The 54,617-nt window shown below is 62.7% G+C and carries 59 protein-coding genes (2 of these 59 running past the window's edge); 24 read left to right on the top strand and 35 right to left on the bottom strand.

Going from position 1 to position 54,617, the window contains the following annotated elements; all coding sequences use genetic code 11:
- From NKI08_RS23590 to NKI08_RS23600, 3 genes are all read right to left on the bottom strand, one after another.
- A protein-coding gene (locus NKI08_RS23590) for a hypothetical protein (protein WP_352540990.1) crosses the window boundary here: on the bottom strand, window positions 1–241 show its 5' portion. Its footprint begins 848 nt before the window's first position; 241 of the gene's 1,089 nt are visible here — the first part of the coding sequence; the start codon lies at window positions 239–241; the stop codon falls past the left edge of the window.
- A 216-nt stretch (window positions 242–457) separates the two neighbouring features.
- A complete protein-coding gene (locus NKI08_RS23595) occupies window positions 458–847 on the bottom strand; it encodes a c-type cytochrome (RefSeq protein ID WP_352772543.1) in 390 nt (129 codons plus the stop codon).
- Window positions 848–974: 127 nt separating this feature from the next.
- Window positions 975–1,586, bottom strand: a complete 612-nt coding sequence (locus tag NKI08_RS23600; RefSeq protein WP_352770904.1) for a thymidine kinase — start codon at window positions 1,584–1,586, stop codon at window positions 975–977.
- Window positions 1,587–1,823: 237 nt separating this feature from the next.
- Between NKI08_RS23600 and NKI08_RS23605 the strand changes: the two genes are divergently transcribed.
- The 3 genes from NKI08_RS23605 to choV all read left to right on the top strand — a co-directional run bounded on the left by NKI08_RS23605 (window position 1,824) and on the right by choV (window position 4,910).
- The gene (locus tag NKI08_RS23605; RefSeq protein WP_292660734.1) at window positions 1,824–2,759 is read left to right on the top strand and encodes a choline ABC transporter substrate-binding protein; all 936 of its coding nucleotides are present in this window, start codon (window positions 1,824–1,826) and stop codon (window positions 2,757–2,759) included.
- 118 nt (window positions 2,760–2,877) lie between these two features.
- Window positions 2,878–3,732, top strand: coding sequence for a choline ABC transporter permease subunit (gene choW / locus NKI08_RS23610; protein ID WP_254819158.1), 855 nt, complete (start codon window positions 2,878–2,880; stop codon window positions 3,730–3,732).
- Window positions 3,729–4,910, top strand: a complete 1,182-nt coding sequence (gene choV / locus NKI08_RS23615; protein ID WP_352540993.1) for a choline ABC transporter ATP-binding protein — start codon at window positions 3,729–3,731, stop codon at window positions 4,908–4,910. The genes choW and choV overlap by 4 nt, the downstream gene beginning before the upstream one ends.
- 236 nt (window positions 4,911–5,146) lie before the next feature.
- On the opposite strand, the gene NKI08_RS23620 is transcribed toward choV, so the two are convergent.
- Together NKI08_RS23620 and NKI08_RS23625 are read right to left on the bottom strand one after the other, a co-directional pair.
- Window positions 5,147–6,556 carry an ATP-binding protein gene (locus NKI08_RS23620; RefSeq protein WP_352540994.1) on the bottom strand — a complete coding sequence of 470 codons (1,410 nt, stop codon included), beginning with the start codon at window positions 6,554–6,556 and terminating at the stop codon, window positions 5,147–5,149.
- The gene (locus tag NKI08_RS23625; protein WP_352469721.1) at window positions 6,553–7,269 is read right to left on the bottom strand and encodes a response regulator; all 717 of its coding nucleotides are present in this window, start codon (window positions 7,267–7,269) and stop codon (window positions 6,553–6,555) included. Before NKI08_RS23625 ends, NKI08_RS23620 begins: the two co-directional genes overlap by 4 nt.
- A gap of 237 nt (window positions 7,270–7,506) precedes the next feature.
- Here NKI08_RS23625 and NKI08_RS23630 point away from each other — a divergent pair, with 237 nt between their 5' ends.
- The 3 genes from NKI08_RS23630 (at window position 7,507) to clpS (ending at window position 8,667) form a co-directional block, all read left to right on the top strand.
- Complete coding sequence (locus NKI08_RS23630; RefSeq protein WP_352469825.1) at window positions 7,507–7,851, top strand: hypothetical protein; 345 nt, start codon at window positions 7,507–7,509, stop codon at window positions 7,849–7,851.
- Window positions 7,852–7,887: 36 nt separating this feature from the next.
- Window positions 7,888–8,103: a hypothetical protein gene (locus NKI08_RS23635; RefSeq protein WP_352450529.1), complete on the top strand. Its 216-nt coding sequence runs from the start codon at window positions 7,888–7,890 to the stop codon at window positions 8,101–8,103.
- A 258-nt stretch (window positions 8,104–8,361) separates the two neighbouring features.
- The gene (gene clpS / locus NKI08_RS23640; RefSeq protein WP_352540995.1) at window positions 8,362–8,667 is read left to right on the top strand and encodes an ATP-dependent Clp protease adapter ClpS; all 306 of its coding nucleotides are present in this window, start codon (window positions 8,362–8,364) and stop codon (window positions 8,665–8,667) included.
- A 172-nt stretch (window positions 8,668–8,839) separates the two neighbouring features.
- Here the strand turns inward: clpS and NKI08_RS23645 are convergent, their stop codons facing one another.
- The 4 genes from NKI08_RS23645 to NKI08_RS23660 are packed head-to-tail and all read right to left on the bottom strand — an operon-like array spanning window position 8,840 to window position 15,668.
- A complete protein-coding gene (locus NKI08_RS23645; RefSeq protein WP_352770908.1) occupies window positions 8,840–10,927 on the bottom strand; it encodes a hypothetical protein in 2,088 nt (695 codons plus the stop codon).
- Window positions 10,928–10,930: 3 nt separating this feature from the next.
- The gene (locus tag NKI08_RS23650) at window positions 10,931–13,753 is read right to left on the bottom strand and encodes a DUF4159 domain-containing protein (protein WP_352772550.1); all 2,823 of its coding nucleotides are present in this window, start codon (window positions 13,751–13,753) and stop codon (window positions 10,931–10,933) included.
- Window positions 13,750–14,664 (bottom strand): DUF58 domain-containing protein, encoded by a 915-nt coding sequence (locus NKI08_RS23655; RefSeq protein WP_352540998.1) that lies wholly within the window; start codon window positions 14,662–14,664, stop codon window positions 13,750–13,752. The genes NKI08_RS23650 and NKI08_RS23655 overlap by 4 nt, the downstream gene beginning before the upstream one ends.
- Window positions 14,664–15,668, bottom strand: a complete 1,005-nt coding sequence (locus NKI08_RS23660) for an AAA family ATPase (protein ID WP_352450525.1) — start codon at window positions 15,666–15,668, stop codon at window positions 14,664–14,666. The genes NKI08_RS23655 and NKI08_RS23660 overlap by 1 nt, the downstream gene beginning before the upstream one ends.
- Window positions 15,669–15,812: 144 nt before the next feature.
- Here NKI08_RS23660 and NKI08_RS23665 point away from each other — a divergent pair, with 144 nt between their 5' ends.
- Genes NKI08_RS23665 through NKI08_RS23675 form a run of 3 tightly spaced genes read left to right on the top strand, consistent with a single transcriptional unit; the run spans window position 15,813 to window position 18,353 of the window.
- Entirely contained in the window at window positions 15,813–16,442 is a 630-nt protein-coding gene (locus tag NKI08_RS23665; protein WP_352683969.1) for a DUF1285 domain-containing protein, read from the top strand.
- A gap of 13 nt (window positions 16,443–16,455) precedes the next feature.
- The gene (locus tag NKI08_RS23670; protein WP_352541101.1) at window positions 16,456–17,088 is read left to right on the top strand and encodes a CoA pyrophosphatase; all 633 of its coding nucleotides are present in this window, start codon (window positions 16,456–16,458) and stop codon (window positions 17,086–17,088) included.
- A complete protein-coding gene (locus NKI08_RS23675) occupies window positions 17,085–18,353 on the top strand; it encodes a CCA tRNA nucleotidyltransferase (protein WP_352772553.1) in 1,269 nt (422 codons plus the stop codon). Before NKI08_RS23670 ends, NKI08_RS23675 begins: the two co-directional genes overlap by 4 nt.
- Window positions 18,354–18,356: 3 nt before the next feature.
- Here NKI08_RS23675 and NKI08_RS23680 read toward each other — a convergent pair whose 3' ends face one another.
- The 3 genes from NKI08_RS23680 to hemF form a co-directional block, all read right to left on the bottom strand.
- On the bottom strand, window positions 18,357–18,542 hold the full coding sequence (locus NKI08_RS23680) for a DUF1059 domain-containing protein (RefSeq protein ID WP_023679490.1): 186 nt from the start codon (window positions 18,540–18,542) through the stop codon (window positions 18,357–18,359).
- A gap of 280 nt (window positions 18,543–18,822) precedes the next feature.
- Window positions 18,823–19,083 (bottom strand): DUF1344 domain-containing protein, encoded by a 261-nt coding sequence (locus tag NKI08_RS23685; RefSeq protein WP_023679489.1) that lies wholly within the window; start codon window positions 19,081–19,083, stop codon window positions 18,823–18,825.
- 257 nt (window positions 19,084–19,340) lie between these two features.
- The gene (hemF, locus tag NKI08_RS23690; RefSeq protein ID WP_352469726.1) at window positions 19,341–20,255 is read right to left on the bottom strand and encodes an oxygen-dependent coproporphyrinogen oxidase; all 915 of its coding nucleotides are present in this window, start codon (window positions 20,253–20,255) and stop codon (window positions 19,341–19,343) included.
- Window positions 20,256–20,358: 103 nt separating this feature from the next.
- On the opposite strand from hemF, the gene NKI08_RS23695 reads away from it, so the two are divergent.
- Window positions 20,359–20,616, top strand: a complete 258-nt coding sequence (locus NKI08_RS23695) for a hypothetical protein (protein WP_023679487.1) — start codon at window positions 20,359–20,361, stop codon at window positions 20,614–20,616.
- Window positions 20,617–20,652: 36 nt separating this feature from the next.
- Here the strand turns inward: NKI08_RS23695 and NKI08_RS23700 are convergent, their stop codons facing one another.
- From NKI08_RS23700 to NKI08_RS23710, 3 genes are all read right to left on the bottom strand, one after another.
- On the bottom strand, window positions 20,653–21,003 hold the full coding sequence (locus tag NKI08_RS23700; RefSeq protein WP_156937440.1) for a hypothetical protein: 351 nt from the start codon (window positions 21,001–21,003) through the stop codon (window positions 20,653–20,655).
- 119 nt (window positions 21,004–21,122) lie between these two features.
- Window positions 21,123–21,566: a redox-sensitive transcriptional activator SoxR gene (gene soxR / locus NKI08_RS23705; RefSeq protein ID WP_023679485.1), complete on the bottom strand. Its 444-nt coding sequence runs from the start codon at window positions 21,564–21,566 to the stop codon at window positions 21,123–21,125.
- A gap of 170 nt (window positions 21,567–21,736) precedes the next feature.
- Window positions 21,737–22,195, bottom strand: coding sequence for a tRNA (cytidine(34)-2'-O)-methyltransferase (locus NKI08_RS23710; RefSeq protein WP_352450521.1), 459 nt, complete (start codon window positions 22,193–22,195; stop codon window positions 21,737–21,739).
- A gap of 282 nt (window positions 22,196–22,477) precedes the next feature.
- Between NKI08_RS23710 and NKI08_RS23715 the strand changes: the two genes are divergently transcribed.
- Genes NKI08_RS23715 through NKI08_RS23730 form a run of 4 tightly spaced genes read left to right on the top strand, consistent with a single transcriptional unit; the run spans window position 22,478 to window position 27,153 of the window.
- Window positions 22,478–23,020 (top strand): hypothetical protein, encoded by a 543-nt coding sequence (locus NKI08_RS23715; protein ID WP_352772555.1) that lies wholly within the window; start codon window positions 22,478–22,480, stop codon window positions 23,018–23,020.
- A gap of 26 nt (window positions 23,021–23,046) precedes the next feature.
- Entirely contained in the window at window positions 23,047–24,936 is a 1,890-nt protein-coding gene (locus tag NKI08_RS23720) for an ABC transporter ATP-binding protein (protein ID WP_352772556.1), read from the top strand.
- Window positions 24,933–26,816 carry an ABC transporter ATP-binding protein gene (locus tag NKI08_RS23725; protein WP_352772559.1) on the top strand — a complete coding sequence of 628 codons (1,884 nt, stop codon included), beginning with the start codon at window positions 24,933–24,935 and terminating at the stop codon, window positions 26,814–26,816. Before NKI08_RS23720 ends, NKI08_RS23725 begins: the two co-directional genes overlap by 4 nt.
- A 22-nt stretch (window positions 26,817–26,838) precedes the next feature.
- Window positions 26,839–27,153 carry a DUF6665 family protein gene (locus tag NKI08_RS23730; RefSeq protein ID WP_352683924.1) on the top strand — a complete coding sequence of 105 codons (315 nt, stop codon included), beginning with the start codon at window positions 26,839–26,841 and terminating at the stop codon, window positions 27,151–27,153.
- Window positions 27,154–27,180: 27 nt separating this feature from the next.
- Here NKI08_RS23730 and NKI08_RS23735 read toward each other — a convergent pair whose 3' ends face one another.
- On the bottom strand, window positions 27,181–27,537 hold the full coding sequence (locus NKI08_RS23735; RefSeq protein ID WP_352469828.1) for a cupin domain-containing protein: 357 nt from the start codon (window positions 27,535–27,537) through the stop codon (window positions 27,181–27,183).
- 281 nt (window positions 27,538–27,818) lie between these two features.
- Here NKI08_RS23735 and petA point away from each other — a divergent pair, with 281 nt between their 5' ends.
- The 4 genes from petA to NKI08_RS23755 all read left to right on the top strand — a co-directional run bounded on the left by petA (window position 27,819) and on the right by NKI08_RS23755 (window position 31,418).
- A complete protein-coding gene (gene petA / locus NKI08_RS23740; protein ID WP_352469731.1) occupies window positions 27,819–28,379 on the top strand; it encodes a ubiquinol-cytochrome c reductase iron-sulfur subunit in 561 nt (186 codons plus the stop codon).
- 16 nt (window positions 28,380–28,395) lie between these two features.
- Window positions 28,396–29,697 carry a cytochrome b gene (locus NKI08_RS23745; protein WP_352541008.1) on the top strand — a complete coding sequence of 434 codons (1,302 nt, stop codon included), beginning with the start codon at window positions 28,396–28,398 and terminating at the stop codon, window positions 29,695–29,697.
- An 89-nt stretch (window positions 29,698–29,786) separates the two neighbouring features.
- Complete coding sequence (locus NKI08_RS23750; RefSeq protein ID WP_352772563.1) at window positions 29,787–30,659, top strand: cytochrome c1; 873 nt, start codon at window positions 29,787–29,789, stop codon at window positions 30,657–30,659.
- 213 nt (window positions 30,660–30,872) lie between these two features.
- The gene (locus NKI08_RS23755) at window positions 30,873–31,418 is read left to right on the top strand and encodes an adenine phosphoribosyltransferase (RefSeq protein ID WP_352469734.1); all 546 of its coding nucleotides are present in this window, start codon (window positions 30,873–30,875) and stop codon (window positions 31,416–31,418) included.
- Window positions 31,419–31,464: 46 nt separating this feature from the next.
- Here the strand turns inward: NKI08_RS23755 and NKI08_RS23760 are convergent, their stop codons facing one another.
- The 10 genes from NKI08_RS23760 to NKI08_RS23805 all read right to left on the bottom strand — a co-directional run bounded on the left by NKI08_RS23760 (window position 31,465) and on the right by NKI08_RS23805 (window position 40,276).
- Window positions 31,465–31,935, bottom strand: a complete 471-nt coding sequence (locus NKI08_RS23760; RefSeq protein ID WP_352772566.1) for a MaoC family dehydratase — start codon at window positions 31,933–31,935, stop codon at window positions 31,465–31,467.
- Window positions 31,932–32,393: a MaoC family dehydratase gene (locus NKI08_RS23765; protein ID WP_352772569.1), complete on the bottom strand. Its 462-nt coding sequence runs from the start codon at window positions 32,391–32,393 to the stop codon at window positions 31,932–31,934. Before NKI08_RS23765 ends, NKI08_RS23760 begins: the two co-directional genes overlap by 4 nt.
- 134 nt (window positions 32,394–32,527) lie before the next feature.
- Window positions 32,528–33,502 (bottom strand): magnesium/cobalt transporter CorA, encoded by a 975-nt coding sequence (gene corA / locus NKI08_RS23770; protein WP_352469737.1) that lies wholly within the window; start codon window positions 33,500–33,502, stop codon window positions 32,528–32,530.
- A 218-nt stretch (window positions 33,503–33,720) separates the two neighbouring features.
- Window positions 33,721–34,824, bottom strand: a complete 1,104-nt coding sequence (gene ychF / locus NKI08_RS23775) for a redox-regulated ATPase YchF (RefSeq protein ID WP_352772573.1) — start codon at window positions 34,822–34,824, stop codon at window positions 33,721–33,723.
- Window positions 34,825–34,901: 77 nt separating this feature from the next.
- Complete coding sequence (locus tag NKI08_RS23780) at window positions 34,902–35,465, bottom strand: hypothetical protein (RefSeq protein ID WP_352772575.1); 564 nt, start codon at window positions 35,463–35,465, stop codon at window positions 34,902–34,904.
- A 3-nt stretch (window positions 35,466–35,468) separates the two neighbouring features.
- Window positions 35,469–36,194 carry an aminoacyl-tRNA hydrolase gene (gene pth / locus NKI08_RS23785; protein ID WP_352541012.1) on the bottom strand — a complete coding sequence of 242 codons (726 nt, stop codon included), beginning with the start codon at window positions 36,192–36,194 and terminating at the stop codon, window positions 35,469–35,471.
- A gap of 23 nt (window positions 36,195–36,217) precedes the next feature.
- Window positions 36,218–36,862: a 50S ribosomal protein L25/general stress protein Ctc gene (locus tag NKI08_RS23790; protein ID WP_352469743.1), complete on the bottom strand. Its 645-nt coding sequence runs from the start codon at window positions 36,860–36,862 to the stop codon at window positions 36,218–36,220.
- 223 nt (window positions 36,863–37,085) lie between these two features.
- A complete protein-coding gene (locus tag NKI08_RS23795) occupies window positions 37,086–37,592 on the bottom strand; it encodes a DUF2938 family protein (protein ID WP_352541013.1) in 507 nt (168 codons plus the stop codon).
- A gap of 421 nt (window positions 37,593–38,013) precedes the next feature.
- Entirely contained in the window at window positions 38,014–38,694 is a 681-nt protein-coding gene (locus tag NKI08_RS23800; RefSeq protein WP_352450507.1) for a response regulator transcription factor, read from the bottom strand.
- The gene (locus tag NKI08_RS23805; RefSeq protein ID WP_352469745.1) at window positions 38,672–40,276 is read right to left on the bottom strand and encodes a sensor histidine kinase; all 1,605 of its coding nucleotides are present in this window, start codon (window positions 40,274–40,276) and stop codon (window positions 38,672–38,674) included. The genes NKI08_RS23800 and NKI08_RS23805 overlap by 23 nt, the downstream gene beginning before the upstream one ends.
- A gap of 262 nt (window positions 40,277–40,538) precedes the next feature.
- Between NKI08_RS23805 and NKI08_RS23810 the strand changes: the two genes are divergently transcribed.
- Window positions 40,539–41,909 carry an SLC13 family permease gene (locus tag NKI08_RS23810; protein ID WP_352772581.1) on the top strand — a complete coding sequence of 457 codons (1,371 nt, stop codon included), beginning with the start codon at window positions 40,539–40,541 and terminating at the stop codon, window positions 41,907–41,909.
- A gap of 1 nt (window position 41,910) precedes the next feature.
- Window positions 41,911–43,101 (top strand): glycerate kinase family protein, encoded by a 1,191-nt coding sequence (locus NKI08_RS23815; RefSeq protein ID WP_352772583.1) that lies wholly within the window; start codon window positions 41,911–41,913, stop codon window positions 43,099–43,101.
- 142 nt (window positions 43,102–43,243) lie between these two features.
- On the opposite strand, the gene NKI08_RS23820 is transcribed toward NKI08_RS23815, so the two are convergent.
- On the bottom strand, window positions 43,244–44,494 hold the full coding sequence (locus NKI08_RS23820) for an MFS transporter (protein WP_352772586.1): 1,251 nt from the start codon (window positions 44,492–44,494) through the stop codon (window positions 43,244–43,246).
- A 128-nt stretch (window positions 44,495–44,622) separates the two neighbouring features.
- Between NKI08_RS23820 and NKI08_RS23825 the strand changes: the two genes are divergently transcribed.
- Entirely contained in the window at window positions 44,623–45,504 is an 882-nt protein-coding gene (locus NKI08_RS23825) for an AraC family transcriptional regulator (RefSeq protein ID WP_352770932.1), read from the top strand.
- 99 nt (window positions 45,505–45,603) lie between these two features.
- Here NKI08_RS23825 and NKI08_RS23830 read toward each other — a convergent pair whose 3' ends face one another.
- From NKI08_RS23830 to lgt, 6 genes are all read right to left on the bottom strand, one after another.
- Entirely contained in the window at window positions 45,604–46,539 is a 936-nt protein-coding gene (locus tag NKI08_RS23830; protein WP_254819191.1) for a ribose-phosphate pyrophosphokinase, read from the bottom strand.
- 253 nt (window positions 46,540–46,792) lie between these two features.
- Window positions 46,793–47,413, bottom strand: a complete 621-nt coding sequence (locus NKI08_RS23835) for a hypothetical protein (protein WP_023678426.1) — start codon at window positions 47,411–47,413, stop codon at window positions 46,793–46,795.
- A gap of 54 nt (window positions 47,414–47,467) precedes the next feature.
- Entirely contained in the window at window positions 47,468–48,619 is a 1,152-nt protein-coding gene (locus NKI08_RS23840; protein WP_352772590.1) for a M24 family metallopeptidase, read from the bottom strand.
- A complete protein-coding gene (gene pgeF / locus NKI08_RS23845; RefSeq protein ID WP_352772592.1) occupies window positions 48,619–49,407 on the bottom strand; it encodes a peptidoglycan editing factor PgeF in 789 nt (262 codons plus the stop codon). Before pgeF ends, NKI08_RS23840 begins: the two co-directional genes overlap by 1 nt.
- Before the next feature lie 139 nt (window positions 49,408–49,546).
- Complete coding sequence (locus NKI08_RS23850; RefSeq protein ID WP_352772595.1) at window positions 49,547–50,635, bottom strand: class I SAM-dependent methyltransferase; 1,089 nt, start codon at window positions 50,633–50,635, stop codon at window positions 49,547–49,549.
- Complete coding sequence (gene lgt / locus NKI08_RS23855) at window positions 50,632–51,483, bottom strand: prolipoprotein diacylglyceryl transferase (protein ID WP_352772597.1); 852 nt, start codon at window positions 51,481–51,483, stop codon at window positions 50,632–50,634. Before lgt ends, NKI08_RS23850 begins: the two co-directional genes overlap by 4 nt.
- A gap of 131 nt (window positions 51,484–51,614) precedes the next feature.
- Here lgt and NKI08_RS23860 point away from each other — a divergent pair, with 131 nt between their 5' ends.
- From NKI08_RS23860 to NKI08_RS23870, 3 genes are all read left to right on the top strand, one after another.
- Window positions 51,615–51,917: an accessory factor UbiK family protein gene (locus NKI08_RS23860; protein WP_352469829.1), complete on the top strand. Its 303-nt coding sequence runs from the start codon at window positions 51,615–51,617 to the stop codon at window positions 51,915–51,917.
- Window positions 51,918–52,248: 331 nt separating this feature from the next.
- Entirely contained in the window at window positions 52,249–52,749 is a 501-nt protein-coding gene (locus NKI08_RS23865) for a type III secretion system chaperone family protein (RefSeq protein WP_023678420.1), read from the top strand.
- A 6-nt stretch (window positions 52,750–52,755) separates the two neighbouring features.
- Window positions 52,756–53,115 carry a tRNA-binding protein gene (locus NKI08_RS23870; protein WP_352450496.1) on the top strand — a complete coding sequence of 120 codons (360 nt, stop codon included), beginning with the start codon at window positions 52,756–52,758 and terminating at the stop codon, window positions 53,113–53,115.
- 12 nt (window positions 53,116–53,127) lie between these two features.
- Here the strand turns inward: NKI08_RS23870 and NKI08_RS23875 are convergent, their stop codons facing one another.
- Window positions 53,128–54,150 (bottom strand): glycosyltransferase family 4 protein, encoded by a 1,023-nt coding sequence (locus tag NKI08_RS23875; protein WP_352772599.1) that lies wholly within the window; start codon window positions 54,148–54,150, stop codon window positions 53,128–53,130.
- 205 nt (window positions 54,151–54,355) lie between these two features.
- Window positions 54,356–54,617 carry the final stretch of an ATP-binding protein gene (locus NKI08_RS23880; RefSeq protein WP_352541020.1) on the bottom strand. Its footprint extends 1,154 nt past the window's final position, so only the last 262 of its 1,416 coding nucleotides appear in the window; the start codon falls outside the window, past its right edge — the gene reads right to left on this strand; it ends in the stop codon at window positions 54,356–54,358.

Here is a 54,617-nt window from a genome sequence, read left to right on the forward strand (position 1 = left end):
CGTTGGTGGCGTCCTCGAGGCCGATGATCAGGTCGGCGATATTGCCTTCCATCACCTTCTGCTGCTTCAGCACATCCTCAATGCGGGCATTCTCGATGTCGAAATTGGCGTCGCCGATCTTCTTGTCGGCGGTGGCGAGCGTCTCGAGCACAGTACCGGACTGCTCGATCTTGGTGCGCATGTCCTCAACGACCTGCTTGGTCTTGGCAATCTCGGCGTCGAAATTCTGCAATGTCGCCATTGGGGCCTCCCGCTTCGGCATCGGTTTCGTTTCGCAAACCGCCGCGAATATATGTGCCGGGTTTGGCGAATGAAAGACGGAAGACATGGGATTACAGGAAAACAAAAGAATTTCAGGAGGCCGACCGCAGGATAGTCAGGCAATGATTACGGTGTAACTGCCGTCCGGTCAGACACCGCTTCAACCGCGGCTGGACTTTAGGTCGGGGAGCGACGCTCAGGGCTTGGGATCGGCCTTGAGGTAGGCGATGACATTGGCGATGTCGTCGTCGCTGGTCAGGCCGGAGAAGGCCATTTTGTTGCCAGGGACCTTCTGCCGCGGCGCGCGCAGGTATTCGGCGAGGTTTGCTTCGTCCCAGACCAGGCCGGCGGCGCCGGCGTCCTTCATCCCCTGCGAGTAGCGGCTGAGATAACTGTCCGCGGTGCCGGCGGTGCGGCCGACGACACCCAGCAGATGCGGGCCGACCTTGTCGTGGTCGCTCGTTGCCTCATGACAGGCCACGCATCTGTTGAAGACTTTCTTGCCGAGAGCGGCATCGCCGTCGGCATGCGCGGCAAGAGCGCCGGCGATGAGGAAAGCAGTTGCAGATGAGATGGCTCGAAGCATGGGAACTCCCCGACGGCTCTGGTTGAGAGGTTCTGAAATAGGAAGCAGGCCTTAAACAAGCGCCGCACGATGGCGCGATTGGCGAACGAATGTCGGCCGGGAGGTCGGATGAAAGCAATAGCGCTGGTCAGGTTCTGGTGAAGCCGATGAAATCGTCGGGCACGGCGCGGCCCATTTCCTCTTCCCAATGGCGGCGGCAGAGCGAGACATAGACATCCTTGCCGATCGCCACCTGTTCGCCCTGTTTCGCCACCTTGCCGTCGGCGCCGAGGCGCACCACCATCGTCGCCTTGCGGCCGCAACGGCAGATGGTGCGCACCTCGCGCAGGTCGTCGGCGATTGCCAGCAGGGTGCGCGATCCGGAAAACAGCTTGCCCTGGAAATCGGTGCGCAGGCCGTAGCACATGACCGGGATGTTCAGCCGGTCGGCGATGCGGGCGAGTTGCCAGACTTGCTCCTCTTCGAGGAACTGCGCCTCATCGATGAAGACGCAATGGACCGTGGCGTGGTCGTGATGCTCGGCGACCCGGGCGAACAGGTCGTCGCCGTCGCGGAACATCTCGGCTTCCGTCTCCAGGCCGATGCGCGACGAGATCAGCCCGGTATCGCCCTTGCGGTAGTGGCCGGCGATGAACAGCATCGTCGTCATGCCGCGCTCGCGGTAATTGTACGAGGCCTGCAACAGCATCGTCGTCTTGCCGGCATTCATCGTCGCATAATGGAAGTACAGCTTGGCCATGCCGTCCTTTTAAGCCGAGTTGCAACAAAGCGGGGAGGGGGAGCGCCTACATTCCACCGGGAAAAGACGACTTCCATCCGGAAAGCGGCGGGCGTGTCGCTGATCGGCCAGCCTGCGCCGTTGTTCGTGATTGCCTTAGTGCTTGAAACCGCAGCAGAATGATGTTTGGCTGACGGAACAAAGGCGGAGATAAAACCGTCGCGTCGCTTCACCGAGAACTGAAATGGGAGAATTTTCATGTCGCGTATGAGTTCATTCGTCGCCGGCCTCGGCCTGGCGGCTTTTCTATCCACGACTGGGGCCTTCGCCGGCGATCCGGAAAGCTGCAAGACGGTGCGGCTGTCCGATGTCGGCTGGACCGACATCCAGGCGACCACCGGCGTCGCTTCGGTGCTGCTCACGGCGCTCGGCTACGAGCCGCAGGTGATCCAGCTTTCGGTGCCGGTGACCTATGCGTCGCTGAAGAACAAAGACCTCGACGTGTTCCTCGGAAACTGGATGCCGTCGATGACCAACGACATCAAGGACTATGCCGCCGAAGGCTCGGTCGAGACCGTCAGCGAAAATCTCAGCGGTGCCGGCTACGGCATCGTCGTTCCGACCTATGTCGCCGATGCCGGTGTCAAGACGCTGACCGATCTCGGCAAGTTCAAGGACAAGTTCGACGGCAAGATCTACGGCATCGAGGCCGGCAATGACGGCAACCGCATCATCCTCGACATGATCAAGGATCCGAAGACCAATCTTGAAGGCTTCGAACTGGTCGAATCTTCCGAGGCCGGCATGCTCACCCAGGCCGAGCAGTCGATGAAGAACAATGAATGGATCGCCTTCCTCGGCTGGACGCCGCATCCGGTGATGGGCGCCATGAAGATCACCTATCTCGAGGGGATGGGAGATAGCGGCTTTGGTGCTGCCACCGTGCATACCAACGTACGCAAGGGCTACATGAGCGAATGCCCGAACGCCGGCAAGTTCATCGCCAATCTGAAGTTCAACCTCGACATGGAAGGCGAGATGATGGACGCGATCCTGAAGGGCGGCGATGCCAATACGGTCGCGACCGACTGGCTGAAGAAGCACCCGGACGCGGTCGCTCCCTGGATCGCCGGCGTCACCACCTTCGACGGCGGCGATGCGGCGGCTGCGGTGAAAACGGCGCTCGGAAGCTGACCCGACCATCTGGCATGACGAGACAAAGGGCAGCCACGGTAGAAATGGCTGCCCTTTTTCATATCCTGTGACAAGATGACCGTCCGGCGAAGGACGGCGCCGGCAGAAGAGGGGCTAGATGGATCCGATCTCCAAATTCCTGGTCAGTTACAAGATTCCCATCGGGGCATGGGGGAAGGCGTTTTTCGGCTTTCTCACCGACAATTTCGACACCATCTTCAGGGCCTTTTCCAACAGCCTCAACTTCCTGCTCGACGGCATCGTCGACGGGCTGCTGTTGCTGCCGCCGGTTCTGCTGATCGCGCTGATCGCTCTGCTCGCCTATTTCCTGCAGCGCTCGAAAGGCCTGGCTTTGGCGGTATTCATCGGATTGCTGTTCATCCTCAACCAGAACCTGTGGAAGCAGACGGTGGAGACGCTGGTGCTGGTGGTCGCCGCCGCCGCCGTGTCGATGGCCATCGGCGTGCCGCTCGGCATCTGGGCCGCGCACAAGCCGAAGGTGTATCGCGTCATGCTGCCGGTGCTCGACCTGATGCAGACATTGCCGACCTTCGTCTACCTGATCCCGGTGCTGACCCTGTTCGGCCTCGGCAACGCGCCCGGCCTGATCGTCACCATCATCTTCGTCATCCCGACCTCGGTTCGGCTCACCCATCTGGGCGTCACCTCGGTGCCGAAATCGATCGTCGAGGCGGGCGAGGCATTCGGCGCCACCAAGCGCCAGCTGCTGTGGAAGGTCGAGCTGCCTTCAGCGCTGCCGACCATCATGGCTGGGCTGACCCAGTCGATCATGCTGTCGCTGTCGATGGTGGTGTTCGCCGCCCTGATCGGCGCCGGCGGCCTCGGTACGGAAATCAACCGGGCGCTCGGTTCGCGCAGGATTGACCTCGGGCTTGAGGCAGGGCTCGCCATCGTCGTGCTCGCCATCGTGCTCGACCGGATGACGCGCATCGGCGTGGGAGGCAAGAAATGACCGTCGCCGTCGATTTCAGGAATGTCGACATCGTCTTCGGCGCCGACCAGGCAGGCTCGCTGGCGCTGATCGACAGTGGTGCCACCCGAGCCGAGATCCTCGAAAAAACCGGCAACGTACTGGGCTGCGCCGGCGCCAGCCTCACCGTGAACGAGGGCGAGATCTCGGTGCTGATGGGGCTTTCCGGCTCCGGCAAATCGACGCTGCTCAGAGCCGTCAACCGGCTGAACGTCGTCTCGCGCGGCCAGGTGCTGGTCAAGGATGGCGACGGCACGGTCGACGTCGTCACCTGCGACGAGGCGACGCTTCGGCGGCTGCGGCAGAAACAGGTGGCGATGGTGTTCCAGCAGTTCGGCCTGCTGCCGTGGCGCACGGTGGAGGAGAATGTCGGCCTTGGCCTCGAGCTCGCCGGCGTACCCGAAGCCGAGCGCAAGGAGCGGGTGAACAGGCAACTGAAGCTGGTTCATCTCGACCAATGGTCGAAGAAATATGCGCATGAGCTGTCCGGCGGCATGCAGCAGCGCGTCGGCCTGGCGCGCGCCTTTGCCACCGAGGCGCCGATCCTGCTCATGGACGAGCCGTTCTCGGCGCTCGATCCGCTGATCCGGACCAAGCTGCAGGACGAGTTGCTGCAGCTCCAGGCCGAGCTGAAGAAGACCATCATCTTCGTCAGCCACGACCTCGAGGAGGCGCTGAAGATCGGCACCCATATCACCATCATGGAAGGCGGGCGCATCGTGCAAACAGGCGCGCCGGAAGACATCGTGCTGCGGCCCGCCAACGACTATGTCCGCGACTTCATCGCCAATGTGAACCCGCTCTCGGTGCTGACCGCGTGGAACGTCATGCGCGACCGACGCGACCTCGAACATGGCGAGAACGGCTGGGTGTGGCTCGACCGGCGCAGGACGACGCGTTTCAAGATCGACGAGCATGGGCTGGTGGCGGCGGCCGAGCGCGACGGCAAGCCGGCGGTCTGGGTGTCCTGCGCCGATGTCGAAGCCCAGCCGGAGGAGACGGCTCAGGTATTCTGGGCCAATCCCGGCACCTCGCTGAAGACCGTGATGCTGGCCATGCATCGCTCGCAGACCGCACCCGTCGCGCTATTCGACGAGCAGTCGCGCTTCGTCGGCGCCATCGGCGTCAGGGATGTGTTGAGCGCGGTGCTGCGAAGATAGTTTTTCTCCTTGGGGAGAGAACCAAGACCAAACGCCGAGTTCTGTCGCGCCCCCCTCTGTCCTGTCGGACATCTCTCCCACTTGGGGGGAGATCGGCGGCTTCGCGGACGGCTCTCACATTCCAACGTTTGTAATTGGCGAAATCGGCGATGACGGCCAATCTCCCCACCTGTGGAGGAGGTGTCCAGCAGAACAGAGGGGGCGCGAAGGAACGCCGGCTTAGCCCGATACGCAAGCTAAACCGCCAGCGGCAGGCGCAGCTCCGTCATCAGGCCGCCATCGGGATGGTTGGACAGGCTGACTTCGCCGCCGGCGCTACGGGCGATGTTGCGGGCGATGGTCAAGCCGAGGCCGAGGCCGCCGGTCTGACGGCTGCGCGACTGTTCCAGGCGCACGAACGAGCCGAACACGGCGTCGAGCTCGGCTTGCGGGATGCCCGGACCCTCGTCATGGATCGCCAGCGTGATTGTCTTGCCTGATTGACGCAGGCTGAGATGCGCCCTCTTGCCATAGGTCACCGCGTTCTGGACGAGGTTGGTGACACAGCGCCGTAGCGCGACCGGCTGCGCGACGCAGATCAGGCCGCGCGAGCGCGCGTCCTCATTGTCGAAGGAGACCTCGTCGAAGCCGTCGGCAATCGATTCTACCAGCGACCAGAAATCGATCCTCTCGCTCTTCTCCTCGGTCACCTCGAAAGTGGCGAAGTCGATGACCGAGCTGGCAATGCCTTCGATGTCGGCGAGGTCGTGCGCCAGTGCGGCGCGCACGGACGAATTCCTCAGCAGTTCGAGGCGCAGCCGCATCCTGGTCAACGGCGTGCGCAGGTCGTGCGCCAGTGCGGCGGCAAGATGCTCGCGGTCCTCGACGTAGGCGCGCAGTCTTGCCTGCATGGCATTGACCGCCTTTGCCGCGGTACGCACCTCGCGGCTGCCGCTCTCGGCGATCGGCGGGCTCTTCAGGTCCTCGCCGATCCGCTTCACCGCGGTCTCCATCATCCGGTAGGGCGCCGTCAGCCGGCGCAGCGACCAGATCGAGGAAGCCACCACCAGCCCGGCGATCAAGGCATAGAGTGGCAGGCTATCGAAGCTCAATATCGGCCCGGCCGGCGTGTTCGGCTCGGTGAAGTTCAGCCATTGGCCGTCGGCAAAGCGAAGCGAAGCGGTCAGCTTGTCGCTCTGGGCGAAATCGGCCGCCAGCACCAGCAGGTCGCGCTCGACCTGGCCAATATCGGGACCGGCGACCGTCCCGCCGGGAGCGTCGGCTTCGTGCGTTGCCGGGTCGCGGCGGACCCGCGCGTCGGTGATGCCGAACTTCGATAGCCGGCCGACCAATATGTCCTCCAATTCGGCCAGCTCGTCGTCGCCGGCTATCGAGGAAGTAACGGCGGGCGTGTTGGAAACGGTGAGCGCATAAGTGGCGTTGAACAGGCCGGACGCCGTCGCCTTGCGCTGTTCGGGGGTGGCGTCATGCATCAGCTGTACCAGCGAGAAGGCGCGGTCGTTCAGCCGGTAGAGATCGACGACGTCATTGGCGGCGGCACGGTCGCGCGAAACGATGTAGAGGGTCGCGATCTGGCTGATCAGCAGGCCGGCTATGACGATGAGCAGCACCCAGACCGGCAGTGTTTGCGGCAGAATACGTCTCATTCGGCGGTCGTCTCAGGCAGGAACTGGTAGCCGCCGCTGCGCACAGTCAAGATCAGCTTCGGCGTTTTCGGGTCGTCCTCCATCTTGCGCCGCAGCCGGCTGACCAGAATGTCGACGCTGCGGTCGAAACTGTAGCCGCTGTCGCCGCCGGACAGCTCGATCAGCTGCTCGCGGCTCAGTACGCGTTGCGCGCTCTTGACGAACGTCTGCAGTAGATTGAATTCGGCCATCGTCAGCTCGATCCTGACGTCGCCGGGCGCCATCAGCCGGCGGCGCGAACAGTCCATCGTCCAGCCGGCGAAATGGTAGATCTGCCGCGAGGCCGCGCGTCGCGGTTCGGCGGCGCCATTGCGTCTCAAGACGGCACGAATGCGTGCGAGCAGCTCGCGCGGATCGAAGGGTTTCGGCACGTAGTCGTCGGCACCCATCTCCAGCCCAACCACGCGGTCGGTAGTTTCGGTAACCGCGGTCAGCATGATGATCGGCGTCGAATAATTGGCGCGCAACTCGCGGCAGAGCTCCAGCCCGCTCTTGCCGGGCAGCATGACGTCCAGGACGATCAGGTCGACCTGGGCGCGGCGTAGGATGGTCTCCATCTCGGTGCCGTCGGCGGCGACCGATGTATGCAGCCCTCGCTTCTGGAAAAATTCCTGAAGCAGGTCGCGAATGCCCTTGTCGTCGTCGACGATCAGTATGTGGGGGTCGGATTTCACAGGGAACCTGTCATTTGTGGATCGCCCAAGCGCTGCTTCGGCTGTCAGCCAGACGATAGAATTCAGGCCATAAGTTGGCCAGTGGAGATCGGCGGCCCGATCCGGGCTGCCCAGAAACAATCCAGAAACAAAATTCTACAATCCGGAAAAACTGCCGAAAAAAATCAAAGGCATAAGTGGTGCCGTGGCGGTCAGGTCATCGGCTGCGACACGCGTTACGGGATTACGGACAGACCAATGCAAAGGTTCTCGATCAGTCTGATGGGTGCGTTGCTTTCCATTTCGCTCGTCACGGTCGCGGTCGAACATGCCGATGCAAAACTGGCCGATGCGAAGGTGGCCAATGCAAAGGCGGCCGATGCAAAGGTGGCGACCACCCGCAGCGAGCGTTGCATCGATCTGAACCGCCAGTTTGACGAAGCCCTCGAAACCCATGCCGCGGCAACGCAGGTCACCGCGGCGAAAGCACTTCAAAGAAAGGGAAACCGGTTCTGCGCCAACAAGAAACAGGCACAGGGAATCCGGATGCTCGCGAACGCTTTGAAGCTGCTTGGAGTGACACCGATCGATCCCGTTCAGTGACACTCAATCCGATCTGCACAAAAAGGAAGTGAAGCCATGAAAAAGTCCCTCCTCTCCGCCCTCGGTCTCGCCATCGCGCTGGCCGTCTCGATGCCGGTTCTCGGCGCCAGCAGCGCCAATGCCGCGACCACCACCCCGGCTGCGACGACAACGACGACCGCTGCGCCGGCCAAGGCCGTGAAGAAGGTCGCTGCCAAGAAGACCGTCAAGAAGCACAAGAAGCACGCGGTCAAGGCAGCTCCGAAGGCCTGATCAAGCGACATCTTTCTACCCTATGAGAAGACCGCTCCAGTTGCGATTTGCCTGGAGCGGTCGTCTTTTTTGTTGCGTGCATACAATAGGGCCAGTCCCGGCCCACACCGCCCAGGTGAACGCCAGCCGGCAGTTCCCACATAGGCACGGATTTGTGAACTGCGCTCGCCGGCAAGCCGATCGCGCGCGGTTGAATGGACGACCGCTTTTGCCCATGTCAAAATGACCGCAAAGCTGTCGTACGCAATTGCCGGTCCAATGCCTGAAATCACGACAAAACCCCGTACCAGCACGAAGCCGAAGGTCGAACGGCCGAAGCTCTACAAGGTCATCCTGGTCAACGACGATTTCACGCCGCGCGAGTTCGTCGTGACGGTGCTGAAGTCCGAGTTCAAGCTCAGCGAAGACCAGGCGCATAGGATAATGATCACCGCGCACCGGCGCGGCGTCTGCGTTGTCGCCGTCTTCACCAGGGATGTCGCCGAGACCAAGGCGGCGCGGGCAACCGATGCCGGCAAGGCCAAGGGCTACCCGCTGATGTTCACGACGGAGCCGGAGGAGTAGGGCGGTTCGCTTTCTTCCTTCTCCCCTTGTGGGAGAAGGTGGCCGCGCGAAGCGCGGTCGGATGAGGGGTGTTCCAGCTTGGCAACGACGGCACTCCGTCCAACACCCCTCAACCGTCTTGGCGCTGCGCGCCAATCAACCTTCTCCCACAAGGGGAGAAGGATAAACCGCGTTACCGCCCTTCGCGGTACCACATCGAGCCCATCGCCAGAAGCAGCAGGCCGAGGCCGAGGAAGCCGCCGAACAGCGGCACGCGCGAGACGGCCTTGAGTACGCTGTCGTCGGTGGTGCGCAGGCCGATCCAATCATCGCCGGAGGCAGCGCCCGAGGAACGGACCGGGACTACGGATGGCAGCGTGACGGTGCTGGTGAGAGTGCCAAGTGCTGAGGCCGGCGCCAGCCGGCGAACGCTGCCGCCGGTTGCCTCAGCCGGTGGTTTCAGCCGGTTCTCGGTGGAGACGACGTCGGTGAATTCCGGGGCGTTGACCGGCCCGACATGGGCCAATGCCGTCAGGTCGCCATTGCCGACCTGATAGAGACCGATTTCGTTGGTCTCGACGCTGCCGAGGAAGACGCCTGGTTCGGATTTCTCGAGCCTGACGATCAGTGCCTTGCCGGACGGCGTGATGACTTGCGCCGGGCCGGGGTCGTCGCTCATCGTCTGGCGGCGGATTTCAAGCACCATGCCGCGGCCGTCGGCGGTCAGCCGCTCTTCCTCGAGTTCGGGCTCCTTCATCAGCCAGTGGGCGATGCGCCGGTAGAGCTGGACATGGGGGCCGCCGCCCTCGAAGCCGCGCGCCCACAGCCAGCCTTGGTCGGACAGAAGCATGCCGACGCGGCCTTCGCCCTTGCGATCGAGCAGCAGCAGCGGCCGGTTGTCGGCGCCCTTCATCACCACCTCGCCCTCGGGGTTCTCGACGCCGATGGTGCGGAACCAGCGGCTCCAGTGCGGCGGCTCGGTCGCGGAGCCGTCGAGCCCGCGCGTTACCGGATGACGCTGGCCGGTATCGGTGAGGCGCGGATAGAAGGCCTTGTCGATGACCTCGCCGGTCGGCATTGCCGGCAGCGCCGACATCAGCGGCGTGCGGGCGATCGAGCTTTCGCCGGCATATTCGGGGCCTGCCGCGATCAGCAGCGCGCCGCCCTTTTCGACATATTCGGAGATATAGTCGTAATAGAGGATCGGCAGTACGTCGCGGTGCTGATAGCGGTCGAAGATGATCAGGTCGAAATCCTTGATCTTCTCGACGAACAACTCGCGCGTCGGGAAGGCGATCAGCGACAATTCGTTTATCGGCGTGCCGTCCTGCTTTTCCGGCGGGCGCAGGATAGTGAAGTGCACGAGGTCCACCGAAGCGTCGGATTTCAGCAAATTGCGCCAGGTGCGCTCGCCCGCATGCGGTTCGCCGGAAACGAGCAATACGCGCAGATTTTCGCGAATGCCGTCGATCAGCGCGATGGCGCGGTTGTTGGTGTCGGTGAGTTCGCCCGGCTCGTGGTTGATGGCGAGTTCGACAATGTTGCGCCCGGCGCTGGGAATGGTCACCTGCAGCGGCATCGCCTGGCCGATGTTGGCGTGCTCGACCGATACCTGCTCGCCATTGACCGATACGCGGACATCGACCGGGCCGGTTTCGTTGTTGGTGGCGATGACGCGATAGGTCATGTCGAGCGGCTTGCCGACGAGGCCGAAGCGCGGCGCATTCTCGAAGCGAATGCGACGGTCCTTTTCATGCTCGTTGCCGGTAATCAGCGCGTGCAGCGGGGCATTGAAATCGGGTGCGCCGGACGGCGCGTCATGCACCTCGCCATCGGTGATCATGATGGCGCCGCCGATGCGCGATGGCGGCACGTCGCGGAAAGCATTTTCGAGCGAGGAAAACAACCGCGTCTCGGTGCGCTCGTCAGCGGCTTCGGACTTGCCGGCTTCGACGACACGGACGTCGAACTGCTTGAAGCGGCCGAGACGCTGCTGAAGCCCGGCCAACGCCGCGTCAGTCTGCTTGGTGCGGTCGCCGATATCCTGGCTCTGGCTGCGATCGACGACGACGGCGACGATGCTTTTCAGCGGCTCGCGCTCTTCGTCGAGGAACACCGGATTGAGCAGCGCCGCAGCCAGCGCAATCAGGGCTGCCAGGCGGAAGACCGCGCCGCGCTGGCGAAACCAAAGGCCGGCGAGGGACAGCAGCAGCAGCGGCACCAGAACCACGGCGAGCAGCGGCCAGGTGATGAGCGGTTCGAAGGCGAGCGACCAGTTCATGGTCTATTGCCCCAGCCGTTCGAGCAGCACCGGGACGTGCACCTGATCGGATTTGTAGTTGCCGGTCAGCATGTACATCATAATGTTGACGCCGGCACGCAGCGCATAGATGCGCTGCATCGGATCCGAAGGCACCGTCGGCAATAGCGGGTCGCCATTCTCGTCGACGGCCCAAGCGCCGGCGAAATCATTGGCGGTGATCATGATCGGAGAAACGCCGTCGCCGGTGCGCACCGGGCGGTTCTCGGTGTTGCTGGCTTCGAGCGATGCCTCGACCCAAAGCGGGCTGCCGGCAAAACGGCCAGGAAACTCCGGAAGGATATAGAAGGATTTGGTCAGCACGTGGTCCGACGGCACCGGCTCCAGCGGTGGCACGTTGAGGTTGCCGAGGATGTCGCGCAGCCGCTCCGTCGCCGGGCTGGTCGAATCCGCACCAATGCCATTGGCGAACTGGTCGCGGGTGTCGAACAAGACCGTTCCGCCCTGCTGCATGTAGGCGTCGATGCGGGCGATGGCGGCCTCGCTGGGCATCGGGGCCGAGGGATCGATCGGCCAGTAGATCAGCGGATAGAAGGAAAGTTCGTCCTTCGAGATGTCGACGCCGGCCGGTGCTCCGGGTTCGAGCGCGGTTTTTTCGATAAGAAAGCGGGTCAGGCCTTCGAGCCCGGCGCGGCTGATCGAATCGACACCCGGCTCGCCGGTCAGCACATAGGCGATCCGGGTCTTTGAAATGTCCCCGATCGCCTCCGTATCTCCCGGTTTGGCGTCGTCGGCGCGCGCGACGTCCGCGTGGCCAATCAAAGCGCCGAGCGCAATCAGCAGGACGGCTGCCGTGGCCGCAGCGCCGGCACGGCGCGGCCGGCGCGACAACAGGCCGCCCATCCAGAATACGGCAAGCGTGTCGAGCACCATCAGCACCAGAGCGGCCGTGACAAGCGGACCTTTGAGGTTGTGCTGCTCGTCGAAGGCATACTGGATGGTGGTGACCGGTACCGTGATTTCAGGCCGGGTCAGCGGCGTGAATGCGCTGTCGCCACCGAGCAGATTGTGAGCGAACACTCCCGTCTCCGAGCCGTAGAGGCCGGGCGGGTTTTCCAGCGTCACCGGCAGCGGGCCGGCGCCGGGCACCAGCGGCCTGGCATCCGGCGTCGGCGGCACCAGCGTGCCGTCGGCAGCGATCATGCGATAGGGTGCCAGCGACGTGGCGGCTGCCTCGGCATTGGCGACCGCCGAGCCCTGGTTGCGCGACAATTGCACGATGCGCCGCAGCATCTCGACGAAGCTGCCGGAGATCGGCAGGTTGGACCACGTCGCCTCGGGGGTGACGTGGAACAGTACGAGGGTGCCCTTGTCCTTCTTCATCCCGGTCACCAGCGGCGTACCGTCGGCAAGCGTGGCCCAGGTGCGCTCGACAATGTCGGGCGTCGGCTCGGCCAGCACCTGCCTGGTAACGGTGACCTCGGTCGGCGGCGCGAGGTCGGCGAAGGGACCGGTTTTCGGGAATTCGGTGACCGGCTGCGGCGCCGTCCATGACAGCGCGCCGCCAAGCGATCGCTCGCCGGTGCGCAGCCGGACCGGCAGCAGATCGTCGTCATTGCCGGCAGCGGCCAGCCGCGAACCGGCAAAACGCACCAGCGTGCCGCCCTTGTCGACCCAGTCGACCAGCCTCTGCCGCGCCTGTTCCGGAATGGTGCCGACATCAGCCATGACGATCATCGCCGGTTTCTGGTCGAGCAGTTGCGGGATGGCGTCGGCGAGATCGACGCTCGACGGCTCGACGAGATCGGCGAAGGGCTGCAGGGCGCGGCGAATGTAGTAGAGCGGCGACAGCAGCGGTTGCGCCTGATCAGCCTCGGACTGCGACAGCAGCCCGACGCGGCGGCGTTTTGAGCTCTCATCGAGCACGCGGACGGCACCGGCCTGGCGCTCGCCATCGAGCGCGATGTAGGCGAAGTCGTTGCGCAGTTCGAACGGCACCGCCATCGTGCCGGTTGCGGTGGTTCCGCCCGGGGCAAAGGTCAGCGTCGCGTCGGCAATGCGGCGCCCCTTGTCGTCGAACGCGCCGGCCGTCACCTGTGCAGGTGCCGGATCGCCCGGTGCGCGGATGGCGGTCAGGGCGAAGCCGTCGACCTGGTTGTCGGCGCCGGTCAGGCCGGTCAGCGACAGCCGGTCGGAGACGGCCCAGACGACACGTGCCGCGTTCTTTGACAACAACGTGTTGAAGGCGGCTTCGTCGCCTTGCGCCGCCAAGCCATCGGCGAGCACTGCGACGCTTGCGCCCGGCAGCGACTCCAGGGCTGAGGCGACGCGGGCGTAGACGGCGGGGCGGTCGGTCGGGATCGGCCGCGGCTTTGCCGCGCGCAGCCGGTCGAGCGCGGCAGCGGCATCGAAGGGACCGATCTCGGCATTCGGCTTCTCGGCGGTGAAAGCGATGAGCACCGGCACGCCGTTCGAATTGGCATCGGCGATCAGCCGCTCGGCGGTGGCGACCCGCTTGCCCCAGTCGGCGGCACTTGCCCAGTCATTGTCGATCACCAGCGCCAGGGCGGCGCCTTCGGCCGGCAGCTTTTCGCGCGGGTTGAAGACGGGTTCGGCAAGTGCTGCCACGACAAGCGCGGCCATCAGCAGCCTGAGCAGCGTCAGCCACCAAGGGCTCTGCTGCGGCGTTTCTTCGCGCCTCAGCACGCGGGCGAGAATCCTGAGCGGCGGAAACACCTCGGCTTGCGGCCTGGGCGGGGTCAGCCGCAGAAGCCACCAGATCACCGGCAGCGCCAGCTGGCCCCACAGCACCATCGGCGCCCCGAAGGAGAGCGGCAGCCAACTCATGCGCGGGCCCTCCCGGCAAAGCTGCCTTCGGCGGTCATCGCCATGTGGATGCGCACCAGCGCCTCGGAGGCAAGGCGATCGGTATGATTGACGGTAAAGCTCCAGCCAAGCCGTTTGCACCAGGCGGCCAGTTCCTGGCGGCGGGCGGCATAAAGCAGGCGATATTCCTCGCCCAGCATTTCGGCGCGGCCGGCGGTCAGCTTGTCGCCGGTCTCAGGATCGGTGAATTCGGTGCGCCCGGCATAGGGGAAGCTTTCCTCGGCCGGATCGGCGACCTCGACCAGATGGGCGCGCACGCCGTGGCGGGCGGGAACGTCCAGCCACGCAATAGTGTCCTCGACGGGGTCGAGGAAATCGCTGACGAGGACGATGTCGCAGAACCGGCGAATGCCGGATAGATCGGGCTTTGCCGGCAGGTCGCCGGCGTGCATCAGTTGCGCCGCGATGCGCTCGGCGCCATTGCGGGCGGTGAACGGGTCGGTCAGGCCCGGCCAGGCAATGCGCTCGCCGCTGCGCGACAAAAGCTCGGCCATGGCCAACGTCAGCACCAGGGCGCGCGATTCCTTGGAAACGCTGGCCCCGGTCGATTTGTAGAGCATGGAAGGCGAGGGATCGGCCCACAGCCACACCGTGTGGGCAGCCTCCCATTCACGGTCGCGGACATAGGTGTGGTCGTCGCGAGCGGAACGGCGCCAGTCAATGCGCGAGGAATCGCCTTCGACATAGGGCCGGAACTGCCAGAAATTCTCGCCGATACCGCGCTTGCGGCGGCCATGCCAGCCGGCAATTACCGTGTTGACGATGCGGCGCGCCTCGACCAGCAGGTCCGGCACCAACGAAGCCCGCAACCGGCCTCTGGCGAGCGCATCGCGCGTCGCTGCCGGTGCCTGCGCTTCACCGATGCGCGCCATCAAATCCCTTTCGCGAGCTTCGCCACAACATCGCGAACCGTGGTGCCCTCGGCGCGGGCGGCGAAGGTAAGCGCCATGCGGTGCTGCAGCACCGGCTCGGCCAGCGCGCGGACGTCGTCGACCGACGGCGCCAGCCGGCCGTCATAGAGGGCGCGGGCGCGGGTGCACAGCGTCAGCGCCTGGCTGGCGCGCGGGCCTGGGCCCCAGGCGACGTGCTTGTCGGTATCGGCGTTGCCCTGGCCGGGGCGCGCTGAGCGCACCAGCTTGAGGATCGCCTCGACGACGCTTTCCGGCACCGGCATACGGCGGATGAGCGTCTGGATGTCCTTCAGCCGCGCCGGCTGCAGCACGTTTTCAGCCTTGGCATCCTCGATACCGGTGGTTTCCAGCAGGATGCGGCGCTCCGCCTCGATCTCGGGGTAGAGGATATCGACCTGCATCAGGAAGCGGTCGAGCTGCGCTTCCGGCAGCGGATAGGTGCCTTCCTGCTCCAGCGGGTTCTGCGTCGCCAGAACGTGGAACGGTGACGGCAGATCATGGCGCACGCCGGCAATGGTGACGTGGTATTCCTGCATCGACTGCAGCAGCGCCGACTGGGTGCGTGGCGAGGCGCGGTTGATCTCGTCGGCCATCAGCAGTTGCGCAAAGATCGGCCCGGAAATGAAGCGGAAGGAGCGCTTGCCGAATTCATCCTGCTCCATCACTTCGGAGCCGAGAATGTCGGATGGCATCAGGTCGGGCGTGAACTGGATGCGGCGCGAATCGAGGCCGAGCACGATGCCCAGCGTTTCGACCAGCTTGGTCTTGGCGAGGCCGGGCACGCCGACCAGCAGTGCATGGCCGCCGGCCAGCAATGCGACGAGCGTGCGCTCGACGACGCTTTCCTGGCCGAAAATGACCCGGCCGACGCCGTCACGGACCCTCGAAATGTCGGCCAGCGCTTTCTCGGCCTGCGCCACCATGTCCTTTTCGCTGATTGGGCTTTCCTTGATCATAACGCTCATGCAGCATCGATCCTTCTGTTGGAAACACCGCTTGGCACCTTGGTGCCGCAGAGAATGCCGCGATTCGGCTTCGCATGCGCCTGCAATGAACTTAAATCACAGACTTAGGCTGACAAGCGGAACAACAGTGACTATTTCGTGACCATGACGGAAGCCGCCGACCATCGTGAAGAGAGCCTGACGGCCGCGACCGAGGCGCGGGGGCTGGAAGCGCTGGTCTCGCGCGCGACGCGCGCCGGTAAGGGGCCGGCGCCGGTGGAACGCTGGAATCCGGCATTTTGCGGCGATCTCGACATGGAAATCAAGCAGGACGGCACCTGGTTCTATCTGGGAACGCCGATCGGCCGGATGCCGCTGGTGCAGCTTTTTTCCTCAGTGCTGCGCAAGGACGTGGACGGCAGGACTTACCTGGTGACGCCGGTGGAAAAGGTCGGCATCCGCGTCGCCGACGCGCCCTTCATTGCCGTCGAGATGGACGTGTCGGGCGCCGGCGACGGACAAATCATCACCTTTCGCACCAATGTCGGCGACGTGGTCGAGGCTGGGGCGGGACACCCGCTGCGCTTCGTCGATGAGGACGAGACAGGTGGCCTGAAGCCTTATGTGCTGGTGCGCGGGCGGCTGGAGGCGCTGGTGGCACGGCCGGTGATGTACGAGCTGGTCGAGCACGGCGAAGAGATCGACATCGGTGGCAAGAGGATGTTTGCCGTCCGTTCCAAAGGCGAGGTCTATCCAATCATGCCGGCTGAGAAACTGAAACGGCTGAGCGCATGATGGACCGCCTATGATGGATCAGGTGATGCCGTTGCCGTTTTCCGTTGCCGGGTTTCGCCAGCGCGTCGCGGCGCAGCCGCTGGCGCATGCCGGCGACGATTTTGGCGACCACCGCTTCAATCCGGGCCATCCCAGGCTGAAGCTGGCCAAGGCGCTGCGCGATGCCGCCGTGCTGATCCCGGTGGTCGATCATGGCCATGAAGCCACGGTCCTTTTGACCAGGCGGGCCGAAAAGCTGCGCAACCATTCGGGGCAGGTGGCTTTCCCCGGTGGTACCATCGATCAAACCGATGCGAGCCCGGAAGCGGCGGCGTTGCGCGAGACATTCGAGGAGATCGGTCTCGATAGGGATTACATCGAGATCGTCGGCCGTCTGCCGGACTACGTTTCCGGCAGCGGCTATCGCATCGCCCCGGTGCTCGGGATTGTGCGGCCCGGTTTCAGCCTGACGCTGAATTCCGACGAAGTCCATGCCGTCTTCGAGGTGCCGCTGGGCTTTCTGATGGACCCCGCCAACCACACCAGAGACAGTCGCATGTGGAACGACCTCGAATGGTTCTATTACGAGATGCCCTATGGCGGCCAGCGCATCTGGGGCGTCACCGCGGGCATCATCCGTACGCTTTATGAAAGGCTCTATTCGTGAGCGATCCAGTGTCGATCGCGGGCAAGGCCGGGTGGCTCGGCGAACGCCACCTGCAGCGCCTGCTCGCGGCGCTGACTGATGGCGGCGAGGAGGCGCGTGTCGCCGGCGGTGCGGTGCGCAACACGCTCATCGGCCAGCCGGTCGCCGACATCGACATCGCCACCACCACGGTGCCCGAGGAAACCATCCGGCGCGCCGAGGCGGCAGGCTTCAAGACGGTACCGACCGGCATCGAGCATGGCACAGTCACCGCGGTCGGCCACGGCAAGGCCTATGAGGTCACCACGCTGCGTGCCGATATCGAAACCGACGGCCGGCGCGCCAAAGTGTCGTTCGGCCGCGACTGGAAAGCCGACGCTGAGCGGCGTGATTTCACCATCAATGCACTCTATGCCGAAGCCGATGGAACGGTCGTCGATCTGGTCGGCGGTATCGCCGATATCGAAGCGCGGAGGCTGCGATTCATCGGCGATCCGGAAGCCCGTATCCGCGAGGATTATCTGCGCATCCTGCGTTTCTTCCGTTTCTTCGCATGGTATGGCGACGGCAGGCCGGATGCCGAAGGGTTGAAGGCTTGTGCCCGGCTGAAGCAGGGGCTCGACCAGCTCTCGGTCGAGCGCGTCTGGTGGGAATTGAAGAAATTGCTGTCAGCGCCAGATCCGTCGCGGGCGCTGCTGTGGATGCGCCAGGCCGGCGTTCTGACCGCCGTTTTGCCGGAAAGCGAGAAATGGGGCATCGATGCCATCCACGGGCTGACCAAGACCGAGAAGGATCTGGCCTGGGCGCCGGACCCGCTGCTCAGGCTGGAAGCCATCGTGCCGCCGGATGCCGCGCGCATGAAAACGCTTGCCGAGAGATTGAGGCTTTCCGTGAGCGAAGCAAGCCGGCTGCGGAATTGGGCGATCACAGCTGCCGTCGATCCGAAAACGACCGAAGGAGAGTTGGCGAAAAGGCTTTATTTTGGCGACCGCCAAGGCTTTGTCGATCGGTTGCGCCTGTTGCTCGCTTCCGCTCGAGCCCGCGCGGTCGAGGACAATGACGCACTGCTCGAAGCCGGCGGCTTCTCGCGCCTGCTTGCCTTCGCTGCAAAATGGCAAAACCCTGTTTTTCCGGTCAAGGGCGCCGATCTGACGACGCTTGGCGCATCACCGGGGCCGAAGCTTGGTGCAACGTTGAAGAATCTCGAAAAGGAATGGGTCGAGTCCGGTTTTGCGCTTGATCGCGGCGCGCTGCTCAAGCGCGCCGCGGAGGCACTCGAATCCTGACTGTCACGCTGCGTCGCGGACCTTTTCGATGCGCGAGCGGATCGCCTCGATCATCGTCTCGCGGATCACCGTCTCGCCGTGCGTCTCGCGCAGATGCTCGACGGCACGGCGCATGACCTCAGCCTCCTCCTCGGCGCGTGTGTGCCACTCGCAGCCGGGTACGAGCGACCCGCAATGGAATTCCTTCATCGGCTTCTCCTCATCTCCTCCTTGGAGCGCCGCGCAGCGCACTGACACGGAAGCTCCAGACCTTTGATTGCGCGATCCGGAAACCGCGTACCGTATCCGGGCTACACGCTGGCCAGCTAAGCATAACACGATCGAACGGTTTTGGTTGCCTTAGAGTGCCGTGCGTCCAAGCCGACACGCGGCCCTCTGGTGATCGGGTTGCGAAAAGGCGGAGCATCGCTGCTCCGCCCTCTTACGCCACCCAGGAGTAAGACCTCGTCTTGCTCCAGCGGGCAGGACATCACTTCACGATCTTGACTGCCTCGGCAATTTTATCCTTGCCGCTCATATCCCACGTGACGCGGACCTTTTCGCCGACCTTCAGGCCAGGATCCTTGAAGGTCTGGGGCAACGTAAAGGTGGCTCCGTTATCCAGAACTAGGCTCATCGCCGTTCCATCAAAGCTTTTGATCGTGCCGGTGGTGTGCTTGACCGCAGCGAATGCGGCAGTACCAGAGGCGAGAACGGCAGCGGCGGCTGCGGTCATAATAAGCTTGCGCATGGCATGCTCTCCTGGAAAATGCGGGCACCGCTTGGGAAAGGTGCCCCATTCAATCATGGGCCGTCCGGTCACGTCGGGTCGCGGCTCTCGGGAGTAAAGAACCGCCGGCGTTTCCCGGCCCGACGCGACAAATAACCCAATCTTTACAATGGTATATTAGACGAAAAAGATATTTTCTGGCGCGCCTTGCGCCACATTCGCCGTCAAATTCTGGGGATTTGGACCCGATTGCGGCTCACGTTGTGCTCACCGAGATTTTACGGCCATTTCGCTTCTGGCGGCAGGCTGGACAGGATCGAGGCGACATTGCCGCCGGTCTTCAGCCCGAAGATGGTGCCGCGATCGTGAAGCAAGTTGAATTCGACATAACGGCCGCGGCGGATGAGCTGCTCGTCACGGTCGCCATCGGTCCAGTTGTCATTGAAGTTGGCGCGCACCAGATGTCCGTAGACGACGAGAAAAGATCGCCCGACGTCCTGGACGAAGTTGAAATCGGCGTCCCAGCCGCCTTTGTCCTCATCCGAATGCAGCCAGTCGAAGAAGATACCGCCGGTACCGCGTGGCTCGTCGCGGTGCGGCAGGTAGAAGTACTCGTCGCACCAGGCTTTGAATTTCACGTAGTCGGCGATCGCCGCGTTCTTCTCGCAGGCAAATTGCATCGCTCTGTGGAAGGCGATCGTGTCGGGGTCGTCCTGGCTGCGGCGGCGGTCGAGCACCGGTGTCAGGTCGGCGCCGCCGCCGAACCACTGGCGCGAGGTGACGACCATGCGCGTGTTCATATGCACGGCCGGCACGTTGGGGTTCCACGGATGGGCGATCAGCGAAATGCCGCTTGCCCAGAAGGAGGGGTCCTCTTCGGCGCCCGGCATCTGCTTCCTGAATTCGGGCGAGAACTCGCCGTGGACGGTCGAGGTGTGGACGCCGACCTTCTCGAAGACGCGGCCGTGCATCATCGACATGATACCGCCGCCGCCCTTGCCGGCATCGCGTTGCCACGGCGTCTTTTCGAAGCGGCCGGGCGACCAGCTAGCCTGCGGCCCCTGCAGGTCCTGCTCGATCTGCTCGAAGCTGGCACAGATGCGCTCGCACAACGTCTCGAACCACAGCCGTGCCTTCGTCTTCTTCTGTTCGATGTCGGCTGGCAGCCCCGCCGGTATCTCGGGTCGTTGCAAATCCTGTCTCCGGTTGCGGGCGCGCCCGACAAATGACTCGTCTTTTCCGGCCGCGATCCCTAATCTCTTGGGTGCAAGGGTCAAGTGTGAATGGAGTTCTTTCGTGCGCACCCCGGCAAGACCGCCGCTGGATGGCCTGAAGAAGAGGCTCGACCGTTCGCGCGCCGAGAACGCGCGCATGCCGCGCGACGGCTTCCTGCGCGAGACGTTCGTGCTGCCGCGCTCCGATGCTCGTCTCAAGGCGAAGGAATGGTTCGAGCGCTTTCCCAAGCAGGCCTATTGGACCGAGATCGAAAGCTGGTTCGAGCGGCCGGGCGACGTCATCGAATTCACCATCAGGCGGCTGCCGGCGGCCGATTAACGCTCCGGTCTCGAGGCTGAACGTATCAGGGCTAGTTCATCTGCCCTGAACGATCTTGATAAACACGCTTCTGTCGCCCGTTCCAAGATGCGCTCTTTTCATCTCGGCATACGTCAGGCGCCCATTCGCGAAGGCCCGCACGGTTCTTCCGCACCAGACACGTGGCGCCGCGGCTGCGCTGACATTCATGATCTTGCCAGCTTCCTGCTTCGAACTGAGAGGCGATTGCTCCGAATGCCTGATGCATTCCGTAAGCACTTTCTTATACATGGCAGGACTGCCCTGAACCAAAGTCCTTGCCGTATTCCATTCACCTTCGCTCGGCATGCATCCAGCCAACACAATGGCGCCAAGCAACGCGGCGTAAGTCTTGTATGCAAATTTCAATTCTGCCCCCCAAGGTTAGTTGCAGGGGCGTATCAAGCACGGGCACATGAACTTCACAAGACTGTATAGTGACTAACGGACAGGATAAGTTCGCTGAACCCGTCCAGACCGTCATGGCTTCAACGCACGACCAGCCTGCGGGCGCCCGCGCCGTCCCTTGCCAGCCTGTCGTTCTTATTCCGCAGCGGACATTTGTCGATCGACATGCAGCCGCAGCCGATGCAGTCGCTCAGCCCGTCGCGCAGCTTCTTGAGCTGACTAATTTTCTGGTCGAGGTCATCGCGCCAAGCCGTCGAAAGCAGGTTCCAATCCTCGCGCGTCGGCGTCCGGCCTTCAGGCAATGATCGAAGGGCTGTGCCGATCTCGGCCAGCGAAATGCCGACCTCCTGAGCTACCTTGATGATCGCCACCCGTCGCAGCACGTCGCGGCCATAACGCCGCTGGTTGCCTGATGTGCGGTGGCTGCGGATCAGCCCGCGTGCTTCGTAGAAATGCAGCGCCGACACCGCCACGCCGCTGCGCATCGCCACCTGGCCGACTGTTAATTCCGTTGCCGCAGCCATCTCCGATTTTCCGCTTGACCTCAAGTTAAGTTGAGCTTGTAGCGAAGAAGCCTCGAAGATGCAAACGGCAGGAGAAGGCGATGGGCGTCTGGATGAGAATGACCGGAGAGGACGCAGTGTTGCGTGAGGACGACGCCTTGGTCGCTGCGGCCGGCGATCGCGTACACATCCTAGCGGAGCTGCCGGATCGCCTCGGCCGCCACCATCGCAACGGAAAGCGCGACGTTGATGCTGCGCGCGCCGGGCTGCATCGGGATGATCAGTCGCGCATCCGCCGCCTCGTGAACGGCGTCCGGCACGCCTGCGGATTCACGGCCGAACAAGAGAATGTCGTCGCCGGCAAAGGCGAAATCCGTGTAGGCGGCAGCTGCTTTGGTCGACAGCAGCACCAGCCGCCGCTTGGCAAGCTTGCGCCAGTCCTCGAAGGCGTGCCAGTCGACATGGCGGGTGAGCGCCGCCATTTCGAGGTAGTCCATGCCGGCGCGTTTCAGCGCCCGGTCACCGAGCGGGAAGCCCGCCGGTTCGATGATGTCGACGCCGAGACCGAGGCAAGCGGCGAAGCGCAGGATTGTCCCGGTGTTGCCGGCGATATCAGGCTGGTAGAGCGCGATACGGAGACGGTCGTTCATTTCCGCGTCTTTCTAATAAGTGGCAGATCAGCCACAGAGCTCTCGCGGTTTTGGAAATTCCTGGACTGGCGGGTGGTCATTTTCTGCGAAGTCGGTTATACGGCCAGCATTGTCAACCCGAACCGATGGAGGGGTAATTCATGATGGCCATGCACATCCACCACCCCTCTCGTGGGCTTACCAGCCCGACGGCGGTTTCGGTACGACGATTCTCCTGACCTTCTAGACTTCAATCGCACCGATTCCCGCCGAAACCTTTTCGGCCTTTGAAGGAATCCTGCGATGTTTTTCAAGCTGTGGAAGGGGCTGAACGCCCCACCTGAACACGCTTCGACCGATGCCACCTTTGCCGCGCCGCGCGTGCCCGCGGCCCGGGTTGGTTCACCCTTCTATCTGCATCTTCAACTGGAGGACGGACCGATGTTCGATCCCTGTAGAATACCCGGCTCAAGAAGCCTGCACGAGCGCAAGACTGCGACCTGGGCGCTTTTGATCGGCGAGACCTACTCGTCGGCGGTTCACGCCGAGACCCGCCGGCGTCCGCATCGCGGCATGCTGCCGGACGTCGATTTCTCGCGCGCCGTTCCGGACTATAGCCGGCCGTCGCTGGTGCGCCGGATCATCAGGCTGATCCGGCCTGGTGCAAAAACCAGCGCGAAAATCCGGATCGTCAAAACGTCGTCAGCATCGTCAAACGAGACTGTCGGCGAAAGGCCCGCGACAACCTATATAGCGCGAAGCAGGACCGGCGAGGCGGACGATTCCGTATCGCCGGTCCTTGACGCCATGCGGTCTGGACACCTCGTCCGTTCGCGTGCCGCGTGAGCGGAAACAGTATTGTGAGCATCTCTATGTTTAGCTGGTTTGAAAAAAGGCTCGATCCGTTCCCTGCCAAGGAGCCGGTCGAGCCGCCGCGGACACTGATCGCCTTCTGCGTGCATTATACGCGCGGCGCGTGGCCCTACATCGCTCTCGATGCGGTACTGGTGACGGCCATCGCCCTTGCCGAGGTGTGGATGTTCGGCTTCATGGGCCGGATCGTCGACTGGCTGTCCGGACAGAATCGCGAGACGTTCCTGCAGACCGAAGGCTTGAAGCTGGTCGGCATGGCCTTCATCGTGGTTTTCGCGCTGCCGGCGACGGTCTGGTTCCATTCGCTGCTCAACCAGCAGACGCTGATGGGTAATTATCCGATGCGTATCCGCTGGCAGGTGCATCGATACCTGCTCAAGCAGTCGATGAGCTTCTATCAGGACGAGTTTGCCGGGCGCATCGCGACCAAGCTGATGCAGACCGCGCTCGCGGTGCGCGAGTGCGTCATCAAGCTCATCGATGTGCTCAACTATATCGTCGTCTATTTTCTCGGCATGCTGTTCATTGTCGGCTCGGCAGACTGGCGGCTGGCTGCGCCGCTTGCCGTCTGGCTTGCCGGATATGTCCTGCTGTTGCGCTATTTCATCCCGCGGCTGGGCAAGGTCGGCGAGGAGCAGGCCAATGCGCGCTCAACCATGACCGGCCGTGTCGTCGACAGCTACTCCAACATCCAGACGGTCAAGCTGTTCTCGCATGCGCGGCGCGAGGCATCCTTCGCCAAAGACGGTATGGCCGGCTTTCTCGATACAGTCTACCGGTCGATGCGGCTGGTGACACAGCTCTACGGCCTGCTCTACGTCCTGAATTCGCTGCTGTTGTTTTCGGTCACCGCAATCTCGCTATGGCTGTGGCTCGGCCAAGCCGTGACGATCGGCGCCGTCGCCCTGGTCATCGGCCTCGTGCTTCGGCTCTGGGGCATGTCGCAATGGATCATGTGGGAGATGTCCACGCTGTTCGAGAATATCGGCACGGTGCAGGACGGCATCGCCTCGATCTCGCTGCCGCGCCTCGTCGAAGACCGGCCTGGCGCCAAGGATATTGCCGTGACCAAGGGGGAGATCCGTTTTGAGGACATCCGCTTCCATTATGGCAAGCAGAAGGGCGTGATCGAAAGCCTGTCGCTGACGGTGAAGCCGGGCGAGAAGGTCGGCATCGTTGGCCGTTCGGGTGCCGGCAAGTCGACGCTGGTCAATCTTCTGTTGCGCTTCTATGACCTCGAAAGCGGCAAGGTCCTGATCGACGGCCAGGACATTGCGGCGGTGACGCAGGACTCGCTGCGCGCCCAGATCGGCATGGTCACGCAGGATACCTCGCTGCTGCATCGCTCGGTGCGCGAGAATATCCTCTATGGCCGGCCGGACGCCAGTGACCAGATGCTGATCGAGGCGGCGCGGCGCGCCGAGGCGCTGGATTTCATCGCCGGATTGTCGGATTCTAACGGTCGAAAGGGTTTCGACGCGCATGTCGGTGATCGCGGCGTCAAATTGTCCGGCGGCCAGCGGCAACGCATCGCCATAGCCCGTGTCATGCTGAAGGACGCACCAATCCTTATCCTCGACGAAGCGACCTCCGCCCTCGATTCCGAGGCCGAGGCGGCCATCCAGGAGAACCTCTACAGACTGATGCAAGGCAAGACCGTCATCGCCATTGCGCACCGGCTGTCGACGATCGCCGCCATGGACCGGCTCGTCGTCATGGACAAGGGCCGCGTCATCGAGGAAGGTTCGCATGAGGAACTGGTTGCCAGCGGCGGGCTCTACGCCCAGCTCTGGCAGCACCAGTCGGGCGGCTTCCTGCTCGACGACGGCCCCTCCGCCAACGATGCAGCCGCCAACGATGCAATCGCCAAGGGTGAAGCCGCCGAATGATGACTGCCATCTACCGCTGGTTCGAGAACTGGGTCTATCCATTCCGCGAGCCTGCGGACCTTCGGCCACCTGCCGGCGTCAGGGGTTTCCTCTGGCATTATGTCGGGCAGGCGAAGATCGCCTTCTTCGCCATGCTGGTGATCGGCGGCATCGCGCCGCTGGTCGAAGCCGGACTGTTCTATTTCGTCGGGCGGCTGGTCGACATCCTCGACCAGCTTCCCGGTGAACGCAGCTGGCACGCTCTGTGGACTGCCGCCGGCCCGGAACTTGTCTTCATGATCGCGGTGGTGCTGGTCATCCGCACCATTGTCGTCGGCCTGTCGGCGCTGGTCGACGAGCAGACGATCACGCCGGGTTTCTATAATCTGGTGCGCTGGCAGGCGCATCGCCATGTCTCGCGCCAATCCTACGCCTTCTTCCAGAACGACTTTGCCGGGCGTATCGCGACCAAGGTCTGGCAGGCGGGACAGGCGACCGGCGATCTGATGGAAAGCTTCATCGAGGTGGTCTGGTTCATGGTCGTCTATACGGTGACGACGCTGGCGCTGGTCGCCGGGCTCGATCTCCGGCTGGCGGTGCTGGTGGTGATCTGGATTACCGCCTTCGGCTTTCTGGCCAGGCGCTATTTGCCGGCAATCCGCAAACATGCCGAAGCCACCGCCGAAGCCGGCTCGATGATCACCGGCCGCCTTGTCGATTCCTATTCGAACGTGCAGACGTTGAAACTGTTCTCGGCCGATGGCGACGACCGCTACATCAGGAACGGCTTCGACATCTATCTCGACGCGCTGCGCCCGTTCACCCGCAGGCTGACCGGCGTGCGCATGGCGCTGACGATGCTGTCGGGCATTATGATCACGGCGATCGCCTGCTTTGCCGTTTATCTCTGGGTCGAGGGTGCGATCACAGTCGGCGCCGTGGCTTTCACGCTGTCTTTGGTGCTGCGGCTGAACATGCTGCTCGGCCGGCTGATGATGCAGCTCAACGGCATCTTGCGGAACCTCGGCGTGCTGGAGAATTCCAAGGCGCTGATCTCACAGCCGCTCGGCCTGACCGATGCGCCGGACGCGAAAGAGCTTGTCGTCGGCGGCGGGCGTATCAACGTCAACAATGTCGAGTTCCACTACGGCAAGGGGTCCGGCGTGCTCAACGGCATCGACCTCGTCGTGCGGCCGGGCGAAAAGGTCGGCCTGGTCGGCCCGTCCGGCGCCGGCAAGACGACCTTGGTCAATCTGATCCTGCGCCTCTACGACCTCGAGAGCGGCAAGATCACCATTGACGGGCAGGACGTCTCCAGGGTCACGCAGAATTCGCTGCGCGCCAATATCGGCGTCGTCAGCCAGGATACGGCACTTTTCCACCGCTCGCTGCGCGACAACATCAAGCTCGGCATGCCGGAAGCGACCGACGCCGAGGTGGTCGCGGCAGCGAAGAAGGCCGAGGCGCACGAGTTCATCCTCGGTCTGCGCGACAATCGCGATCGTATCGGCTACGAGGCCTATGTCGGCGAGCGCGGCGTCAAGCTCTCCGGCGGCCAGCGCCAGCGCGTGGCGATCGCCCGCGTCTTCCTCAAGGATGCACCGATACTGGTGCTCGATGAGGCGACCTCGGCGCTCGATTCCGACATCGAGGCGGCGATCCAGGAAAATCTGGCAAGGCTGATGGAAGGCAAGACGGTCATCGCCATCGCGCATCGGCTGTCGACCATTGCGGCACTCGACCGGCTGGTGGTGCTCGACGAGGGCCGCATCGTCGAGCAAGGCACGCATGACGGGCTGGTCGGGCTCGACGGGCTCTATGCCAGGCTGTGGAAGCGGCAGTCCGGCGGTTTCCTGTTCAACGAGGAGAGCGCGCTGGCCGAGACCCGGCCGGCGGAGTAGTTTCTAAAGACCGGAGTAGACCATGATGGTGAGAATGCCATCGAATTTCGGACGGTCCGGCGCGCAGGAGAGCGCGTTGGACCTGCTTGGCCATGAAATCCTCGGCGAGAAGGCGGCCGCGCTCGGCCGCGCCGGCCGGCGCGTCGAGGAAACATTGACGAGGCTGCGCGAGAATTGCGACGATGTCGACCGCGCCCGGCTGCTCAGGGATGCAGCCGAAGCGGTGCACGGGTATTTCATCCAGCGCGAACTCTGCGGCCTGCGCAAGCACGACGCGGTGATCCGGGAATACAACATTCCCAAGGCCGTGCTGGCCAGGCTCGGCGCCAGCGCATGATCCGAACCGGAACTGGTTTGGGAAGCGTTATTCCAGCCACTCGGTGATGAAGCTGCCGTTCTCGTGTATGTCGGTGGTTTCCAGCGGGCCTGGCCCGAGATTGGTGAATTTGTGCGGCGTGTTCGGCGGTACGACCAGGATCTGGCCGGCGGTGGCCTCGATCTGCCGGTCGCCGATGGTGAACAGGCCGGTGCCGGTCCGGATGATAAAAATCTCGCAATAGGGATGGCTGTGCAGCCTGGGGCCGCCGCCGATGTCAGGCAGGTAGTTGAAGATCAGGCAGCTGCGGGAGCCGTAAGCTCCGCCTTGCAGCTCGCCCTGCCAGTGGTCGGGCCAGCGGTCGGGCGCTTCGGCCCATTTGCCGCGGTCTATGACATGCGCCATAGGCCGAGGATAAACCGGGCGAGCGCCAGATGTCGAGGCGAACGCAGCCATTTGGTTTTGCTGCTGTTTTCCAATCGTTCCGCCGTGCGAATTACGCCCCCGCGACAATCTGCCCTTGTGCCTTCACCCGTCTGGACAAAAACAGGCTTCACGCATAAACCCAAGTCCCAAATGCCGGAGGAATTCGCTAGCCTGTTCGCCATGCGCTGTCGGGCCGGCGCGATTGAGCGGGGAACAAGGCTCGGCCGCCGGCACGGAAGAGGCGAAAGGATCAGGCACCCGTGAGCGCAACCGACACCCAGGATCCCAACCGTCGTGATTTTCTCTACGTCGCCACCGGCATGGCCGCAGTGGTCGGCGCGGGCGCCGTTGCCTGGCCATTCATCGACCAGATGCGACCGGATGCCTCGACGCTGGCGCTCGCCTCGGTCGAGGTCGACGTCTCCTCGCTGACGCCGGGAATGTCGCTCGTCGTGAAGTGGCGCGGCAAGCCGGTTGTCGTGCGCAACCGCACCGAAAAAGAGATGAGGGACGCCGAGGCGGTCAATCTCGCCGAACTCAAGGATCCAATTGCCCGCAACGCCAACCTGCCGGCCGACGCGCCGGCAACCGACGCCAACCGGACCACGCCGGGCAAGGAAGCCTGGATGGTGATGGTCCAGGTCTGCACCCATCTTGGCTGCATCCCGCTCGGCCAGGAAGGCGATTTCGGCGGCTGGTTCTGCCCATGCCACGGTTCGCAATACGATACGGCCGGCCGCATCCGGAAGGGACCGGCGCCCGAGAACATGGCGGTGCCGGTGTTTCAATTCGTTTCCGACACCAAGATCCGTATCGGCTGAGGCAAGGGATATTTCGATGAGCGAGGGACACTCGACCTATACGCCCAAGACCGGCATCGGACGCTGGTTCGATTCGCGCATGCCGCTGCCGCGGCTGGTCTATGACAGCTTCATCGCCTATCCGGTGCCGCGCAACCTGAACTATGCCTGGACCTTCGGCGGCATCCTTGCGCTCATGCTGGCGGCGCAGATCCTGACCGGTATCGTGCTGGCCATGCACTATGCGGCCGACAGCACTCTCGCCTTCGATTCGGTCGAGAAGATCATGCGCGACGTGAATTCGGGCTGGCTGCTGCGCTACCTGCATTCGAACGGCGCGTCGTTCTTCTTCGTCGCCGTCTACATCCATATCTTCCGCGGGCTCTACTACGGCTCCTACAAGGCACCGCGCGAGTTGCTGTGGATACTCGGCTGCATCATCTACCTCTTGATGATGGCGACCGGGTTCATGGGCTACGTGCTGCCCTGGGGCCAGATGAGCTTCTGGGGCGCTACTGTCATCACCGGCTTCTTCACCGCCATCCCGTTGGTCGGCGACTGGATCCAGCAGCTTTTGCTCGGCGGCTTCGCGGTCGACAATCCGACGCTGAACCGCTTCTTTGCGCTGCATTACCTGCTGCCGTTCATGATCGCCGGCGTTGTCGTGCTGCACATCTGGGCGCTTCACGTCGTCGGCCAGAACAATCCGACCGGCATAGAGGTCAAATCGAAGACCGACACGCTCGCCTTCACGCCTTACGCGACCATAAAGGACGGGTTCGGCATGATCGTGTTCCTGTTCGTCTTCGCCTATTTCGTCTTTTATCTGCCGAACTATCTCGGTCATCCGGACAATTACACCGTTGCCAACCCCCTGAAGACGCCAGCCCATATTGTGCCGGAATGGTACTTCCTGCCGTTCTACGCGATCCTGCGCGCTATCACCTTCAATATCGGGCCCATCAACTCCAAGCTCGGCGGCGTGCTCTGCATGTTCGGCGCGATTGTCATGCTGTTCCTAGTGCCGTGGCTCGACACCTCGAAGGTGCGCTCGGCAGTCTACCGGCCCTGGTACAAGCTGTTCTTCTGGCTGTTCGTGGCCGACGCCATCCTGCTCGGCTGGCTGGGCTCGCAGCCGGCCGAGGGCAGCTATGTATTCATGGCGCAGATGGCGACGCTGTTCTACTTCGCCTTTTTCCTGGTAGCGCTGCCGGTGCTCGGGCTGATCGAAAAGCCGCGGCGGCTGCCGAACTCGATCACCGAGGCGGTGCTCGAGAAGAACAAGGGCGGCGGTGGACATCCTGCCGGCGCCACGACCGCGCCGGAAACCAAGGGCTGAGCATGATTCCGAAAAGTGGAAACCGGTACTCGGACAAGGTCATGCTCGAGACGGTGACGGCGCGTCAGAGAATCTCAAGGGGATTTGGCATGAAGAAGATTCTCTCCTCGCTGGCGCTGCTTGGCCTTTTGGCCGCGGGCATGGGTGCCGCAAGCACTGGAGCCAGCGCCCAGGAAGAGGCGCACAATGAGGCGGCGCCGACGCATTTCCCGATACACGAACCGGAGGAAATGGATTGGAGCTTCGCCGGGCCATTCGGCACCTACGACAAGGCCCAGCTGCAGCGCGGGCTGAAGGTCTACAAGGAAGTCTGCTCGGCCTGCCATTCGATGAATTTGGTGGCGTTCCGTACACTGGAGGGCCTTGGCTATTCGGATGCGCAGATCAAGACGCTGGCGGCCGAATATACGATCCATGACGGACCGAACGATGCCGGCGACATGTTCGATCGTCCCGGCAAGCCGTCCGACCATTTCCCGGCGCCGTTCCCCAATGTGGAGGCGGCGGCGGCGGCAAATGGCGGCGCAGCACCGCCCGACATGTCGCTGCTGGCAAAGGCGCGCGGGGTCGAACGCGGCTTCCCGCGCTTCGTCTTCGATATCTTTACCCAGTATGCCCAGGGCGGCCCCGACTACATCCACTCGCTGCTGACCGGCTACGATCAGCAGCCGCCGGCGGGCATGGTCATACCAGAAGGCACGTACTACAATCCGTACTTCCTGTCCGGCGTGTCGCTGAAGATGCCGAAGCCGCTCTCTGACGGCCAGGTAACCTATGATGACGGCGCGCCGCAGACGGTCGACCAGTATTCGCGTGACGTGTCCGCCTTCCTGATGTGGGCGGCCGAGCCACACCTCGAGGACCGCAAGAAGACCGGCTTTCGCGTACTGGTCTTCCTGCTGCTGTTCGGCGCACTGGTCTACCTGACCAAACGCAAGGTGTGGGCCGGCGTGGCGCACTGAGCCCTGCGATCTACGAGAATGCGAGGGCGTCGAAAGACGCCCTTCTCATTGCAGGCATGTCGATTCATCGCTGCCGGCGCAGAGTGGCCCCTTTGCCGGACAATTTTCCGTCAGGCGTCACATGGCGGTAGCCGGACTTAGCTGCACCGGGTTACGATTGGCCCATTCCCTTCACGTCTTCAGCCGAATCTGAAAGGCCCGGAGAGCCGCTTGATGAAATCCTCGCTCGAAGAGACGCTGCTTGCCGCGATCCGCACCATTCCGGATTATCCCAAGCCGGGCATCCTGTTTCGCGACATCACCACGCTGCTCGGCAATGCGCGGGCCTTCCGCCGCGCCATCGACGAACTGGTGCATCCCTATGCCGGCCTCAAGATCGACAAGATCGCCGGCATCGAGGCGCGCGGCTTCATCCTCGGCGGCGCCATCGCCCACCAGCTCTCGGCCGGCTTCGTGCCGATCCGCAAGAAGGGCAAGTTGCCTTCCGAGACGGTGCGCGTCGCCTACAGCCTGGAATACGGGCTGGACGAGATGGAGATGCACAAAGACGGTGTTTCTCCAGGCGAGAAGGTAATCCTCGTCGACGATTTGATCGCCACCGGCGGCACGGCCGAGGCGGCCGTCAAGCTATTGCGGCAGATCGGCGCCGACATCCTCGCCGCCTGCTTCGTCATCGACCTGCCGGACCTTGGCGGCCGCGAGAGGTTAGAGGCGCTCGGCGTACCGGTGAGGACGCTGATCGGGTTTGAGGGGCATTGAGCGTTTCTTCCTTTTCCCCTTCTTGTGGAGTAGGGAAGAACTCCGCTCACTCCACCTTCACCAGCACGGCACTTTCGAATTCGATGACCTTGTCGCCGGTCGAATCGAAGGCCTCCGAGCGGAGCGTCAGCAGCCGCCAGCCCGGTCGCGAGGCGATGGGGCGATGGGCCAGCGCGGTGCGGGTGAAAGTCACGGTTTCCCCGGCATAGACAGGTTTGGGCCATTTGAGGTTCTTGAAGCCGGGCGAGGGACCGAATTCCGGCACCGGCCCGGGACCGGGCCAGCGGGCGACCTCTGCCTCTATGCCAGCCTGGAGGTTCAATTTCATCCAGGTGGCGGCGGTGTGCCAGCCCGAGGCGCAGAGCCCGCCGAATATGCTGTTCCTCGCCGCCTCTTCGTCGATATGGAATATCTGCGGGTCGTATTTGCGGGCGAACGCCTTGACCGCCTCCGGTTCGAATCGATGTGAACCGAGCGTGACGGTGATACCGATGCAGAAGAATTCGTCGAGGCTCACGCACTGCCCTCGCGGGCGAGGAACATGACGGTGTTTTCGAGCTCGAAAACACCTTCGCCGCGCTGGTTGAACAACTCGCTGCGCATGGTCACCAGGCCAAGGCGGGGTTTCGATCTGGACAGTCGCTTGGCAAGGACGGTGGTGCTGCCGGTCAACAGGTCGCCGGCCAGGACCGGCCGTTTCCATTTGACCTGGTCGACGCCCGGCGCGCCTTGGGAGGTTGAGTCGAGCAGGAAGGCATCGCACAGCATGCGCATGAACATGGCGCAGGTGTGCCAGCCTGAAGCCGCCAGCCCGCCGAGGATGCTGGCCTTGCCCGCGGCCTCGTCGAGATGCATCGGCTGGGCATCGAACTCGTTGGCGAATTCTATGATTTCGGCGGCGCTTACCAACTTGGTGCCCAGGTCGAGCGAAGCGCCCTCGACAAAATCCTCATAAGCCCAGGTCTTTGCGGTCATGGTTTGGAAATCCTGTTCAGGATTGTACGATCGCTACGGGTCCGGGTCCCGGATGCAGGCAGGGCGGCATTTGGTCAAGCAATTTCTATTGCGCCAGCCCGCTGCGCCCAAGCCGCAGCGCGGTATTGACGACCCTATAGCCAGCCGCGGCGGCGGAAATACCAGAAGGGCAGGATTGCCGAAAGCACCATCATGCCGATGGCGAAGGGATAGCCAAAGTGCCATTTGAGCTCAGGGATGATGTCGAAATTCATGCCGTAGATCGAAGCGACAAGCGTCGGCGGCAGGAAGATGACAGCGGCGACGGAGAAGATCTTGATGATGGCGTTCTGCTCGATCGAGATCATGCCGAGCGTCGCGTCGAGCAGGAAGCTGATCTTCTGCGACAGGAACGTGGCGTGGTCGGCGAGCGACAGCACGTCGCGCGACAAGGTCTTGATGCGAGCGCGGGTATCCTTGCTCATCCTGCTTTGCGTGGAGGCATGGGCGAGAAAGCCGGCAAGGCGCTGCAGCGAGATTAGGCTGTCGCGGATCGAGGAGGCGAGGTCCTCCTTGCGGCCAATGCCTTTCAACAGCTCCTGGAAGTCGCGGTTGCGCTTGGAAACCTTGGTCGAGCGTGCCTCGAAGATGTCGCGCGAGATCGCCTCGACGTCGCGGCCGGCGCGCTCCAGAATGTCGGCGAGGCGGTCGACGATCGCCTCCAGCAGTCCGATCAGGATGGTGTCGCCGCTGGTGCAGCCGGTCGCCACCTTCTCGGCGCGCAGCGGAAAGGTCTTGAACGCCTTCGGCTCGTGGTAACGCACGGTGATCAGCCTGCTTCCGGCGAGCACGAAGGTGACCGGCGACATCAAGGGATCGTTCACCTCGGTCTGCGCAGGCAGAATGGCGGTCATGAAGTAGGCGCCGTCCTCGACGTAGAGACGGCTCGAGATCTCGATCTCCTCCATCTCTTCCCGCGTCGGAACGGCGATGCCGAGCCAGGTCTCGATTGTCGTCTCTTCTTCCTTTGTCGGGTTGAAGAGGTCGACCCAGACGACAGTGTCGCTGTTTTGCACGAGATCGTCGACCAGGCGCAGGCGATCATTGTCGACGACGAAGGCCTTGATCATCGCCGGGGTCTCCCTTGCTGTTGCCAAAGAGCGTTCGTTTGGAGGGGGCGCGTCAGTCACATCGCACGGACACGGGCAGGCGAGGCGCGAGGCCGGTGCAGAGGCCCCTTAGACCCCGCACGATGGCCCGTCAAGCAGCGCAAGAGCCACTGCGACGCCCTGCTTTGAAGTTTGTCATCGAGCGACGGCAATGGTGACCATTGGGCTCCCTCGCCGGCTCAGGTGTTGAACTTGAACAGCATGATGTCGCCGTCCTGGACGACATACTCCTTGCCTTCGTCGCGCGCCTTGCCGGCCTCCTTGGCCGCGACTTCGCCGCCCAGCCTGACGAAGTCCTCATAGGCGATGGTCTGGGCGCGGATGAAGCCGCGCTCGAAATCGGTGTGGATGACGCCTGCCGCCTGCGGCGCCTTGGCGCCCTTGTGCACGGTCCAGGCGCGTGTCTCCTTGGGGCCAACGGTAAAGTAGGTGATGAGCTGGAGCAGCTCGTAGCCGGCGCGGATGACCTTGTTCAGGCCGGGTTCGTCCAGACCGAGCGTTGCCAGGAATTCCATTTCCTCTTCGTCCGAGAGCTGGGCGACCTCGGCCTCGATCGCCGCGGAAATCACAACGGCGCGGGCACCTTGCGCGGCGGCCATCTTCTCGACCGCCCTGGTATGCGCGTTGCCGGTGGCGGCATCGGCTTCCGCGACGTTGCAGACGTAAAGCACCGGGTGTGAGGTCAAGAGATTCAGCCCCTGCAGGATGCGTAGATCCTCAGCCGAGATGCCGTTGAGCAGGATGCGGGCGGGCTTGCCGGCCTGCAGCAGTTCAAGCGCCGCTTCCATCATCGGAAGTGCGGTCGCTGCTTCCTTGTCCTTGCCGGCGGCACGCTTGCGGATCTGCACGATGCGGCGCTCAAGGCTGTCGAGGTCGGCAAGCATCAATTCGGTTTCGACGGTCTCGGCATCAGCGACAGGATCGATGCGGCCCTCGACATGGGTGACGTCGTCATCCTCGAAGCAGCGCAGCACATGGACGATGGCGTCGACCTCACGGATGTTGGCGAGGAATTGGTTGCCAAGCCCTTCGCCTTTGGAGGCGCCACGCACCAGGCCGGCAATGTCGACGAACGAGATGCGGGTCGGGATAATCTCCTTCGACTTGCCGATCGCGGCGATCTTCTGCAGGCGCGGGTCGGGCACCGCCACCTCGCCGGTATTCGGTTCGATGGTGCAGAACGGATAATTGGCGGCCTGCGCCGCCGCCGTCCTGGTCAACGCATTGAAGAGCGTCGACTTGCCGACATTGGGCAGGCCAACGATGCCGCATTTGAAACCCATTTTTGTCTGGTCCTATCGGGAAATCGAAATTTAATCAGGGCTATGGGCGAAAGCCCCGATGATCGTCAAGGCGCAATTCAATTCAGACGCTGCGCGATGTCATCGGTGCCTATCGCCAACGAATGAACGCCGGACCTGTTCAGTATTTGCAGAAGATGCCAGAACGCGTCGACCTCAGCGGTTCCGAAATCGATGGTCAGTTGCCCGTCGAGCAATTGCGCACTGTGAATGACGTTTCCGACGGTCTCCGATGTTTCACGCTCGCCATCGATATCGAACCAGCCGCGAAACCATTCGTCGAAGAGATCGCCGTCGAGCTCATTTATAGGGAATTTAAAATGAATCTCATCCCACCTGAAAGGTGAGATGAGGACATCCATTCCACCCATCCCGGCGTGAATATCCGGAGAGAATTTCACATAGGAATCGCTGTTGATGAATTGCGGATTTGGCTGTCCGTCATTACTGACGAAATCAACCGCGATGAAATTTCGATAGAAGGAATCGACGTTCGAAAACTTGATTTCGGTCGCATGCGATCCTTGGCAGTTGCGTGCAAGTTCGCCGGCAGCGGTGACGAAATAATCAACATACTTCTGTCTGATGAGACGGACCAATTCCTGAATGTCATCCAGATCCATGGCTCAGTCCTTGCCGCCAAAAAGCTTCTTCAGCATGGCCGCCATCGGGCCGGTTTCGGGCAGCTTGGCCGCCGGCTGCTGCGGCCGCGCCTGGCGGACGTGGCTTTGCGCCTTTGGCGCCTTGGGCGGCGGGCGATCGTCGTCGTCCGTCGGCGTGAGCTTGTCGCGCAGCGCCAGCGTCACACGGTTCATGAACGAATTGTCGTCGCCCTTGGCAAGCAATCCGGCACCATCGGCGATTGCGTCGAGCAGCACGTCCAGCCATTCGCGATCGGCCTTGGCGAAATCGCCGAGCACATGGCCATGCACCATTTCCTTGACGCCGGGGTGGCCGACGCCGATGCGCACACGGCGAAAATCCTTGCCGACGTGCTGGTCGAGCGAGCGGATGCCGTTGTGGCCGCCGGAACCGCCACCGACCTTGACCCGCACCTTGCCGGCGGCAAGGTCGATCTCGTCATAGAAGACGGTCAGTGCCGAAGGGCCGAGCTTGTAGAAGCGCAGGGCTTCGCCGACCGCCTGGCCGGACAGGTTCATGAAGGTCTGCGGCTTGATCAGGATCACCTTTTCGCCGGCAAGCGTGCCTTCGGCAATCAGACCTTGGAATTTCTTCGACCAGGGCGAAAAGGAATGGCGGCGGGCGATCGCGTCCGCCGCCATGAAGCCGACATTGTGCCGGTTGTTGGCGTATTTCGCGCCCGGATTGCCGAGGCCTGCAAAGACAAGCATCGTCGCCTCCGGGCGGGAAGGGGTTACTTCTCTTCGGCGGCAGGAGCCGCTTCGGGCGCAGCCGCTTCAGTCGTCTCTTCCGCGGCCTCCGGCTTCATCGCCGAGGAGCCGGCAATGGTCGCGATGGTGAAGTCGCGGTCGGAGATCACCGGCTTGACGCCGGCCGGCAAGGTGACGGCCGAAATGTGGATCGAATCGCCGATATCGGTACCGGTGAGATCGACGGTGATGAAATCCGGGATCGCATTGGCAGGGCAGTGGAACTCGACCTCGTGGCGCACGATGTTGAGCACGCCGCCGCGTTTGATGCCGGGCGACTTGTCTTCATTGATGAAGTGCACGGGCACATCGACGTTGACTTCGGTATCCTTGCCGATGCGCAGGAAATCGACATGGACAGGGAAATCCTTGACCGGGTCGAGCTGAAAATCCTTGGGCAGAACCTGGATCTTGTTGCCGTCGACATCGATCGTGGCGACCGTGGTCAGAAACCCGCCGCCATGGATCTTGTAGTAGATGTCCTTGTAGGTCAGCGCAATCGCCAGGGGAGGCTGCTTGTCGCCGTAAATCACTGCAGGCACTTTACCGTTGCGGCGAACTGCACGGGCGGACCCCTTACCGACCTGTTCGCGCGCTTCGGCCTTGAGCTCGTAAGTATCGTGGCTCATGGCATTTCCTTTCGCGTTGTTCTGGAGCGTTCGCGGCCGGCAACGTGCCGGGGCCGTAAACGTCGAAAGCCGACATAGCTAACGCATGACCTGGTCCGAAAACCGGAATCCACTTTTCGGGATCATGCGGGAAGGCGGCCTTCCGCCGCGTTGCCTCCAAGGGTGTCTACGCGGGTGGCGGCTCTATAGCGGAAGGCGGCGCGAGGTGCAAGCGGGCGGCCCATCAGGCCGGAAGTAGCAATGCCGAAAGCGATGCTGCAACGTACAGCCCAACCCCGAAAGACAGATGGGCCATAAGGCTGCGCAGGCGCGCAGTGCGCGGGTTGGGAACTTTCGAAGCCGCGATGCCGATCCCAAAAGCCGGTTGCATCACGAAGAACGGGCGACGATGGTGCAGACGCCGACCAACAGGGCCGGAAGCACTGTCGGGTGCCGTGCCCAGTCGAGGCCCCACACTCCAATCAGCGCTGCGGCAAATACGATGCCGGTCGCGTAATGCGCACTCCATCCAATGGCGGTATCCAATGGCGGTTTCGCCGCGAACGCGGGCAGCTTGTGCGATATTCGCATGTGCAAAACGTCCATGTGGAAAGTGCCCGATCCAGCGGCCGACCCAGGCGTAATCAAGCGGTGGAATCGCGAACATTCGCTTCAGAAACCATCCCCAGAGGTCCATCAGGGCTGTCGCGCCGATTCCAACGACGGCCGCACGAACAACGAACTCCAACATTTTGGCATCTCTTGTTTCACCCGTTGTCGCCTATTGTCGTGGAGTCCAGTGCGTTCTTTCGCCCGACGCCTTGGCAATCCTCAGGGCACGAGGCTGGGCCCCGCGCCGGTTCGAAGGCGGCTTCCCCGACTGGGTGGCTGCAGGCCTGGGGGTAGAGGCCGTGAATTACGAAAGCGGTTAACGGCCGCCAAAATCGGTGTCGCCGCCCAAGCCCGAACACAAATGGAAAGGGGAACCGCGGCGGGTGGAAAGGGGAACCGCGGCGGGGCAATGCCCACGGCGGGTGGACGCCGCGCGCCGGCAGCATGGAAGGGAGCCGATGAACACCTATTCGGAAACAAGCGGTGGAAGCGGCGTTGCGGAAAGAGGAGGTTTCCAGCGAGTGGCGAGAACGGTGCGATAAAGAGTTTCGCTCTACCTTCTATGGCTTCCGCTCGACCAGCATGTAGCCGATCCCACGAACTGTCTGAATGCTGGCCGATGCATCCGGCCCGAGCTTCGCACGCAGATAGCGAATGTATACCTCCACGATCTTCGTCCCGGGTTCGAAGCTGTATGACCAGACATTGTTGAGGATGCGCTCGCGGCTAACCACTTTCCCCGCGTTGAGCATGAGAAAATGCAGAAGGTCGAATTCACGTCGGGTAAGGCTGATTTCCCGGTCGCCGTCCGCAAAACGACGAGCGCTCGTGTCGAGATTGAGGCGGCTCACTCGAAGCAATTGTCGATCCACTGCACCCTGACGGCGTCGGCGCAGCGCGTCAATCCTGGCCACCAGTTCATCAAACGCAAACGGTTTCGTCAGGTAATCGTCGGCACCGCCCTTGAGCCCATCTACGCGATCCTGAATTGTCTCCTTCGCGGTCAGCATCAGGATGAGAACCGGCCACTGCTCCAATCGCACGATCCGGCACAGCTCAAGGCCGTCCAGGTAGGGAAGCAGACGGTCCAGGATCACGAGATCGAATGGATCCGTACGAATAATGGCTAGTCCCTCGCGACCGTCCTCCGCGACACTCACGTGGAAGCCTTCGGCCTCCAACCCCCGGCGGAGAAAGTCGGAGACACGCCGGTCGTCTTCAACGATCAGGATTCGAATCATGGGTGCGATGTACCAGCGGCAGTCTGATTCTGAGGAGGGTTCCCGAAGGCTCAATTCCTTCAAGGCCGATTGTGCCATTGTGCCCGTCTATAATCTCCTTGGCGATCGCGAGGCCAACACCAAGGCCGTCGGCTGCGGACCTCCCGCCGACACGCCCGCGATAATATCGGTCAAACACGAACGGGAGATCGTTGGCATCGATCCCTGAACCGTTGTCGCGGATGGCGATCTCAAGCATTCCATGACGCTCAGCCATCTCGACTGCTATTGTCTGATACGGCTTTGAGTACTTTATGGCGTTGTCGAAGCCGATCAGCAGCGCTTGCTTTAGGCGCTGGGCGTCACCCCGAATGAGGCAATGGTCTGGGTTGAGCGACAGGTCAACGGATATCTGCTTGGGACCTGCGAGTACGGAAGCCTCCTGAACGGCCGCCTTCACAACCTCACCGGTATCGATGTTGCGCAAGGAGAACCTGAAATTTTCAGCTTCGGAGCGGGCGAATGCCAGAAGGTCCCCCAGGTTGCGAGCCATATCTTCAGCGCAATTGCGGATTCGGCTCAGAGCTTCGCGGTAAGATCGAACACGCGGTTGGCCGCGGAGGGCAACGTCGGCCTCTCCGCGGAGAATCGTCAACGGCGTGCGGAGTTCGTGGCTTGCCTCCGCAAAAAATTGTGTGCGTCGGCTATCGATCGCTCTCAGTTGCTCATTGGCTTTCCGCAGTTCACGGGTGCGCAACTGAACCTCCGCCTCCAAGCGGTCCTGTACCGAAATCAGAGCAGCACGTTCGATCTCGAGAGCCTCGGCCATGCTGTTGAAACTTCGCGAGAGGGAAGCGAACTCGTCGCGTCCGGTCGCGGAAACGCGATGGTCGAGCTTGCCTGCAGCGATGGCTTTGGCGCTTTCGTTCAGTTCACGCACAGGTGTGGCGATTGATCGTCGCAGGACCAGGCCGAACCCCAGACTGCCCAGCATGAGCAACGCAGCGAAGCCGCCGGTCAGCAGCAGCAGCCGCCATTGTGCGCCACGGACGCCGGCGAGTTCCTCTCCAACCTCCCTGCGCTCATCGTGCAAAGCGGCTTCAATCATTTCTTCAAGATCGTTCTCTAATCGGTGCTCCACATCGTTGCGGAAGGCGTCTACGATGCCCTTTGGATCCCCCTTTGTTCGCTGGCTGAACAGTCGCTGGGCGGCCCGATCGATCGCCTCAAACAGCGCCTTGACGCGACCGACGAATCTGAGTTCGGCCTCCTCCTGGCGTCTATCGCTCCAATATCCGAGAGCACCGAGTTCCTCGCGAGTGGCGCCCTCCAGCTTGTAGAATCCGGATTTCACTGCTTCTCGTGCCGCTTCGAAATCCGGCATTTGCTCGGGCCCAAGCAGCAAGACTTCAGCGAGTTGCTCGGTGTAATTGTTGGCTTGCCCATTGAGTTCGGCGAGCGCCTCGAACCGCCCGTGGACGCTGTCGATTCGGCGGACGAATTCCTCTGTCAGCTGGAGTGTTGCGAATGCCAGTCCTGAAATCAGTCCGACAAGGGCGAGAATGACGATTTGAAATAGGAAGATGCGGCCTCGAACGGTCATGCGGTAATCCTGCCGGCGATCGGATAATGCCTCTCACCAAATTCTAACCGGAGCCCTCGCAAGCGTCTAATCGGAACCTCCTAAGTTCGAGCGGAGGGTGTGCGACGCCCTCATCGCCACGTTGGCGGCGAACTAGACGAGGTTTCGGTTGGCACAAGTAGATTTTCGGACCGACAGTGACGCCACCCTTCGGGAAAGGACACCGCCGGTGCTCTGGCCGATATGGCGAGCCGCACTGATCGGAACCTGTGTATCCCTGTGTGTGGCCATCATTGAATTCGGCCTCTCCGCGCTCCCGTCCGACGCCCGGCGAGCGCTCGAGATCCTGCTTGTCGCGATCATCGGGTGGACCCTGACGCCGTTCGACGACACCTTCGTTGCGATCGCCGCCGGGCTGGCAATGGCGCTGCTGGTCAACCGTGATCCAGGCGCGCTGTTTCATGCGCTCGGCGATGAGTTGATCTGGCTATTGCTTGCCTCCTTCATGTTGGCGGCCACCTTCAAGGCGAGTGGGGTCGCAGATCGCGTTCTCGGCCTCGTGACGGGGCGCATGCGATCGGTTCGCGCAATCGCCTATTCCTTGACGGCCGTCATGATCGCCACAGCCTTCGTCATTCCGTCGACCTCAGGTCGCGCAGCTTTGATGATCCCCGCCTTTCAGGCGATCGCGGGACGCTGTGGAAGCGCCCGGTTGCGAAGGGCCTTCGCGCTGCTGTTCCCCACTGTTATCCTGCTCTCGGCCATTGCATCGCCCGTCGGCGCCGGTGCCCATCTGCTGGCGATCGAAATGGTCGGCCGCCTCTCGGGTGTGAAAGTAAGCTATCTGGAATGGATCGCTTTCGGCCTGCCGTTTGCGGCCGTAAGCACCTTCCTTTCGGTCGAATGCCTGCTCCGGCTTTTCCTGTCGCCGGTCGAACGGCGGATGACCCTTTTGCAGCCAACGACGGTGACTAGTGGCGGTGCCGGATTGGCACGGCAGCCGATACTCTGGATCGCCGGCGGGGTTGTCACCGCGTGGCTGACCGAACCTGTCCACGGACTTGATGCCACCGTTGTCGCTCTTGGCGGCGCTCTCTTGGCCACACTTCCTAGAGTAGGCTCCGTGGCGTTTGGCGATGCAATCAAGAGTGCGGAGTGGAAGCTGCTCTTGTTTCTGGCGGCGACGATCTGCTTGGCAGACGGCCTGACGGCATCAGGCCTCAATCGATGGTTGATCGAGACGACTGTCGATCCGCTGCGCGGCGCCGGCTTGGGCCCGTTGGCGCTTATCTCCTTATTAGCCTTGCTTGGGCTTTTCAGTCATCTCGTGATCCACAGTCGCACGGCGCGTGTCTCGGTGCTGCTGCCCCCGGCGCTGATGCTCGCATCGACAGCGCGGCTCGACCCTCTCCTGGCAATGTTTGTCCTCGTCTCGGCGACCGGCTTTTGCCAAACCCTCGCGATCTGCGCGAAACCGGTGGCGCTTTTCGCGGGGGTCGACGAGGAAGGCTACGGCCCGAAAGACCTCGCCTTGCTCAGCTCAATCCTGCTGCCGATGCAGTTCATCCTCATCGTCGTGTTCGCGGTCGCCGTGTGGCCAGCCACCGGAGCCCTGCTCAACACGCTCCATCTGCAACTTGTTGGAGAGCCGTAGAATGTCGAAAAAGAAAGGATTGACGAAACGAAGACGGCTTCGAGTATTGGTCGCACCCTCCGGCTTTAAGGAGAGCCTCGGCGTTCGTGATGTCATCGCTGCATTGGCGCGCGGCGTTCGCAATGCCGTTCCGACAGCAAAGATCCTGGGCCTTCCAATGGTGGATGGCGGCGAGGATTTTACGCGGACCCTTGTTGAATTGTCTGATGGCGAGCTGCATTCCGTCACAGTGACGGGACCGGTGGGACAACCCGTGGCGGCCAATGTCGGTTTTCTCGGGCGAAGAAAGAAACGGACTGCAGTTCTGGAAATCGCGGCGGCTGCCGGGCTCCGGCTCGTCCCCACTGACATGCGTGACCCGACCCGCACTACAAGTTATGGGGTTGGTGAGTTGATTCGTTTTGCGCTCGATCTTGGCGCGGAAAGAATTCTGATCGGCTGCGGTGACTCGGGTGTCAACGATGCAGGAACCGGCATGGCCCAAGCATTAGGCGTGCGTCTGCTCGATGGCGGCGGCCGTCCCATTTCGGGGAGCGGCTCGGCCCTCTCATCGCTAGCTCGTGTCGATCTTTCCAGTCGTGATCATCGCCTTTCGAATGTTCGTGTCGACGTCGCGGTAAATCCCTACAACATGCTGCTCGGCGAGAGAGGCGTCGCTCGGGTGTTCGGCCCGCAAAAGGGTGCAACACCTGATCAGGTGGTTTTGCTCGAGCAGGGCATGGAAAATGTCGCTCACGTCGTTCGCCGCGACCTCGGCGTCGACGTGACGCCGCTTGTCGGCGGAGGAGCTTCCGGGGGACTCGGCGCCGGACTTCACGCCTTTGTTGGAGCCCGGCTGCATCCGCGCTTCGACCTGATCCTGCGGTATATGGATCTCGATCATCGGCTGTCAAACGCCGACATCGTCATGACAGCCGAGGGTGGCCTGGATGGTCAGACGAGCTTTGGAAAGATACCAGCCGAGATTGCCCGGCGCGCGAAACGTCACAATCTGCCCGTCATCGCCTTGGCCGGAACGATCGGAGCAGGTGCAGAGGCGACCCACGACATCGGCATCGATGCCTTCTTCAGCATTCTGTGCCGACCGTGTTCCCTCGAAGACGCGATCCGTGACGCCGACACGCTGCTGGCGAACGCTGCCGAGCAGGCATTCCGGCTGATGCGGGCGACGCGTGCTTTCAAGCTCAGATGACGGAGCGTGTTTCAGATGACGGAGCGTGTCAGCCAATGGCCGCGATGTCGCTAAGCGGCGGCCCTGACCGGCTCGAAGTCTATGTCGAGAACCGAATTTCGCGCTGCCCGGTGGGCGGGGAAGCCGAAGTCCAACCCAAACTTCACCCGATCGTGGTCCCCGCCTTGAGCTTCCTCGCCTCCTTCATGTTGGGAAGAAAAACCGTCAGCAGCCCGAGCAGCGGCAAATACGAGCAGACCTGGAAGACGAAATCGATGCCCTTCATGTCGGCGACGACGCCAAGCACGGCGGCCGCGATGCCGCCCATGCCGAAGGCGAAGCCGAAAAAGATGCCGGCGATCATGCCGACCCGGCCGGGCACCAGTTCCTGCGCGAATACGACGATGTTCGAGAAGGCCGAGGACAGGATCAGGCCGATCAGCACGGTGAGAACCATTGTCCACTCGAAATTGGCGTAGGGCAGGGCCAGGGTGAAGGGCAGCACGCCGGCGATCGAGAACCAGATCATCGCCTTCTGTCCGTAGCGGTCGCCGAACGGGCCGCCGAGCAGGATGCCCAGGGCCGAGGCGCCGAGGAACAGGAACAGCATGACCTGCGACATCTGCACCGAAACGCCGAATTTATGGATGGCATAGAAGGTGTAGTAGCTGGACAGGCTGGCGATGTAGGCGTTCTTGGTCAATACCAGCAAGGTCAGCACCGCCAGCGCGCCCAGGACCTTGCGGCGCGGGAAAGGCGAAACGAAGCCTGCCGCTTTGCGGGTGCCCTGTGCGGCGCGCAGGCGGCTGTACCAGCCGCCAACCTGCCACAGCACGATGATGCCGATCAGCGAGCCGCCGGCAAACCAGGCGATGCTGGTCTGGCCGAAGGGCACGACGATGAATGCTGCCAGCAGCGGCCCCATCGCCTGGCCGAAATTGCCGCCGACCTGGAACAGCGACTGCGCAAGACCGAACCGGCCACCGGAGGCGAAGCGGGCGATGCGCGAGGATTCCGGGTGGAAGATCGCCGAGCCGATGCCGATCAGCGAGGCGCCGATGAGGAGCAGCGAGTAATGTCCGGCATAGGCCAGCACGACCAGCCCGATCAGCGAAGAAGCCATGCCGTAGGGCAGCGAATAAGGCATCGGCCGCTTGTCGGTAATCATGCCGATCACCGGCTGCAGCAAGGATGCCGTCACCTGGAAGGTAAAAGTCAAAAGGCCGATCTGCCAGAAATCGAGACCATAATTGTCCTTCAGCAGCGGATAGATCGCCGACAGCAGCGACTGCATGATGTCGTTGATGCAATGGCAGAAGCTCACCGCCAGGATGACGGTGAAGGCCGTCGCCTGAGCTGAAATGTGGCTGGCCGCTGCCGGCTTGGCGTCGGCGGTTGCTGTGGTATCGGTCAAGGCAGGCTCCGTGGTCTTTTTGGCGGGCGCTCCCGCAGGCGGTCTTATAGGGCGCAGCCTTATACGTTGCTTGTCACGCGACTTCTTTCGTGGTTTGGTCCAATAGTTTCGCAAGTGGGCCATAGCTGATGCCGCATGGCAGGGAAATGTTCAGAGCGGGCGACACCGATCTCGGGCTGTTGCATGAGCGTCGCTGGCAATGGCTGGAAGAGGCCGTCGGGCCGGCAGTGGCGCTGCCGACCGAATATCCGGACGGCTACCATGTGCCACGGCACCATCATAGCCGCAGCCAGTTGCTGCACGCGCTGGTCGGTGTCGTGCTGGTGACGACGCGGCATGGGCGCTGGATGGTGCCTCCGGACCACGCGATGTGGATCCCCGCCGGCACCGAACATTCCGTCGAGATGCTGGGCGACGTCAGCATGCGGTCCGTCTATGTGATGCCGGAGGCCATTCCCGGCCTGCCGGACGGGTTGCGTGTCGTCGGCATCACCGACCTGATGCACAGCCTGATCGTGGAATCGGAAAAGCTGCCGCAAGGCGCCGAGCTGAAGGGGCGGGGCGGACTGATCATGAAGCTCCTGCTGCACGAAATCCCGAACCTGCCGGAACGGCCGCTCGGCCTTCCGTTCCCGTCCGATGCAAGGTTGGCGACGCTGTGCCGGCGCTTCGTCTCGGCACCGTCACCGCATGCGACGATCGACGAGTGGGCCGCTATCGTCGGCATGAGCCGCCGCTCTTTCACCCGCGCGTTCCACCGCCAGACCGGATTGTCGCTGTCGACCTGGCGTCAGCAGGCCTGTCTGTTCGCGGCGCTGCCACGGCTGGCCGACGGCGAGCCGATCACGAGGGTGGCGCTCGATCTCGGCTATGACAGCGTGCCGGCGTTCATCACCATGTTCAAGCGCATGCTGGGAGCCTCGCCACGCGGTTACATGCGGGGCGCCCGTGATGCTGGCGAAGGTGTGCGACGAACAAGTGGTCCGGCTCGGCCTGAGGCGCAGCCCTGAAGGGCGTCGCGTTCGACCGGCCTCATGCGACGCGCTTTGGGTTCTTGTTGTATGCATGTCGTTATCGCAAAACCGCTGCACAGTTTTGCGCGACACGCATTAATCGAACAGGCTCGACACCGATTCCTCGGTCGCCGTGCGCGAGATCGCCTCGCCCATCAGTTCGGCGATGGAGATGACGCGGATATTGGCGGCGTCCAGCACTGCCTGGGTCGGCTGGATGGAATCGGTGATGACCAGTTCCTGCAGTTTCGAGGCGCCGATGCGGGCGATGGCGCCGCCGGACAAAACGCCATGGGTAGTATAGGCGGTCACACTGGTGGCGCCATCGGCAAGCAGCGCATCGGCCGCATTGCACAGCGTGCCGCCCGAATCGATGATGTCGTCGATCAACAGGCAATCCTTGCCGCGCACGTCACCGATGACGTTCATGACTTCCGATTCGCCGGGGCGCTCGCGGCGCTTGTCGACGATGGCAAGCTGGGCGTCGATGCGCTTGGCGAGCGCGCGGGCGCGGACCACGCCGCCGACATCCGGCGACACCACCATGACATTGGCAAGCTGCTTGTATTTCGCCTTTACGTCGCGGGCCATGACCGGCACGGAAAACAGATTGTCGGTCGGGATGTCGAAGAAGCCTTGAATCTGGCCGGCATGGAGATCCAGGGTCAGCACCCGGTCGACGCCCGCCCTCGTGATCATGTTGGCGACCAGTTTGGCCGAGATCGGTGTGCGGCCCGAGGCACGGCGATCCTGCCTGGCATAGCCGAAATAAGGAATAACCGCAGTGATGCGCTTGGCCGAAGAGCGCATGAAGGCGTCGATCATGATGAGCAGTTCCATCAGATGATCGTTGGTCGGGAACGAGGTGGACTGCAGGATGAAGACGTCCTCGCCGCGCACATTCTCCTGGATCTCGACGAAGATTTCCTGGTCGGCGAAGCGCCTGACGCTGGCCTTGCCCAGCGGAATGTTGAGGTAGCGGGCGACTGATTCGGCCAGCACCCTGTTGGAATTGCCCGCGAAGAGCTTCATGCACCGTTCCTGGCGAAGGATTGAGAGACTCCGATAGCACTCCAGCCTCTTAGTCGGGCTTTTAGCGGCCCGCGCCGGTATTGCAAGCGTCGTGAATGGGAATCCGCCGGCTAATCTCAATAAACGCTTACGGCTTGACGATGCCGCGATAGGTCCACTTCGATGCCGACGGAATCGGGGATAGCTCTATCTTTCAGTCTGAGGATGGTCTTTTCCGAAAACCGGATTCACTTTTCGGAAATCATACTCCAGGTCAGCCGGCGCCGCCGCCAAGCCAGGTGGCGAACTGGTCGATTGTCTGGTCGGCAATTGCCTGCATGGTCGCCGGGGCGACCGCCGTCCAGCCTTCGCCGCCGCCAACAGAGGGCGCCTTCTGCTGGCCGTTGATGCGATGCAGCCGGTTGCCGGCCGGGTCATAGATGTCCCAGACATAGATGACGGTAGTGTCCTTGCCTTCCGTCATGGTCGAGAAATAGCCCTTGAGCACATGTGTTGGGGTCTGGTCGGTGCTGCCGGCCAAGGTGATGCCGCGCTGCCTGGCGCGTGTCTGAAGCTCGGCGGTCAGCGGTGTCGCGGCTTCTACCGAGGCGCCGACGATCGGCGCCACCTGCAGCCGGGTCCGCGCAATGGCAGCCGCGCTTTTGGCGGGCGGCACGGCTGCTGCAGCGGAAGGCTGCGCCGTATCTGCAGTTTGCGCGGTGCCGGCAGGCTGAGCCGGAGTTGCGGGGGGCGTCGCGGCACCTCCGGCTCCGGAGAGGGATTGCGTCGATTGCGGGGCAATGGCCGAGGGTTCGAGAACGTCCTTCGCATTGGTGCAGGCCGCCAGTGCCAGCGCCACGAGCAATGACACGGTCGTCACATGCGATCGTCTCATTAGCCTGAAAACTCCTTGGCGACGAACGCCCCTCACACTCTCTCCATTATGGATTCACTGCACGATCAAGTCGAGATCATGGCGGGACAGCGGCTTCGGCTGGGATTCGGTGGTCAGATAGGTGCGGCCAAGCGTCATCGCGGTTTCGGTTTCGGAGTCCATGATGATCATATGGGCGAACAGCGTCATGTTCGGCGCAATCGGTTCGGGATTACCCTGATAGAACATCGGCATATCCATCCAGGACGGGGTGAAGCGGGCGCCGAGCGAATAGCCGCAGGCATTGAGCCGGTGCTTGGTCAAGTTGTGGGCTTCGAGGGTGCGGGCATGGGCGTCGAACACGTCGCCGAACGTATTACCGGGCGTCATCGCCTTCTCGACTGCAAGTAGCGCGGCGCGGGCGGCATCGAACAATTCCTGGTGGCGTTTCGATACCTTGCCGGTCAACGCCGTGCGCATCATTGCCGCATGGTAGTGGTGGAAGACACCGGCCCATTCGAGCGTCAGCTGGTCGTTCTTGGTGAGCTTGCGGCGACCGGCCTTGTAGCGGCAAAGCAGGGCGTCGACTCCGGAGCCGATGATGAACTCGTTGGCCGGATAATCGCCGCCGCCGGCAAAGATCGCACCTTGCATGGCGGCGAGGATCAGCGCCTCATCGCCACCCTGCTTGATCAGCGGCAGTGCTGCGTCCAGCGCGTCGTCGGCCAGATTTGCGGCTTTTTCCGCCTTGGCGATTTCTGCCGGGCTCTTGAATAGCCGTAGCCGGCTGACAATGCCGGAGGCATCCGCGATCTGCCCGAAGGTCTGCAACTGCTCGTCGAGGCGCCGGCCATTATAGGCGGTCAGGCCGTGGGTGTCGTATTCGACGCCGATCCGGGCGCCGAGCAGGTCAAGCTCGTTGAGCAGATTGCGCAGATCTACCGCCGGATTGGCGCCGTTGCGGTCCGTCCACAAAACGATGTTGTCGATGATCGAGGTGTGGCGCGCCTGGCGCAAGTCGGCCGAACGCGTCAGCAGCACCATCGAGCCGTCGGCCTTGACCACCAGGCACTGGAAAAAGCAGAAGCCGAAGGTGTCGTAGCCGGTTAGCCAATACATGCTTTCCTGGGCAAACAGCAGGACGGCGTCGAGCTTCTTTTCGGCGATCTCGATCATCAGTCGATCGCGCCGCGCGTCGAATTCCGAGCGTTCGAAATGCAGCGCCATCAGTCAGCCTCCAAAACGATTGCCGAAACCTGCCGCCCGTAGTCGGGCTCGTTGCGATGCGTGCTGCGCCGATAGGAGTAGAAAAGCTCTTCCTCGGCATAGGTGCAGCGGCCAAGTCCTTCGGCATTGACGCCAGCCTTGGTCAGCCGGTCGACCGTGTAGCGGTTGAGATCGAACATCGCGTGTCCGGCATTTGCGGAGGGCGCGAAATAGCGGGCACTGCCAGCATCGGCGTCGACGAAACGGGTGACAAATTCCGGTCCGACTTCGTAATTCCGTGGGCCGATCGAAGGACCGAGCACTGCGATGATGCGGTCGCGCCGGGCGCCGAGGCTTTCCATTGCCGCGATGGTGTTTTCCAGCACTCCGGTGAAAGCGCCTTTCCAGCCGGCATGGGCGGCGCCGATAATGCGCGCCTCGGCGTCGGCGAAGAGGACCGGTCCGCAGTCGGCGGTCGAGGCACCGACGGCAATGCCCGGCCGGTCGGTGACAATGGCGTCGGCCTTGGGCCGCTCGCCGGCAAAAGGCTCCCTGGCAATGACGACGTCCGGCGAATGAACCTGGTGAGCGGTCAGCAGATGGTTTGCAGGCACGCCCATCCATTCGGCGACCCGGCGGCGATTCTCGCGCACCAGCGTCTGGTCGTCGTTCGAGCCGGTGCCGATGTTGAGGCCTCGGTAGATGCCGCTGGAAATGCCGCCGACGCGCGTGAAGTAGCCGTGGCGGATGCCTTGCGCCGTTTCCAGCAAGGGCGACCGAACGGGATCCGGTTTGGTCTGATTCAGCATGGCGGCTTTGTTGTCCGTATAGGCGATTTCGTCAAGCGAGTTGAAGGGGCGCAGTTGAAGGCTGGTCAGTTGAAGGCTGGCGCAGTTGATGTCGGCCGCTAGTCGGAGACGGGAGAGTGGGAGAGGCGGCAGCGAAAAGTCAATCCATGCTTGGAAACGGCGGAACGGCAATGCCGGCGGGGAGGACGGCAAGCACCTTGAAGAGTTCGCCCATGGCCAGCGGGCCGGCGAGGCGCTCGACGTCGGCCGCGATCTTTTCGCGAGCTGCCTCATCGGCATTGGCGCCGAGCCGGCCAGCTCGTTCGAGAAGCCCCATCTTGAGCAGGAATTCACCTTGCGTTGAGAGGTGGGCATCGAGGCTGTGTGCCCGAACGGTTGCCGCGAGGGCAGCGAAATCGACATGGGCTGTGAGATCGGCCCGCCCCGGATTGGCCAGCACGTCCTCATGACGGTGCTTGCGCAAGGCCTGCAAGGTGTCGCCGATCCCGGGCTGGAGGTGACCGTAGTCGAGAAACAGGCCGGCGCCGCCAAATCCGGCAAGTCGCCCGGCGATGGCCGCCATCAGGGCGGCGCGGGCTGGCGCCACCTCGACGATCGCACCTTCCGGCGCATTCTCGGCACCCTCCGGCAGCAGCATCGGGTCGAGCGAGCCGGCGCCGACGAAAAAGCGCAGCCGGTTCGCATCGTCGAGACCGATCATCCGCTCGCGCCAGCCGGCTCCGGCGCGGACGAACTGGCGGATGGGCACCGCGTCAAACAGCTCATTACCAACAACCAGAAGCGGCGCCTGCGGTAGTGTGTCCACGGCCTCATGCCAGGCGACGGTGGCCGACGTCCCGGCAAGCGTTCGTTTCTGGACCTCGGTCAACCGCGGACTGGTCTCGATCAAGGCGAACGATGCGCTGGCGGTAAGCGTCGGATCGAGCCGCGAAAGCGTGCGCAGCATATCTCTCATCAGCGTGCCGCGGCCGGGGCCTATTTCGGCGATGGCGACCGGCGTCGGCCGGTCGATCGCCAGCCACGCCTGGTAGAGCCAGATGGCGACCAGTTCGCCAAACATCTGGCTGATCTCCGGCGCGGTGACGAAGTCGCCGGCGGCGCCGAACGGCTCGCGTGTCGTATAGTAGCCGTCCAGCGGATCGAACAGGCAGAGCGCCATGTATTCGCTGATGGGGATCGGTCCCACCGCACCGATCAGCTCGGCGATGCGGGTCTTCAGCCGCGTCATGCCGGCTGCGGTTTTGTCACCGGCTTGGCTGTAGCCATCGCCCAGATGCCGGCCAGCACCATCGGCAGTGACAGCACCATTCCCATGGTGAGCCAGCTCGTGCCAAGGAGGTAGCCAAGCTGCTGGTCGGGCTCGCGAAAGAATTCGACGAAGATGCGCGAGGCGCCATAGCCGGCGATGAAGGCGCCGCCGACGAAGCGCGGCGTCTTCAGCTTGAGCCGCGAATGGGTGAGGAAGCGCAGGATAAGGAACAACACCAGCCCTTCGAGGAGCGCCTCGTAGATCTGGCTCGGATGGCGTGCAAATGGACCGCCATTGGGGAATTCGAATGCCCATGGAACGTCGGTCGGCCGGCCCCATAGTTCGGAATTGATGAAGTTTGCCAGGCGAACGAGGCCAAGCCCCACCGGCACGCCGGCGGCAACCACGTCGAACAGCGACCATGTGCGGATGCCGCGAGACCGGGAAAACAGCGTCATTGCGAGAATGACGCCGATCAGGCCGCCATGAAACGACATGCCGCCCTGCCAGACGGCGACGATATCGAGCGGATTGGCGATGTAGCGCGGCAGGTCGTAGAACAGCACGTAGCCGGTGCGTCCGCCGAGCACCACACCGATGGCTGCCCAGACGATGAAGTCGTCGAGGTCGACGGGCTTCATCGGCAGGGTGCCGTCGGGCCACAGTTTTGGGTTGGTGACGAGGCGCTTGGCATACCACCAAGCGAACAGAATGCCGACGATGTAGCCGACGCCGTACCAATGCACCGCCAGCGGTCCGATCCGGACGATGACCGGGTCGATGTTGGGAAAGGGCAGGGCGGCCAGCGGCAGCAAATATTCGCTCAACAGGGTCTCCGGGTTCCCAATCAGGTTCGGGCGCGGACCATGCGGCAGGCTTTTGGCGGGGTCAAGGCAAGCATATGCTTGCATTCCGAATCGCGCGCCACTACGTCAATTCGACCAAGCGAGGATTTGCCATGGCGACCGGACCGAACCGCATTCTCGATGAATTCGCCAAGCTGATGACCGATGCAGCCGGTGCCGCGCAAGGCGTGCGGCGCGAGGTGGAGACCGCCTTCAGGGGCCAGGCCGAGCGCATACTCAACTCCATGGACGTGGTGCAGCGCGAGGAATTCGAGGCCGCTCGCGACATGGCGGCGAAGGCCAGGGAAGAAAACACCCGCCTCGCCGCTCGCATCGAGGCGCTCGAGGCCAGGCTTGCCGAATTGACCGGTCAACCAGCGCCTGCGGCTGCGTCAAAGCCGCGTGCAAAAAAATAACAAGAAATAAATCGTTAAACTTTTCCACAAAGCCGGATCGCAAAAAGCGCTTTGTCGTGAATCGCTTACCGGTACTGCGTGAATCTTTGTGACAGCGCCTTTCCACATGCGAATGACGCAGTGCGAAAAATTTGGCTGGTCACGCGACTCCCGATCAATAGACTGAATTTGTTGCATGATTCGGAGCAGGGTCATGCGCCGGGCGGTGGGGTCCGGTCCGGGGTCTTTGCGTTGACGAAGTCCTGGCCGTCCGAGTTCTAGGCAGAATTGTTCGAGTGTGCCTCTCCCGCGGAGCGTGTGGTGGCGCTCCCAGAACGACAGGAAGCATTTCATGGAACTTCTCGAACTCGAATTCTCCCGCGAAATCCATCCGGTGGATGTTATCGAGCAGGTGGCGCACAATAACGATTGGTCCTTCGAGCGGGCTGGCGACGACGAGATCTCGATCTCGGTTGCCGGAAGCTGGACCGACTACCACGTTTCATTCTCCTGGATGGAGGACTACGAGGCGCTGCACCTGGCCTGCGCCTTCGACATCAAGGTCCCGGAGGCGCGCGCGCTCGAGGTGATGCGGCTGCTTTCGCTGATCAACGAGCAGATGCTGTTTGGCCATTTCGATCTCTGGGAGCAGGAAGGCGCCATCATGTTCCGCCAGTCGCTGCTGCTGGCTGGTGGGGTCGAGCCGTCGAGCCAGCAGGTCGAGGTGCTGCTGTCGTCGGCGCTGGAGGCCTGCGAATGCTATTTCCAGGCGTTCCAGTTCGTCGTCTGGTCGGGAACTTCGGCCAAGGATGCGTTGGCCGGCGTGCTGTTCGAAACTTACGGAAACGCCTGACCGTCGATGGTTTCGAGCAACGCGCGAAAACCCGAGATCAGCTTTGCCGATTTCGACCGCGTCGACATCCGCGCCGGCACGATCGTCGAGGCCGAGCCTTTTCCCGAGGCGCGCAAGCCGGCGATCAAATTGAAAATCAACTTCGGTCCCGTGATCGGGGTGAAGAAATCCTCGGCCCAGATCACGAAATATTATACGCCCGAAACCCTAATCGGCCGGCAGGTGTTCGCTGTGGTCAATTTCCCGCCGCGTCAGATCGGGCCATTCATGTCGGAAGTGCTGACGCTCGGCTTTCCTGACGAGGAGGGCGCCGTCGTCCTTGGCGCGATCGAGCGCAAGGTGCCGGACGGCGGCAGGTTGTTCTAGCTGCGCTGTTGTTCACGCAGCCAGTTTACGCGTGGTACCCAGCGCCTCTTCGACCGTTTCCATGAACATTTCCGCGCAGGTCTTCCAGCTGTAGCGCATCGCGCGTTGCCGCGCCTCGGCGCGGTCGACGTGAAGGGCGGCGAGCGCTGCTTGCCGCAGGTCGTCCGACACCGCGCCGCCGATGCCGTCACCCACAATATCGATCGGTCCGGTGACTGGATAGGCTGCGACCGGCGTGCCGCTGGCCAGCGCCTCGATGATGACGTTGCCGAACGTGTCGGTACGGCTGGGGAAGACGAAGGCATCGGCCGAAGCGTAGATCTCGGCCAGTTCGTCGTTCGGACGATGGCCAAGGAAATGGGCATCGGGATATCTGGCCTTCAGCTTCGCCAATTCCGGCCCTTCGCCTACGATCACCTTGCTGCCCGGCAGGTCGAGGTCGAGGAAGGCCGGCAGGTTCTTTTCGATCGCGACGCGGCCGACGCAGAGGAAGATCGGTCCGGGAAATCCCAGGTCCTTTCGTTTGTCCGGCCGAAAATGATCGGTGTCGACGCCGCGCGTCCACGGCCGGAGCTTGGTGAAGCCGCGCGCCGCAAGATCGTCGGCAAGCGACTGGGTGGCAACCAGCGTGCCCTGTCCTGAATTGTGGAAATCACGCAGCCAGCGATAGGCCCATGCTTCAGGCACCGGCAGGCGCGCGCTCAGATATTCCGGAAAACGTGTGTGATAGCTGGTCGTGAACGGGCGGCCGGCGTTGCGGCAGTAGCGCCGGGCCATAATGCCGAGCGGTCCTTCGGTGACGATATGGATGTGGTCCACCTTGCGTGCCTCGATCAGCTGCGCCACGCGGTGCGGCGTCGTCAGCGCCAGCCTGATATCGGGATAGGTCGGCAGAGGCAGGGTGCGAAAGATATTCGGCGTCAGGAAGTCCGTCTCGATATCGAAGGATTTCAGGGTCTCCGAGAGACGCTCCAGCGTGTGGACGACGCCGTTGACTTGCGGGCGCCAGGCGTCGGTGACCATCAGGATGCGCATGGCGGTCCCTTGGCGGCAAGCTTGATTGTCTCGCCGCGACGCCTGAGCGGCGACCACGCCGCAGCTCGGGCGTCGCACCAGCGCACCCGGGCAGGCGCGGGGTCGAAATGAGGCCGCAGGGCCGAATCAATCAGGATCGCGCGCTTCATTGGCGCTCTTCACCATGGTTTCATGACGGGCCGATGAAGGCCGGGTGTCGCTGCCGTCAAGCGGGGACCTTGATCACCGCCCGAAGGCCGCCGAGCGGGCTGCGTTCGAGGACGATGTCGCCGCCATGGCTGCGGGCAATGTCTCGTGCGATGGAGAGGCCAAGGCCGGTGCCGCTGGCGTCGAGGTTGCGGGCCTCGTCCAGCCGCACGAACGGCTTGAATACATCCTCTCGCTTTTCGGGCGGAATTCCCGGGCCGTCATCGTCGATGGTGACGAGCAGCGAACCGCGCCCATGATTGGCATTGATCTCCACCGTC

Source organism: Mesorhizobium sp. M0768, from assembly GCF_040320195.1.
Classification (GTDB): Bacteria; Pseudomonadota; Alphaproteobacteria; order Rhizobiales; family Rhizobiaceae; genus Mesorhizobium.

Excerpts from the sequence above, each read along its gene's own strand:
- NKI08_RS23595 (WP_352772543.1), bottom strand. The coding sequence starts at position 847 with ATGCTTCGAGCCATCTCATCTGCAACTGCTTTCCTCATCGCCGGCGCT.
- NKI08_RS23600 (WP_352770904.1), bottom strand. The coding sequence starts at position 1,586 with ATGGCCAAGCTGTACTTCCATTATGCGACGATGAATGCCGGCAAGACG.
- NKI08_RS23605 (WP_292660734.1), top strand. The coding sequence starts at position 1,824 with ATGTCGCGTATGAGTTCATTCGTCGCCGGCCTCGGCCTGGCGGCTTTT.
- choW (WP_254819158.1), top strand. The coding sequence starts at position 2,878 with ATGGATCCGATCTCCAAATTCCTGGTCAGTTACAAGATTCCCATCGGG.
- choV (WP_352540993.1), top strand. The coding sequence starts at position 3,729 with ATGACCGTCGCCGTCGATTTCAGGAATGTCGACATCGTCTTCGGCGCC.
- NKI08_RS23620 (WP_352540994.1), bottom strand. The coding sequence starts at position 6,556 with ATGAGACGTATTCTGCCGCAAACACTGCCGGTCTGGGTGCTGCTCATC.
- NKI08_RS23630 (WP_352469825.1), top strand. The coding sequence starts at position 7,507 with ATGCAAAGGTTCTCGATCAGTCTGATGGGTGCGTTGCTTTCCATTTCG.
- NKI08_RS23635 (WP_352450529.1), top strand. The coding sequence starts at position 7,888 with ATGAAAAAGTCCCTCCTCTCCGCCCTCGGTCTCGCCATCGCGCTGGCC.
- clpS (WP_352540995.1), top strand. The coding sequence starts at position 8,362 with ATGCCTGAAATCACGACAAAACCCCGTACCAGCACGAAGCCGAAGGTC.
- NKI08_RS23645 (WP_352770908.1), bottom strand. The coding sequence starts at position 10,927 with ATGAACTGGTCGCTCGCCTTCGAACCGCTCATCACCTGGCCGCTGCTC.
- NKI08_RS23650 (WP_352772550.1), bottom strand. The coding sequence starts at position 13,753 with ATGAGTTGGCTGCCGCTCTCCTTCGGGGCGCCGATGGTGCTGTGGGGC.
- NKI08_RS23655 (WP_352540998.1), bottom strand. The coding sequence starts at position 14,664 with ATGGCGCGCATCGGTGAAGCGCAGGCACCGGCAGCGACGCGCGATGCG.
- NKI08_RS23660 (WP_352450525.1), bottom strand. The coding sequence starts at position 15,668 with ATGAGCGTTATGATCAAGGAAAGCCCAATCAGCGAAAAGGACATGGTG.
- NKI08_RS23665 (WP_352683969.1), top strand. The coding sequence starts at position 15,813 with ATGACGGAAGCCGCCGACCATCGTGAAGAGAGCCTGACGGCCGCGACC.
- NKI08_RS23670 (WP_352541101.1), top strand. The coding sequence starts at position 16,456 with ATGGATCAGGTGATGCCGTTGCCGTTTTCCGTTGCCGGGTTTCGCCAG.
- NKI08_RS23680 (WP_023679490.1), bottom strand. The coding sequence starts at position 18,542 with ATGAAGGAATTCCATTGCGGGTCGCTCGTACCCGGCTGCGAGTGGCAC.
- NKI08_RS23685 (WP_023679489.1), bottom strand. The coding sequence starts at position 19,083 with ATGCGCAAGCTTATTATGACCGCAGCCGCCGCTGCCGTTCTCGCCTCT.
- soxR (WP_023679485.1), bottom strand. The coding sequence starts at position 21,566 with ATGGCTGCGGCAACGGAATTAACAGTCGGCCAGGTGGCGATGCGCAGC.
- NKI08_RS23710 (WP_352450521.1), bottom strand. The coding sequence starts at position 22,195 with ATGAACGACCGTCTCCGTATCGCGCTCTACCAGCCTGATATCGCCGGC.
- NKI08_RS23715 (WP_352772555.1), top strand. The coding sequence starts at position 22,478 with ATGTTTTTCAAGCTGTGGAAGGGGCTGAACGCCCCACCTGAACACGCT.
- NKI08_RS23720 (WP_352772556.1), top strand. The coding sequence starts at position 23,047 with ATGTTTAGCTGGTTTGAAAAAAGGCTCGATCCGTTCCCTGCCAAGGAG.
- NKI08_RS23725 (WP_352772559.1), top strand. The coding sequence starts at position 24,933 with ATGATGACTGCCATCTACCGCTGGTTCGAGAACTGGGTCTATCCATTC.
- NKI08_RS23730 (WP_352683924.1), top strand. The coding sequence starts at position 26,839 with ATGATGGTGAGAATGCCATCGAATTTCGGACGGTCCGGCGCGCAGGAG.
- NKI08_RS23735 (WP_352469828.1), bottom strand. The coding sequence starts at position 27,537 with ATGGCGCATGTCATAGACCGCGGCAAATGGGCCGAAGCGCCCGACCGC.
- NKI08_RS23745 (WP_352541008.1), top strand. The coding sequence starts at position 28,396 with ATGAGCGAGGGACACTCGACCTATACGCCCAAGACCGGCATCGGACGC.
- NKI08_RS23750 (WP_352772563.1), top strand. The coding sequence starts at position 29,787 with ATGAAGAAGATTCTCTCCTCGCTGGCGCTGCTTGGCCTTTTGGCCGCG.
- NKI08_RS23755 (WP_352469734.1), top strand. The coding sequence starts at position 30,873 with ATGAAATCCTCGCTCGAAGAGACGCTGCTTGCCGCGATCCGCACCATT.
- NKI08_RS23765 (WP_352772569.1), bottom strand. The coding sequence starts at position 32,393 with ATGACCGCAAAGACCTGGGCTTATGAGGATTTTGTCGAGGGCGCTTCG.
- corA (WP_352469737.1), bottom strand. The coding sequence starts at position 33,502 with ATGATCAAGGCCTTCGTCGTCGACAATGATCGCCTGCGCCTGGTCGAC.
- ychF (WP_352772573.1), bottom strand. The coding sequence starts at position 34,824 with ATGGGTTTCAAATGCGGCATCGTTGGCCTGCCCAATGTCGGCAAGTCG.
- NKI08_RS23780 (WP_352772575.1), bottom strand. The coding sequence starts at position 35,465 with ATGGATCTGGATGACATTCAGGAATTGGTCCGTCTCATCAGACAGAAG.
- pth (WP_352541012.1), bottom strand. The coding sequence starts at position 36,194 with ATGCTTGTCTTTGCAGGCCTCGGCAATCCGGGCGCGAAATACGCCAAC.
- NKI08_RS23790 (WP_352469743.1), bottom strand. The coding sequence starts at position 36,862 with ATGAGCCACGATACTTACGAGCTCAAGGCCGAAGCGCGCGAACAGGTC.
- NKI08_RS23795 (WP_352541013.1), bottom strand. The coding sequence starts at position 37,592 with ATGTTGGAGTTCGTTGTTCGTGCGGCCGTCGTTGGAATCGGCGCGACA.
- NKI08_RS23800 (WP_352450507.1), bottom strand. The coding sequence starts at position 38,694 with ATGATTCGAATCCTGATCGTTGAAGACGACCGGCGTGTCTCCGACTTT.
- NKI08_RS23805 (WP_352469745.1), bottom strand. The coding sequence starts at position 40,276 with ATGACCGTTCGAGGCCGCATCTTCCTATTTCAAATCGTCATTCTCGCC.
- NKI08_RS23815 (WP_352772583.1), top strand. The coding sequence starts at position 41,911 with ATGTCGAAAAAGAAAGGATTGACGAAACGAAGACGGCTTCGAGTATTG.
- NKI08_RS23825 (WP_352770932.1), top strand. The coding sequence starts at position 44,623 with ATGCCGCATGGCAGGGAAATGTTCAGAGCGGGCGACACCGATCTCGGG.
- NKI08_RS23830 (WP_254819191.1), bottom strand. The coding sequence starts at position 46,539 with ATGAAGCTCTTCGCGGGCAATTCCAACAGGGTGCTGGCCGAATCAGTC.
- NKI08_RS23835 (WP_023678426.1), bottom strand. The coding sequence starts at position 47,413 with ATGAGACGATCGCATGTGACGACCGTGTCATTGCTCGTGGCGCTGGCA.
- NKI08_RS23840 (WP_352772590.1), bottom strand. The coding sequence starts at position 48,619 with ATGGCGCTGCATTTCGAACGCTCGGAATTCGACGCGCGGCGCGATCGA.
- pgeF (WP_352772592.1), bottom strand. The coding sequence starts at position 49,407 with ATGCTGAATCAGACCAAACCGGATCCCGTTCGGTCGCCCTTGCTGGAA.
- NKI08_RS23850 (WP_352772595.1), bottom strand. The coding sequence starts at position 50,635 with ATGACGCGGCTGAAGACCCGCATCGCCGAGCTGATCGGTGCGGTGGGA.
- NKI08_RS23860 (WP_352469829.1), top strand. The coding sequence starts at position 51,615 with ATGGCGACCGGACCGAACCGCATTCTCGATGAATTCGCCAAGCTGATG.
- NKI08_RS23865 (WP_023678420.1), top strand. The coding sequence starts at position 52,249 with ATGGAACTTCTCGAACTCGAATTCTCCCGCGAAATCCATCCGGTGGAT.
- NKI08_RS23870 (WP_352450496.1), top strand. The coding sequence starts at position 52,756 with ATGGTTTCGAGCAACGCGCGAAAACCCGAGATCAGCTTTGCCGATTTC.
- NKI08_RS23875 (WP_352772599.1), bottom strand. The coding sequence starts at position 54,150 with ATGCGCATCCTGATGGTCACCGACGCCTGGCGCCCGCAAGTCAACGGC.